Origin of the sequence: Algoriphagus sp., assembly GCF_030694375.1 — a bacterium.
Taxonomy (GTDB): domain Bacteria; phylum Bacteroidota; class Bacteroidia; order Cytophagales; family Cyclobacteriaceae; genus Algoriphagus.
On record NZ_JAUXYL010000020.1, the window covers coordinates 115,344 to 173,014 of the forward strand.

The 57,671-nt window shown below is 44.4% G+C and carries 43 protein-coding genes (2 of these 43 cut by a window edge); 23 read left to right on the plus strand and 20 right to left on the minus strand.

The features are described from left to right. Positions 1-3,095 carry the 3' portion of an efflux RND transporter permease subunit gene (locus Q8M62_RS05405; protein WP_304899901.1) on the plus strand. Its footprint begins 16 nt before the window's first position, so 3,095 of the gene's 3,111 nt are visible here — the last part of the coding sequence; its start codon lies beyond the left edge, outside the window; it ends in the stop codon at positions 3,093-3,095. A gap of 80 nt (positions 3,096-3,175) precedes the next feature. Here Q8M62_RS05405 and Q8M62_RS05410 read toward each other — a convergent pair whose 3' ends face one another. Together Q8M62_RS05410 and Q8M62_RS05415 are read right to left on the minus strand one after the other, a co-directional pair. Then, the gene (locus tag Q8M62_RS05410; protein WP_304899900.1) at positions 3,176-3,784 is read right to left on the minus strand and encodes a hypothetical protein; all 609 of its coding nucleotides are present in this window, start codon (positions 3,782-3,784) and stop codon (positions 3,176-3,178) included. 28 nt (positions 3,785-3,812) lie between these two features. Beyond that, positions 3,813-4,205: a GreA/GreB family elongation factor gene (locus tag Q8M62_RS05415; protein ID WP_304899899.1), complete on the minus strand. Its 393-nt coding sequence runs from the start codon at positions 4,203-4,205 to the stop codon at positions 3,813-3,815. Between the two features lie 422 nt (positions 4,206-4,627). Here Q8M62_RS05415 and Q8M62_RS05420 point away from each other — a divergent pair, with 422 nt between their 5' ends. The 9 genes from Q8M62_RS05420 (at position 4,628) to Q8M62_RS05460 (ending at position 13,471) form a co-directional block, all read left to right on the plus strand. Next, positions 4,628-5,059 (plus strand): Rrf2 family transcriptional regulator, encoded by a 432-nt coding sequence (locus Q8M62_RS05420; RefSeq protein ID WP_304899898.1) that lies wholly within the window; start codon positions 4,628-4,630, stop codon positions 5,057-5,059. A 50-nt stretch (positions 5,060-5,109) separates the two neighbouring features. Next, on the plus strand, positions 5,110-5,829 hold the full coding sequence (ric, locus tag Q8M62_RS05425) for an iron-sulfur cluster repair di-iron protein (RefSeq protein ID WP_304899897.1): 720 nt from the start codon (positions 5,110-5,112) through the stop codon (positions 5,827-5,829). Positions 5,830-5,832: 3 nt separating this feature from the next. After that, positions 5,833-7,629 carry a c-type cytochrome gene (locus Q8M62_RS05430; RefSeq protein WP_304899896.1) on the plus strand — a complete coding sequence of 599 codons (1,797 nt, stop codon included), beginning with the start codon at positions 5,833-5,835 and terminating at the stop codon, positions 7,627-7,629. Between the two features lie 26 nt (positions 7,630-7,655). Beyond that, on the plus strand, positions 7,656-9,614 hold the full coding sequence (nosZ, locus tag Q8M62_RS05435; RefSeq protein ID WP_304899895.1) for a Sec-dependent nitrous-oxide reductase: 1,959 nt from the start codon (positions 7,656-7,658) through the stop codon (positions 9,612-9,614). 87 nt (positions 9,615-9,701) lie between these two features. After that, the gene (locus Q8M62_RS05440) at positions 9,702-10,253 is read left to right on the plus strand and encodes a hypothetical protein (RefSeq protein ID WP_304899894.1); all 552 of its coding nucleotides are present in this window, start codon (positions 9,702-9,704) and stop codon (positions 10,251-10,253) included. 27 nt (positions 10,254-10,280) lie between these two features. Then, a complete protein-coding gene (locus tag Q8M62_RS05445) occupies positions 10,281-10,715 on the plus strand; it encodes a nitrous oxide reductase accessory protein NosL (protein ID WP_304899893.1) in 435 nt (144 codons plus the stop codon). Positions 10,716-10,739: 24 nt separating this feature from the next. Continuing rightward, positions 10,740-11,981, plus strand: coding sequence for a nitrous oxide reductase family maturation protein NosD (locus tag Q8M62_RS05450; RefSeq protein WP_304899892.1), 1,242 nt, complete (start codon positions 10,740-10,742; stop codon positions 11,979-11,981). Further along, positions 11,968-12,711 carry an ABC transporter ATP-binding protein gene (locus tag Q8M62_RS05455; protein ID WP_304899891.1) on the plus strand — a complete coding sequence of 248 codons (744 nt, stop codon included), beginning with the start codon at positions 11,968-11,970 and terminating at the stop codon, positions 12,709-12,711. The genes Q8M62_RS05450 and Q8M62_RS05455 overlap by 14 nt, the downstream gene beginning before the upstream one ends. Continuing rightward, on the plus strand, positions 12,704-13,471 hold the full coding sequence (locus tag Q8M62_RS05460) for an ABC transporter permease (protein WP_092728473.1): 768 nt from the start codon (positions 12,704-12,706) through the stop codon (positions 13,469-13,471). Before Q8M62_RS05455 ends, Q8M62_RS05460 begins: the two co-directional genes overlap by 8 nt. 249 nt (positions 13,472-13,720) lie before the next feature. Here Q8M62_RS05460 and Q8M62_RS05465 read toward each other — a convergent pair whose 3' ends face one another. From Q8M62_RS05465 to Q8M62_RS05485, 5 genes are all read right to left on the minus strand, one after another. Further along, on the minus strand, positions 13,721-14,251 hold the full coding sequence (locus Q8M62_RS05465) for an RNA polymerase sigma factor (RefSeq protein ID WP_304899890.1): 531 nt from the start codon (positions 14,249-14,251) through the stop codon (positions 13,721-13,723). 555 nt (positions 14,252-14,806) lie between these two features. After that, a complete protein-coding gene (locus tag Q8M62_RS05470; RefSeq protein WP_304899889.1) occupies positions 14,807-17,005 on the minus strand; it encodes a hypothetical protein in 2,199 nt (732 codons plus the stop codon). 2 nt (positions 17,006-17,007) lie between these two features. Then, positions 17,008-18,207, minus strand: coding sequence for an exo-alpha-sialidase (locus tag Q8M62_RS05475; RefSeq protein WP_304899888.1), 1,200 nt, complete (start codon positions 18,205-18,207; stop codon positions 17,008-17,010). Then, a complete protein-coding gene (locus Q8M62_RS05480; RefSeq protein ID WP_304899887.1) occupies positions 18,204-19,265 on the minus strand; it encodes a polysaccharide deacetylase family protein in 1,062 nt (353 codons plus the stop codon). The genes Q8M62_RS05475 and Q8M62_RS05480 overlap by 4 nt, the downstream gene beginning before the upstream one ends. Before the next feature lie 12 nt (positions 19,266-19,277). Then, entirely contained in the window at positions 19,278-20,372 is a 1,095-nt protein-coding gene (locus tag Q8M62_RS05485) for an exo-alpha-sialidase (RefSeq protein WP_304899886.1), read from the minus strand. A gap of 176 nt (positions 20,373-20,548) precedes the next feature. On the opposite strand from Q8M62_RS05485, the gene Q8M62_RS05490 reads away from it, so the two are divergent. The 3 genes from Q8M62_RS05490 to Q8M62_RS05500 are packed head-to-tail and all read left to right on the plus strand — an operon-like array spanning position 20,549 to position 24,299. Next, positions 20,549-21,805, plus strand: coding sequence for an MFS transporter (locus Q8M62_RS05490; protein ID WP_304899885.1), 1,257 nt, complete (start codon positions 20,549-20,551; stop codon positions 21,803-21,805). A 3-nt stretch (positions 21,806-21,808) separates the two neighbouring features. Next, on the plus strand, positions 21,809-22,990 hold the full coding sequence (locus Q8M62_RS05495; protein ID WP_304899884.1) for a DNA-binding transcriptional regulator: 1,182 nt from the start codon (positions 21,809-21,811) through the stop codon (positions 22,988-22,990). Between the two features lie 40 nt (positions 22,991-23,030). Beyond that, entirely contained in the window at positions 23,031-24,299 is a 1,269-nt protein-coding gene (locus Q8M62_RS05500; RefSeq protein ID WP_304899883.1) for a photosystem II biosynthesis protein, read from the plus strand. A gap of 106 nt (positions 24,300-24,405) precedes the next feature. Here Q8M62_RS05500 and Q8M62_RS05505 read toward each other — a convergent pair whose 3' ends face one another. Next, positions 24,406-26,184: a metallophosphoesterase family protein gene (locus Q8M62_RS05505; RefSeq protein ID WP_304899882.1), complete on the minus strand. Its 1,779-nt coding sequence runs from the start codon at positions 26,182-26,184 to the stop codon at positions 24,406-24,408. A gap of 200 nt (positions 26,185-26,384) precedes the next feature. Between Q8M62_RS05505 and Q8M62_RS05510 the strand changes: the two genes are divergently transcribed. The 6 genes from Q8M62_RS05510 (at position 26,385) to Q8M62_RS05535 (ending at position 34,311) form a co-directional block, all read left to right on the plus strand. Next, positions 26,385-26,612 carry a hypothetical protein gene (locus Q8M62_RS05510; RefSeq protein WP_304899881.1) on the plus strand — a complete coding sequence of 76 codons (228 nt, stop codon included), beginning with the start codon at positions 26,385-26,387 and terminating at the stop codon, positions 26,610-26,612. Between the two features lie 25 nt (positions 26,613-26,637). Next, positions 26,638-30,021 (plus strand): SusC/RagA family TonB-linked outer membrane protein, encoded by a 3,384-nt coding sequence (locus Q8M62_RS05515; protein ID WP_304899880.1) that lies wholly within the window; start codon positions 26,638-26,640, stop codon positions 30,019-30,021. Positions 30,022-30,042: 21 nt separating this feature from the next. Next, the gene (locus tag Q8M62_RS05520) at positions 30,043-31,734 is read left to right on the plus strand and encodes a SusD/RagB family nutrient-binding outer membrane lipoprotein (RefSeq protein ID WP_304899879.1); all 1,692 of its coding nucleotides are present in this window, start codon (positions 30,043-30,045) and stop codon (positions 31,732-31,734) included. A 206-nt stretch (positions 31,735-31,940) separates the two neighbouring features. Next, positions 31,941-32,111 carry a hypothetical protein gene (locus tag Q8M62_RS05525; RefSeq protein WP_304899878.1) on the plus strand — a complete coding sequence of 57 codons (171 nt, stop codon included), beginning with the start codon at positions 31,941-31,943 and terminating at the stop codon, positions 32,109-32,111. 118 nt (positions 32,112-32,229) lie between these two features. After that, a complete protein-coding gene (locus Q8M62_RS05530; protein ID WP_304899877.1) occupies positions 32,230-32,619 on the plus strand; it encodes a DUF302 domain-containing protein in 390 nt (129 codons plus the stop codon). 222 nt (positions 32,620-32,841) lie between these two features. Further along, positions 32,842-34,311, plus strand: a complete 1,470-nt coding sequence (locus Q8M62_RS05535; protein WP_304899876.1) for a CotH kinase family protein — start codon at positions 32,842-32,844, stop codon at positions 34,309-34,311. Between the two features lie 49 nt (positions 34,312-34,360). Here the strand turns inward: Q8M62_RS05535 and Q8M62_RS05540 are convergent, their stop codons facing one another. Together Q8M62_RS05540 and Q8M62_RS05545 are read right to left on the minus strand one after the other, a co-directional pair. Continuing rightward, a complete protein-coding gene (locus tag Q8M62_RS05540) occupies positions 34,361-35,242 on the minus strand; it encodes a PIG-L deacetylase family protein (RefSeq protein WP_304899875.1) in 882 nt (293 codons plus the stop codon). Between the two features lie 399 nt (positions 35,243-35,641). After that, positions 35,642-36,985, minus strand: coding sequence for a Gfo/Idh/MocA family protein (locus Q8M62_RS05545; RefSeq protein WP_304899874.1), 1,344 nt, complete (start codon positions 36,983-36,985; stop codon positions 35,642-35,644). A gap of 454 nt (positions 36,986-37,439) precedes the next feature. Between Q8M62_RS05545 and Q8M62_RS05550 the strand changes: the two genes are divergently transcribed. After that, a complete protein-coding gene (locus Q8M62_RS05550; protein ID WP_304899873.1) occupies positions 37,440-38,999 on the plus strand; it encodes an arylsulfatase in 1,560 nt (519 codons plus the stop codon). 404 nt (positions 39,000-39,403) lie between these two features. On the opposite strand, the gene Q8M62_RS05555 is transcribed toward Q8M62_RS05550, so the two are convergent. The 3 genes from Q8M62_RS05555 to Q8M62_RS05565 all read right to left on the minus strand — a co-directional run bounded on the left by Q8M62_RS05555 (position 39,404) and on the right by Q8M62_RS05565 (position 44,848). Continuing rightward, a complete protein-coding gene (locus tag Q8M62_RS05555; protein ID WP_304899872.1) occupies positions 39,404-40,999 on the minus strand; it encodes a sulfatase in 1,596 nt (531 codons plus the stop codon). 60 nt (positions 41,000-41,059) lie between these two features. Then, a complete protein-coding gene (locus tag Q8M62_RS05560) occupies positions 41,060-42,460 on the minus strand; it encodes an aminopeptidase P family protein (RefSeq protein ID WP_304899871.1) in 1,401 nt (466 codons plus the stop codon). Positions 42,461-42,625: 165 nt separating this feature from the next. After that, positions 42,626-44,848, minus strand: coding sequence for a DPP IV N-terminal domain-containing protein (locus Q8M62_RS05565; protein ID WP_304899870.1), 2,223 nt, complete (start codon positions 44,846-44,848; stop codon positions 42,626-42,628). A 290-nt stretch (positions 44,849-45,138) separates the two neighbouring features. On the opposite strand from Q8M62_RS05565, the gene Q8M62_RS05570 reads away from it, so the two are divergent. After that, entirely contained in the window at positions 45,139-46,707 is a 1,569-nt protein-coding gene (locus Q8M62_RS05570; protein ID WP_304899869.1) for an L-serine ammonia-lyase, iron-sulfur-dependent, subunit alpha, read from the plus strand. A 370-nt stretch (positions 46,708-47,077) separates the two neighbouring features. On the opposite strand, the gene Q8M62_RS05575 is transcribed toward Q8M62_RS05570, so the two are convergent. The 6 genes from Q8M62_RS05575 to Q8M62_RS05600 all read right to left on the minus strand — a co-directional run bounded on the left by Q8M62_RS05575 (position 47,078) and on the right by Q8M62_RS05600 (position 54,882). After that, positions 47,078-47,521, minus strand: coding sequence for a putative toxin-antitoxin system toxin component, PIN family (locus tag Q8M62_RS05575; RefSeq protein WP_305668051.1), 444 nt, complete (start codon positions 47,519-47,521; stop codon positions 47,078-47,080). Continuing rightward, positions 47,518-47,730: a hypothetical protein gene (locus Q8M62_RS05580; RefSeq protein ID WP_092735080.1), complete on the minus strand. Its 213-nt coding sequence runs from the start codon at positions 47,728-47,730 to the stop codon at positions 47,518-47,520. Before Q8M62_RS05580 ends, Q8M62_RS05575 begins: the two co-directional genes overlap by 4 nt. 127 nt (positions 47,731-47,857) lie before the next feature. After that, on the minus strand, positions 47,858-50,026 hold the full coding sequence (locus Q8M62_RS05585) for a TIM-barrel domain-containing protein (protein ID WP_304902467.1): 2,169 nt from the start codon (positions 50,024-50,026) through the stop codon (positions 47,858-47,860). Positions 50,027-50,084: 58 nt separating this feature from the next. Beyond that, positions 50,085-51,251, minus strand: coding sequence for a YhcG family protein (locus tag Q8M62_RS05590; protein WP_305668052.1), 1,167 nt, complete (start codon positions 51,249-51,251; stop codon positions 50,085-50,087). Positions 51,252-51,409: 158 nt separating this feature from the next. Beyond that, complete coding sequence (locus tag Q8M62_RS05595; protein ID WP_304902465.1) at positions 51,410-54,127, minus strand: DUF6797 domain-containing protein; 2,718 nt, start codon at positions 54,125-54,127, stop codon at positions 51,410-51,412. Between the two features lie 452 nt (positions 54,128-54,579). Then, on the minus strand, positions 54,580-54,882 hold the full coding sequence (locus Q8M62_RS05600; protein ID WP_304902464.1) for a helix-turn-helix transcriptional regulator: 303 nt from the start codon (positions 54,880-54,882) through the stop codon (positions 54,580-54,582). A gap of 112 nt (positions 54,883-54,994) precedes the next feature. On the opposite strand from Q8M62_RS05600, the gene tcmP reads away from it, so the two are divergent. Next, positions 54,995-55,834 carry a three-Cys-motif partner protein TcmP gene (gene tcmP, locus Q8M62_RS05605; protein WP_304902463.1) on the plus strand — a complete coding sequence of 280 codons (840 nt, stop codon included), beginning with the start codon at positions 54,995-54,997 and terminating at the stop codon, positions 55,832-55,834. 2 nt (positions 55,835-55,836) lie between these two features. Further along, positions 55,837-56,565 (plus strand): DUF5131 family protein, encoded by a 729-nt coding sequence (locus tag Q8M62_RS05610; protein WP_304902462.1) that lies wholly within the window; start codon positions 55,837-55,839, stop codon positions 56,563-56,565. Between the two features lie 5 nt (positions 56,566-56,570). Here the strand turns inward: Q8M62_RS05610 and Q8M62_RS05615 are convergent, their stop codons facing one another. Then, a protein-coding gene (locus Q8M62_RS05615; RefSeq protein ID WP_304902461.1) for an AbiH family protein crosses the window boundary here: on the minus strand, positions 56,571-57,671 show its 3' portion. 69 nt of this gene lie beyond the right edge of the window; the window shows 1,101 of its 1,170 coding nt (coding positions 70-1,170); its start codon lies off the right edge, out of view; it ends in the stop codon at positions 56,571-56,573.

The window sequence follows — 57,671 nt, forward strand, 5'->3', positions numbered from 1 at the left end:
TAGCTATCAATCGACCCTCGCTGATCATCGTTATGTTCAGCTTATTTATCCTACTCGGCTATATCGGATACACTAATTTGTCCTACGAGTTGATGCCGGATTTCAATCAGCCGGTACTCGTAATCAAAACGGTCTATCCGGGTGCCGCCCCAGAAGAGGTGGAAAGTTCGGTTTCCGAAAAGATAGAAGATGCACTTTCAAATCTGGAAGGCGTGGACTATTTGATTACCAAATCCCTCCCAAATGCTTCTGTAGTGATCGCTAACATGAAATATGGGGTTGATCTGGATCAGTCCATGCTGGATGCGCAGCGCTACATCGATAATATCCGAAAGGATCTTCCTGATGAGGTTTTGTCTCCGGTGATGAGTAAAGTTTCTCCCAATGATTTACCGATCATGTCAATCACTGGCACGAGCAAGATGGGAAGTACGGAATTTTACCAGCGGATGAAGGATGAGTTTTTGCCCCAAATCCAACAACTGAAAGGAGTGGCGGAAATCACCATTCTGGGAGGAGAACAGCGGGAGGTTCAGGTGGAAGTAGATCAGGAAAAACTCCGCCAATACAAGGTTTCTCTCCAACAAGTTGTGGAGGCAATCAATCGTTCAGGTTTGGATATTCCTGCAGGGGTGGTGCAAACCGAAAAGGCCCAAAGCGCCGTGCGTCTTACCGGAAAGTTCAAAACTCTGGATGATATCCAAAATGTACAGGTTGCGATGCCGATTCCTGGTTCACCAATTTATGTGAAAGATCTGGCTGTTGTGAAAGATGGCATCCGGGAGATCACTTCCATCAGCCGGTACAACGGGCAGGAAGGAATCGGGATGATGCTCAAAAAGCAGGGAGATGCCAATGCTGTGGATGTTTCTAAGGCAGTCCGGGAACGATTGGCTTTAATTGAATCTCAAAATGCAGAAGCCGAGGTGAAGTTTATCATTGCAGATGACAGCACGGATAATACGATTGCAGCGGTTGATTCTGTAGTTTTTGACCTAATACTTGCGGTAATTTTGGTTTCATTGGTGATGCTTCTCTTTTTGCGAAGCTTTAGAAACTCGCTTATCGTTATCATAGCAATCCCGACTTCTTTGGTGACAGCTTTTGCTGTGATGTGGATTTTGGGCTATACGCTTAATCTGATGACTTTGCTTGCCATGTCGCTGATTGTCGGGATCCTCGTAGATGATGCGACCGTAGTCTTGGAAAATATTCAGCGACATCTCGATATGGGCAAGGATAAGCGGGTGGCTTCAATGGAAGGAAGGATGGAAATCGGATTCTCCGCACTTTCGATCACTTTGGTGGACGTGGTGGTTTTCCTTCCAATCCTCTTTTTACAAGTATTTGTGGCGGACATGCTGAAACAGTTTTCTGTGGTTGTAATCACTTCCACCCTGACAAGTTTGCTGGTTGGATTTACGCTGACTCCGTGGATGGCTTCCCGAATCGGTAAATCTGAAGACCTTCAGCCTACCAATTTCTTCAATCGGTTTTTGATTGCTTTCGAACATTTATTGGATCGTTTTGTCGCTTGGTATTGCCGGCAACTGGAATGGGTGCTCGATCACAAGCTGGCTTTTGCAGGGATAGTTCTGGGACTTTTTGCAATGACAGGAATCATTATGAAGCAGGGAATTATCGGGAAGGAATTGATTGCAACCGGAGATCAGGGCAAGTTCAGTTTGTATTTGGAGTTTGATAAATCCACTTCTCTAAAGGAAAATAACCTCCGAACCTTGGAAGTCGAAAACTTCCTGCTCCAACAGCCTGAGGTGGCTACCATCTTCAGTAATGTCGGTGGGCCAACCACAGGAATAGGAAGCTTGGGAGTGGGAGCGGCCTTCAAATCAGAGTTGACGATTCAACTTAAGGACAAGAAAGAAAGAGGAAATGTCCCGACTGAAACCTATATGGAAAATATGCGGGAGGAGCTGAAAAAAGAGTTTCCTGGTGCGAGCTATTCGATGATTGCTTTAGGGCTGATCCCAAGATCTGCTCCGATTGAAATGACTCTCAGCGGTCCGAGTACCGAAGCAGTAATAACTGTGGCGAACAACCTCAAAACCGTGGTTGAAAATATCCCCGGGGCAGATTATGTAAAACTTTCTGTGGAAGAGGGAAGCCCAGAGTTTCAAATCATTCCGGATCAGAATCGATTACAGCGGCTGGGATTGAATAATGCTTTTGTCGGATTGAATGTTCGAACTGCACTAACAGGAAACGATGATGCTACGCTGACTGAGGCAGGAACAGAATATCCCGTGCGGATCCAATTGGATAATTTTAGCCGTCAGAATTTTGCTGACGTGCAGCGTTTGATTTTGGTAAATCCGGCTGGAGTGCCCATTGAGCTTTCGCAGGTAGCCGATGTGGTTCAGGATAAATCACCTTCACTTCTGGAACGAAAAGACCGTCAACCTGCCGTGACTTTGACCGCAAATGCGTTGGGAAGACCATCCGGAACAGTGGCCGATGATGTGGTCGCCTACCTCAAAGAAAATCCGCTTCCCGCAGGAATCAGCATGGTTTGGGGAAGCGATATCAAACGACAGAATGACAGTTTTGGGGCTTTGGGATCGGTTTTATTGATTTCATTCCTACTGATTTATTTGATCATGGTAGCCCTATATGATAGCTTTATCTATCCCTTTGTGGTGCTGTTTTCCATTCCAGTTGCTGTGATTGGAGCCTTTTTAGCACTTAATCTTTCAATGAATAATCTCAGTTTATTTGCTCTTCTCGGCTTGATTATGCTGATGGGCTTGGTAGCCAAAAATGCAATTCTGATCGTGGACTTCACGAACCAACTCCGTGAAACAGGCATGGAAGTGAAGGAAGCGCTCAAGAAAGCTGGTCAGGGAAGAATGAGACCGATTTTGATGACGACACTTTCTATGGTGATTGGAATGTTGCCGATTGCCTTGGCAAGCGGAACGGCGAGTGAGTGGAAGAATGGATTGGCTTGGGTGATCATCGGAGGCTTGCTGTCATCTTTGATTCTTACAGTGTATCTGGTACCTGTTGTTTATTTAGCTGTGGAAAATTTGAAGATGAAATTGACTCGGAAAAAGGAACTGGTGAAGGTGACCTGATTCATAAACCTCCCGTCCTAAAAAAATCAAGAAACCCCGCCCCAGGAGATGCTGGGACGGGGGTCCTTAACGGCATTATATTAATTTAAATGGGACGGGAAATTTGAATTCTTAATTGTTTTCGAAGCAAACATAATCGCCTGAACAAATAGCGCAGCGATAATTAGCATGGCGATCTCAAATTGGGAACTGATCGCAACGGAAGAGAAGATTCTTCCGGTCTGGCCCATCAATATTTTGGCTTCCTTGACCTGAATTTCAGATAGGATCTTTAGCTCCTCAAAGGCGGCAAGGATTTGATTTTCCACATTATTACCAGCTCTAAGTCCCTGACCGATATTCCAGGTTAGGATTTCGAATTTTACAAAATGCTCTCGCTCCTCTTCAGTAAGTTTAGTGTCGAGATAGCGTAAACAGATTTGATCCAAATTTTTGATGTATTCATCCATATTTTGTGGAGCGATTTTGCCATGGTTGTCCAATTTATTTTCAATTCCATGAAGTTCTTCGGAAAGCTCCATGATGTAGCTTTCGGCCATCAGTCGATCTTCATAGATTGACTCAAAGGCAGACTTGAGTTGTCTGCTGTTGGTCCGTTCACTCAGATTATTGAATAGAATGATGACAATCACTCCTGTCAGCAGGAGGGAAGCTTTGAATTTCTTGGGAATACTGTAAGTCCATTTCATAGTCAAACTGGGTTAGGAGACGTTGAGATTAGATTTGAGTGCTTCGAATAGGGTTATCAACTTGATTGATTTGAAGCCTTTTTCGTCCTCCGGGGAGAGTCCATTCCACAGTCATCCCTTGTCGAAAACCGATCATTGCTACGCCCAAGGGACTGAGGATGGAAATTTTGAATTGTTTCAAATCAGCTAAATGAGGCAAAACCACCTGAAACTTCATCAAGCGTTGTGTCTCCAAATCCAAAACCTCAAAGTAGGAATTGATCTGTATAATATCCGGAGATAGTTGTCCATCAGGAACGATTTCAGCGGATTTGATTTCGTGTTGAAGTTGAATGACTTCCTTCCCCTTGAGTTGAGGCGGAAGATTAAGGATCAGGGTATGTATAGTTTTATAGTCTGATGCAGTCAGAAATGGTTTCATAGTAAGAAGTAGTTATATAGGGTTTGACCTTACTCTCTAAGGAGCAGGTTTATTGAACTAGGATTGGCCAGGGGGGCGTGCCCTCCGTTTTCAAAAACGGAGGATTAATTGATAAAAGCCTTGCTATGACATACCAACAATCTCATGACTGTCACCTTGGAATGATAGGCAGCCGGGAAAAGTAGATGAGAATGTGGTGATGAATAATTCATACTCATGGAAAGTAATCAAATAATCTTTTGTAGGCAAAGTTTTTATTCCACGATTCACCCCAAATAATAAAAAGGGTCCCTTTCAGGTTGTTTTACCTTTTTATGTAAATGATTTTCGGTGCAAGGTGGCTTTCTTATAAAAAAATATTAACGGATATTTTTATCCTTTAATATTTTCTGCTACATTTGAGCATCTTCTAAACCAAAGAGATGTTTTCCAAAGCCTGTAAATACGCCATCAACTCCATGATTTTTCTGGCCACAATGCCAGAGGGCGAGGAGTGCATCGGCTTGAAAGAAATTGCCGTTGCGATAAACTCCCCGGAGGCATTCACGGCAAAGATTCTTCAGACTTTGGTTAGAGAGCATCTTTTAGAGTCCATTAAAGGGCCAAATGGAGGATTTCGGATTTCAGAATCCGGAAGAAAGGTATCGCTTCACCATGTAGTGGAAGTGGTGGACGGCGATTCAATTTTTACAGGTTGTGCATTGGGCTTGCAGGAATGTTCAGAAAAAAGACCCTGTGCCGTGCATCATAAATTCAAGGCAATTCGGGATCATCTCACCGGGATGATGATGACAACAACCTTGGAAGACATGGCAAAAGGTATCCGTCAGGGGGTTTCGTATTTAAAGTACTAAAAAAATTTAACACAAAAGAAGATAAAAATATCCTTTAAACTAATTAAATTATGAATCAGATAGCTGAAAAAAAAGTAGGTAGCATCGTAGCGGAGAATTTTCGGACTGCTAAAATTTTCACCGATTACGGAATTGATTTCTGCTGTAAAGGCGGCGTCAAGTTGAGCGATGCCTGTGAGCGAAAAGGAGTAGACTTAAAGGAAATCTCTGCTGTGCTGGAGCAAATCGTGAAGCAACAGGATGAGACTCACTATCAGGATTTCGGTATGGCTGACCTGGTAGATCACATTGTAGGCGTCCATCATAAGTATGTAGAGACAACAATCCCCGCTCTGAAATTCTACCTGGATAAGATTGCCAAAGTGCATGGTGACAACCATCCGGAGCTTTTGGAAATCCGGGATGAGTTTTTCAATACAGCAGACGCGCTTACTGCGCATATGAAAAAGGAAGAGTTTATTCTTTTTCCCTATATCAAAGCAATGGAAGCTTCCCGGAAAGGCAACTTCCCACTTTCACCGGCACACTTTGGAGATATCGAAAATCCCATTGCCATGATGGAAGAAGAGCACGATACTGAAGGAGAGCGTTTTCGAAAAATTTCAGCGCTGAGCAATACCTACACACCTCCTTCAGATGCATGTCAAACTTACAAAGTCGCATTTGCAATGCTTCAGGAGTTTGAAAATGACCTGCACACTCATATTCATCTGGAAAACAACATCCTGTTTCCTGAGGCTAAAGAAGTATTTACAAGCATGAATGCCTGATCAATGATTCCTAATAATTCCATATCGTCCATTTTATTTGACTCTTCCGGAACTCGGTTCCGTCAGAATTGGATAAGATGGGCGTTTGGATTTTTCTTTCTTTCTGTTTGCCTGGGCTTGGTGATGCGTTCATTTCATGTAGTTGAGATTCCGTATTTCGAATACCGGAATATCCTCCATACGCATTCGCACCTCGCTTTGCTGGGTTGGGGATACTTGATGCTGATAGGAGGGATGGTTTTTGGTTTGGTCAAAGAAAAAGACCGGGTCAAGGATTATAAATTTCTTTTTCTGGGGACGGTAATTGCTTTGCTGGGCATGTTGCTTTCGTTCCCTTTTCAGGGATACGGAGCTGTCAGCATCAGTTTCTCCACGCTTCATGTTTTGTTTTCTTATGGTTTTGCCTTTAAGCTGCTTCGAGTAATAAGGTCCGCCAAGAAAACACCTGCCACACGATTGCTTCTTCTGTCGATTTGGTTTATGGTGATTTCCACTTTTGGACTTTGGGCACTTGGCCCCATTTCATCCACATTGGGAAGGATGCATGAGCTTTACTTTATGGCTATCCAATGGTTCCTGCATTTTCAGCTGAACGGCTGGTTTGTCTTGGGTGTCCTGGGGTTGATTCTGCTGCACTATGAGAAGAAGGGGTTTAAAATCCACTGGCCAGCCTACCAGGAATGGGTGTTGGCGATCTCTGTGGCGCTGACTTTTATGCTGGCTGTGACTTGGGCAGCACCACAACCGGTTTTCTTTCAAATCAATGGATTGGCAGTCATCATTCAGCTAGTGGCTTATTTCTGGATTCTAAAATCAGTGTTCAGCCTGGATCAAACTGATCAATTCCTGGGTTTTGCACGATTGCTTCTGCTGCTAGCCTTGGCCAGTCTGGTTGCAAAGGCGATGCTTCAGGGACTGCTTGTTTTTCCTTCGATTGCAGTGATTTCCTATTCGATCCGAATGTATGTGATCGGCTTCCTTCATCTGGTTTTGCTCGGAGCCATGACCATGGGCGTCTGCGCTTTAGCGATAGCCAAAGGCTGGACCAATGCGAAATCAGGCACCAAATTGGGCTGGATTCTTTTGATCTCCGCCTTTGTATTGACAGAGTTGCTGCTCTTTGTCCAAGGCACTTTGATTTGGTTGAAAATGGGTTTTCTGCCCGAATACAACCTTTGGCTTTTTCTTGCCTCCTGCCTTTTTCCGCTAAGCATTGCCTTTTTATTGGCAGGCTTGCGATCCAATGAATTCTCCAACCAATCTATATCAAATCCAAAAGTCCAATTACAAGAACGAATCAAACGAGAAACTATGAAAAAAACGCTGATTATGTCGATGGGTATCCTAGGGATACTCCTGACTTCGTGTGGCGGAGGAAGTGGTGAAAGCACTTCTACTACCGAGTCCACGCCTAAAAATGAGGTTCAAGCCGATCCAAAAGGAATCGGTGAAGTGACATCTGTAGATCTGGGTACAGGAATCGACGCTTCTCTGGCCGAGACTGGAAAAGCAATCGTCGATATGAAATGCACTGCCTGTCATCAATTGAATGACAAGCGGCTCGTTGGGCCCGGCTTTCAAGGGGTGACCAACCGGAGAAAACCTGAATGGGTCATGAATATGATTACCAATGTGGACATCATGCTTGATCAGGATCCCGTAGCACAGCAACTGCTGGAGGAATGCCTCACAAGGATGCCAAACCAAAACATCAGTGTTCAGGATGCACGCGGAATTTTGGAATTCCTCAGAAAAAATGACGAAGAAAAGGCGGGTGTACGAGACGCCGCAACCAAATAATTCACCTTTTAAATTAATCCTTCATTATGAAAAAGAAAGTCTGGCTATTGGCAATCGGTTTGACAGCCGTTGTTCTGGCTCCAAGCTGTAAACCGAAGGGAGCACAAAGTGCCATTTCGGGAGATGCAGCATCCAAAGTTTATGTAGCACCCGGAGATCACGATGAGTTTTACAATATCGTTTCGGGTGGTTTCAACGGTCAAATGTCCGTTGTTGGCCTGCCTTCTGGTAGAGTGTTGAAGATCCTTCCTGTCTTTTCTGTAAATCCGGAGAATGGTTGGGGATTTTCAGAAGAGTCCAAACCAATGCTCAATACCTCCCATGGATTTGTTCCTTGGGATGACTTGCACCACATCGCTATTTCCACAACGAATGCTGAGCATGATGCGAGATGGGCTTTTGGAAATGCAAACAACACCCCAAGGATCGCCCGGGTGGATTTGACTACCTTCAAAACTGTTGAGATCATCGAAATCCCAAATTCGGCGGGTAATCACTCCTCTCCCTTCATTACTCAAAATACCGAGTATGTAGTGGCAGGAACAAGATTTTCCATCCCGACAGGAGACAATAAAGATGTTTCTATCGATTCGTACAAAGAGAATTTCAAAGGCCATATTTCATTCATTGCTGTGGACAAGGAATCCGGTGAAATGAACCTGTCATTCCAGATCGAAGCACCACCGTTCAATTTTGACTTGGCCCGTGCCGGTAAAAACAAATCACACGGTTGGTTCTTCTTTTCTACCTACAATACCGAGATGGCTCACACGCTTTTGGAAGTGAATGCTTCCCAAAAAGACAAGGATTTCATCATGGCTATCAACTGGAAAAAAGCTGAAGAATACGTGAAAGCGGGCAAGGGAACCAAGAAAAAGGCAAACTATGTCCACAATAAATGGCACGAAGAAACCCACTCTGCAACTTCTACTATGATGGAGGATGTCTTAGTCTTGGATCCGACAATCTTGAAAGACATTGTCTACTTCATCCCATGTCCTAAGTCTCCACACGGCACTGATACTGACCCAACCGGAGAATACATTGTAGGCAGTGGTAAGTTGGCAGCGGTCATTCCTGTGTTCTCATTTACCAAAATGCTTGCTGCAATCGAAAAGAAAGACTTCGAGGGAGATATCAATGGCATGCCTGTACTGAAATACGAGTCAGTACTTCATGGGGAAGTAGTAAAGCCGGGTTTAGGTCCCTTGCACACCGAATTTGACGGAAAAGGATTTGCCTATACTTCCATGTTCGTGTCCTCCGAGATTGTGAAGTGGAATATCGAGACACTTGAAGTAGTGGATCGTGTGCCGACTTATTATTCTGTTGGCCACTTGAGTATCCCCGGTGGACCTACAGGTAAGCCGCATGGAAAATACATGGTGGCTTACAATAAGATCACCAAAGATCGCTACCTGCCAACCGGTCCTGAATTGGCCCATTCGGCTCAACTCTATGATATCTCGGGAGATAAAATGCAGCTTCTCCTGGACTTCCCCACTATAGGAGAGCCGCACTATGCAGAGTCGTTTCCGGCAAGTCTGATCAAAGACCGTCAGGTGAAGTTTTACCCAATCGAGAAAAACATGCACCCTTATGTACTGAAGGGAATCAAAGATGCCCGAGTAGAGCGTAAAGGCAATCAAATTCACGTCTACATGACTTCGATCAGATCCAATTTTAGACCTGATAATATCGAAGGGGTCAATGTAGGGGATGAGGTATACTTCCACGTGACCAACTTGGAGCAAGACTGGGATGTTCCCCACGGATTTGCAATCAAAGGAGCCAATACAGCAGAACTGCTGATCATGCCGGGCGAAACAGCTACCCTAAAGTGGGTGCCGGACAGAGTGGGAGTTTTCCCTTTCTATTGTACAGACTTCTGTTCTGCACTCCATCAGGAAATGCAGGGATATCTGAGAGTATCTCCTAAAGGAGTGAATATGCCTTTGAAATTTTCAACCGGAGACGTTGAGTAAATCCCCAAATCCTACCGTCGGCTCCGAAAAGGGCCGGCGGTAATTATCCCAATCAGTATGAAATCTCTCAATTTTTCAAATCGGATCATGATTCTCCTAGCAGCCTTGCTGATCATTCCGGCCTATTTTACTCCGCTTTGGCAAATCAGTCTTTGGGCACCTCAGTACCCTGAAGGGCTTAATATGAAAATTTGGATTGACCACCTCAGCGGAAATGTGGATCAAATCAACGGGGTCAATCATTACATCGGAATGAGGCATATCGGAGACGAGATGTTCCCGGAATTTGGCTTCTTGATTTATATCATTGGAGCGTTGATTGCCTTGGGGATTATTGCTTTTCTGATCGGGAAAAGGTGGAGTTTATATACCTTTTTTGGTCTGATGACGCTCTTCGGATTGGCCGTTTTGGCGGACATGTATCAATGGGGCTATAAATATGGCCATAATCTGGATCCCAAAGCCGCTATAAAGGTGGAAGGAATGAGTTACCAGCCCCCCTTGATCGGATACAAGGAGCTCTTGAATTTCCTTGCCTACTCCGGACCTGACACAGGCAGCTGGATATTAGTGGGAGGTGTTGGACTGCTGATCGTGGCTATAGTAAGAGATAGATTTGATAAAACTGTAATAAATTGACTTATAAACACTTAAAACCTAATAGAAATGAAGCGCTATCTGTCAATATTCGCACTTTTGGTTTTCCTGGCATCATGCTCGGCAGACCCAAGACCCATTGCCTATGGTCAGGATGGATGTCATCACTGCAAAATGACACTGATGGATCCCAAATTTGGCGCCGAGCTGGTGACTGAAAAGGGGAAGGTTTTTGTATTTGATGATGTGAATTGTATGCTGCAGTATATGGATTCCGAGGATGGAAAATCCCAAATGTATAAGCACATTCTGGTCATTGACTATCTAAACCCGGGCGTATTGTTGGACGCTAATTATGCTTTTTATCTAAAATCAGAAGAATTCAAAACGCCCATGGCGAGTCAAATTGTTGCATTTCCAGATTATGATTTGCTAAAAGAATACAAAAACAAAACAGGTGGAGTGTATCTCGCCTGGGGAGAATTGACGACTCAGTTTAAATGATTTGGTGGATAAATGATGCGAACCATGGGACCTTACTTTAGAATATTCTGTTTGTCATTGATTGGACTCCTCGCCGCTGTGGAGGGACATTCGGCAGTCATTCGATTGGTACCGGGGCAATCCATCCAAAGTGCCGTGGACAAAGCCTCGCCGGGAGACACGCTGCAAATTACCGCGGGAGTTTACAAACAGTCAGGTATAATCATCCGAAAGTCACTCACGTTGATCGGGGAAGGTTATCCGGTTTTGGACGGAAATATGGAAGGCAATGTCCTGATTATAGCGGCTGAAAACCTCACGATTCAAGGACTCAAAATCATCAATACCGGCAAATCCAACATGGACGATTCGGCAGCGATTAAATTTTTTGATTCAAAAAACTGTGTCATCAAAGACAACATCCTGGAAAACACCTTTTTTGGTCTTCACTTTTCCAATTCTTCAGGAATGACGATCACGGGAAACCAAATTCATGCGAATGCTATTCGAGAATTTGAAGTGGGCAATGGGATTCATCTTTGGAAGTGTAAAAACTCCTTGATCAGCAAAAATAAAGTATCGGGACACCGGGATGGGATTTACCTTGAATTTGTAACCAATACCAAGGCTGAAGAAAACTATGTGGAGAAAAACATGCGCTATGGATTGCATTTTATGTTTTCCCACGACAACAGCTACATCCGGAATACTTTCAAAAATAACGGTGCCGGAGTTGCCGTGATGTACACCAAAAATGTACTGATGAAGGAAAACCGATTTGAGGAAAATTGGGGTTCGAGCGCTTACGGAATATTACTCAAAGACATCAGCGACAGTGAAGTCATCGGTAATGTTTTTCTAAAAAACACAGTAGGAATATACATGGAGGGCAGCAGCAGAATCCAGTTTACCGGAAATACCTTTCGTGAAAACGGTTGGGCACTTAAGCTCATGGCAAGCTGCGATCAGAACACCTTCAAAGCAAATAATTTTACGCAAAACACCTTTGATATGAGTTCTAACGGATCGGTGGTGCTGAATACCATCACTGAAAACTATTGGGACAAATACGAAGGCTACGATCTGGACAAGGACATGATAGGCGATGTGCCCTATCGACCGATCAATTTATATAGTGTCATTGTAGAGAAAATTCCCGCAGCGGTGATGCTCTGGAGAAGTTTTATGGTGACACTTTTGGATCGGATGGAAAAAATCCTGCCTACCATGACTCCCGATCAGATGATCGATCAATCCCCTAAAATGAGACCTTATGATTACGGTTAATTCTATATTCAAAAAATTTGGCAAGCTGGAAGTCCTGAAAGACTTTACCCTGAGTTTTGAAAGGGGTAACAGCTATGCTATCATGGGCCCGAATGGAAGCGGAAAGACCACCCTGATCAAATCGATTCTTGGGATGGTACTGCCGGATAAAGGTGAAATCCTGGTAAAAGGCTTATCCATCAAAGGCAGCAATGACTATCGTAAATTCATTGGATATATGCCCCAAATAGGCCGCTATCCCCAAAATATGAAAATCGGGCAGCTGTTTTCGATGATGAAAGACATGCGGCCTGAAATCAAAACCTATGATTTGGATCTGGTGGAGGCCTATGAATTGGATAAAATCAAAGACAAATCTCTGGGTACCCTTTCCGGAGGCACTGTGCAAAAAGTGAGTGCTGCCTTGGCCTTCCTTTTCAATCCAGAAATACTGATTTTGGATGAACCGACGGCAGGACTTGACCCGATCGCTGTCGAAATCCTGAAATCGAAAATCAAAAATGAGCGGGAAGCCGGAAAACTCATACTCGTCACTTCCCATATTTTGAGTGATTTGGAGGAATTGACCAATCACGCCATTTACATTTTCGAAGGGGAGGTTTTCTTCAATGATTCCATCGAAAGTCTTAAAGAGATTACTTCTGAAGAGAAATTTTCCCCTGCCATTGCCAAACTGATGCAATGGAGCTTAAAAAAAAAGTCAACCACTAAAGCTTTGACCTATGCTTAAGTTGCTCAAATACGCGCTTTATGACATCCTAAAATCCAGATTTGCCCTCATCTACACGGTATTTCTGGCATTGGTAGCCATTTCCATTTACCAGGTATCAGACGACTTGAGTAAAGTTTCCCTGAGTCTGATGAATATCATGATCATGATTGTTCCGCTGATTTCAGCAGTTTTTGCCACCACGCATTTTTACAACAATCTGGAATTTATCGAATTGATGCTTGCCCAGCCGGTGAAGCGATCCCAGGTTTTCCTCAGTCAGTTGTTTGCAGTGATCATCATGCTGAGTTTGTCGATTTTGATCGGTTTTGGCTTGCCGATGATGCTGTGGGGAGCAGATAGCAGTCTCATTACGCTCTTGGCAGTTGGGATTATTCTCAGTGCGGTATTCACCGGTTTCGCATTTTTGGCGAGTGTGATGACTCGGGACAAGGCGAAGGCAATCGGGATCAGCCTTGGGTTATGGATTTATTTCTCATTGGTGTATGATGGATTTGTACTTTACTTCATTTACAGCTTTGCGGATTATCCTTTGGAAAAGGCGACCCTTGCTTTGGTAATGCTCAATCCGGTGGATTTGGGTAGGATTTTGATGTTGATGCAATTGGATATTTCAGCTCTAATGGGCTACACCGGTGCTTTTTTTCAAAAGTTCTTTTCCAGCAGTATGGGTTTGCTTATCGCAGGTGGGACCTTGATGGTTTGGATGCTATTTCCTAATTTCTTTGCACTGAGAGTTTTTAGGAAAAGGGATTTTTGAACTCGGATTTGGCACACAGGTCACTCAGAAGTGCACAGATGCCATAAAAATGGAATAGGTCAAACATGCAGTTTTCCCTGCTGTGAATCGGGGGTTTTTAATGAATTTTCTAAAAAGGAATTAGCACAGGTTGGGGCAGAAAAAGTTGCAAAAATGCCTGCAGCAGTGAGTTTTTCATAGAAATAGAAAATTAGCCATTGCGAACTCTCCAATGGCTAATTTCTTGATGTCTAGGATCGCATTTTCTAATCAAGAAAGTCGGTCGCGGAGGTTGACACGGGCCTTGATCAGGTGGTTTTTCACAGTGTTTTTCGAGATTCCCAATTCTTCTGCGATTTCCTGATAGGATTTGTCCTGATAGTAGGAGAGTTCAAGGACTTTTTTTCGTTGGAAGGGTAGCGTATGGAGCGCGCCTTCTAGTCTGTTTAGAATGTTTTCCTCCGCATCTATCATTTCGGGTGAGGATTCGTGAATTCGTGTGGTAAAATAATTTTCCAGACGTTCACGGTCCCGCTTTAGAGATTTAAAATAGTCAATCACCTCGTTTTTGGTAATTGTGAAGATATAAGCGCGGACTCGGTCTTCGGATTCAAGTTCACAACGTTTTCTCAGGATTTTCAGAAATACCTCGTGAAATATCGTCTCAGATTCCAAGGGGTCTTTGACCATGGAGAGGATAAATCGCAGTACGGGTTTTTTGAAGAGGAAATAGAAATCCTCAATGGCCTGGGTTTCTCCATTTTTGAAATCCTTTAATAAAGTTGAATCTAAAGTATTCATAGTGCTGGGCTGGATTAGGAAGTGAAATTTTGAAAAAATCCAGCTGAGTTTTTACGCCTATTGCGAATAAAAATCCTCGATTTGCGAAAATTTTACTTTTGTACAAATGTTTCTATTTGATTCAAAATGAATAGATTAACCCAAGATCATTTCTCCATAAATTTTGGGTGAAAATTGACTATGATCGGTTTACTTTTCTTGAAAAAATTCAATAAAAGCTCTCGGATGTTATCAAATTGTAAATGAAGAAGTTTTCCCAAAGACCTGCTAGGTGCAGACAGGAGACATTGATGAGCGCAGATTTATTTGTGTTGTCCTGCTTCATCTGTTATCCTGCTTCTCCAGATGTTGGACAGTTTGAATTGGTAAAACCTGATCATTCGCTCTCCGGTCTTTGTACTAAAAAGACGACGCCATAAGCTTAGAAAAGAGCGCATCACACCGGTCATCGGTCTAAAATTTACCTCCTGCTTCCAACCCTAGGCTTCGGCTCCGTTCAGCCTGAAATCGGACATCCGACAGCGGTCAACTTTCTGCCTCCTCCCAAATCCCCGTTCACTTGATCACCCCCAAATACTTTCCCATCCAATAGGGCAATAACCAAATGTCACCGGCACTGTAGACTGTGGTACCCTGACTGCCTCCATCGAGGGTAAACCGGTTGGCATTGTGCCTCATGATTCGGGTTTCGGAAGGCGAAAGTACCGTCTCGGTCGACTGTCTGCGGAAATTGGCCGGGATGATGGCGATGTCTTTGCGATGGCTGTTTTGGGTGTGCCAGCTGATCAGATCGATGGGATGCCGCTCCAGAAACCAAATGGAAGGCTCGAGATCGAAGTTTTCAGGCTGGACTAGCGCGGTAAAAATATTCCAAAGTGCTTCCTTTTCCGGGCGTTCAGCTTCCCAGTGGTCGAGGATGGATTTCTTGAATTGCGCTTTGAGCTCCGGGGAAAAAGCATACCGATACAAACCCCAATAGCCCAAGAAGTACATTTCGTCGTCGGAGTGATTCCAGGATTCGGAGAGCATTTTGCTCCAGTCATCACTTCCATCACCGGATTGACCGATGATTGCCATGGGCCTCATCAGGTTCTCGAGATAGCCGTGTTTTTCCATCAGTTCGTATGCTTTTTCCTTGTAGATCGCTTTTCCGGTAAAGTGAAAGGCTGTCTGTAGCATGGCGATGATATTGGAGGAATTGAGCTTGCGATCACCGACTTGCTCGGGAAAGCCATTGACATAGTCGGGATGCCACTTGCCCCAAAGGGTGGGTTTGCCGTCGTAGTCGATGAGATACATGTCATTTTTGACGATGTGATTCATCAGTGCATCGAGGAGCTCAATGGACTTGGCTTTGATCCAGGGATCATCTACGATCTCTGCCAAGACGCCAAAGACAAATACATGTCCGATGGCCTCGTCACTGCTTGTGGTGGCTTTCCAGTCCCATTCAGGATCGGAGGCATGTTGCCAGCGATCCGGGTCCGAAAGCTGATTGATATAGCCACTTCGTTCAAAAGATCGGGAAGGAAAGCCCTCGACCGGATTGATGGTGTAAAGTCGTTCCATGGCCAAAAGAGACTCTTTGCAGTTGGCGAGTGCTTCAGGAACTTTGGTGACGGCGTATCGGAAAGCCTGTCCTCCCAGATACATCGAAGTCCAAAGCCCGTCATTGTCAGAGTCCTTTAGTCTTCCGGAGCTAATGTTGCCCTTTTCGCTGAGCTGAAGTGAGGCATTGAATCCGTTTCGGATATGCATTTTCCGTACTTGGTCTTCCAGAATTTCGGCCTTTTTCGCCAAAGTCATTTCTTCAAAAACCAAGGTAGAAAGTCCTTTTTCAGTCAGGATATGCACTCGGTTTTTGTCCAAAGCCATATCCCGAACTTGCTCCCCGGAAAGCCATCGGTCTCCGAAATAATAGGAAAAGGTTCCGTTTTGATCCAAGCGAAATGCTCCCTTTTTGCTTCCAAACCAATAGTCAGTTCCATTCACCTCCACTGCTGTGATTTCGGTCCAAGGGAGTTTGGTCTGAAGTGTACCGGCTTGATTGTTTGCTAGATCAAGGGTGAAATAGCCGTTTTCTGTCCCGATGACAGCATGGTCTTTTTGGCTATCCAGGGCAAAAGCGCTGAGTTTTTCGCCTTTGGCAACCGGGGAAATCTGCGTTCCGCCCGGGGAATAGGCTGAAATTCCCGAGGCCTGCAAAAGCAAAAACCGGTTTCTTTTTGCGTCAAACCGGATGTCCAAAATCGGTTCCCTTATCGTGATTGGATTGGTCTTTTGGCCTTTTTTCAGGTATTGAAGCTGACTTGGACTGACCGCAACAAAATCCATGTCCTTTCCTCCTGCCAGTGCATGAGGATTTTTTAAGTCGTGCATCAGGTAAAGATCCCCTGCCCAGGCATTGCTCAGCACTGCTTTGTCATCGAGATAGACCAATTGATTCTGATAGGAAAGAATGGCGAGGATAGTCTTGTCCTTCATAGGCAAATAGGACTGATCTGCAACCAACTTACCATCCTGCTGAAAGGCCCCAAAGGCCGGCCGGAGCAGTTTCCCTTGCTCCAAAATCTGAATGGTGCCATTCCGGTCCACTGCCAGACTGAAACGCTCTTTCGCTTCATTTTCTCCAACATATTTGACAGCATAGTCCTGCTGAAATACCCGGTCCTGATGTACTTGTTTGGAAGTTTGGGCCTGCAGTAAAAACGGAAAAAAGAGACTTGAAATGAGCAGTCTAAGGCGGAAGGTCATAACTATTGGATTTTTTGAGGGTCTAACTGAATGTATTGAATGGTCTTTCCGGTTGGCAGGTGCCGGGAATAGCTCAGATGAACTCGTCCGGATGAATCCTGAATTAAGCTTGGGTAGGAAAAACCACCCTTTTTCTCTGGATCAATCGCTAAATATTGCGGGGAGGACCAGGTTTCGCCTTCATCTACAGAAATCCAAAGCGCCAGCCGATAGCGCCCATCCTCCAGGTCATTGCCGACCATCCACCAGCGACCATCCTGCAATACCAACAGCTCCACGCTTGCGGTATTGGGAAAGGAAGTCTTTTGGGCGGAGGTCCAGGAGATGCCTCCGTCTTTAGAAATGCTTTGCTGAATCCTCGTAGGGGCATCCCCTGAATCTCTCATCATGGCGACGATGTCCCCGTTTTTCCGCTTGGCCAAAGCCGGTTGAATGGGCCCTTTTCCAACCACAGGCCTGCTGGGTTTCCAAGTTTCTCCCTCATCTTCGGAGATGGCCATCAGGGAAAAATTAAACCCATCAGAATACAGTGGAAGGATGATTTTTTCGTCAGTGACCAAAGGCTTGATCCGGGTCATCCAGCCGATGCTCCGCTTTCTGGAATCCGTAATAGCTTCCAAAATCAGCTTTTCGTAGGAAGGGGCATATTCAGCCCAAGCTTGGTGTGAATCGGGCAGTTCCTTGAATCGGGCTTTCACTTCTTCGACAAATTCATCTCCCGGGTTGAGTAGAATATTGTCTTGCCAATACCAATTGGGGGCTCCCGGACTATTGAAATCAGTACTTCGGCGCATCCGTAACACAGACTGCTCCCATCGATTTCCCAAAACGGCAATCCACACCAGAAAAAGCTCATTTTTTTGATTGAGAAATACTACCGGATTGCAATCCGGGATGCCAGGCGTATCGGCCATGAGAAAAGGAACAGACCAGGAATCAGAAGTTTTGGATTTTCTCGATCCCATGAGGAGTACATCATCGGCAGTTCGCTCTCCGGACCCTTGAAACCAGACAGCCAAAATGTCGCCATCAGGAAGATATACCAAACTGCTGCCGTGGACATGTAGTGCTTGAGGCGGGAAAATGGCCTGATTCACATCGATTGGAAGGAGAGTGGTCTGGGCAAGCACCGGGCCTGCCCAAAGCCACATCACCAATCTACCTATCCAGCAATGAATGGGTGCCTTGAATATTTTTTTCATTTTTGAATGAGGTTCTTTCTTCTTTCCATCACTTCCCTCCAAGTAGTTAGAATGATTCCCTCTTGCTCGATGAAAGCTTTCAAATCAGGATCAGTCATCGCCAAAAGATCCCCGTATCGGGAGTCTCCCGAACCTGAAAACCGTTTGAAAAAGTCGGAATATTCGATGCTGTGGATAATGATCATCGCTAGCCCGGGCTCCATTTTGTGGAGGATACGTTTAAACTGCCCAACTTTATATTTGCCGAGCTCTACGTGTGTTGCTGACTTTTCCGGCTTCCAATCTCCGCTGATGGTATGCAAGTCATCTAAAACGGGAAGTCCACTTTTCCAGACTTGTTCACCAAGGGCTTTGCTTTTTAGAAGTAATTCAGGTTTGGGGATGGCCATTCCTTCCGTGTATTTTCCTTCTGCTTTAAGTTTTTTGATGATCGGAGCAGTGAGGCTTTCTTCCAAGAGCACATTGTTGCCTCCGGGAAACATCACCGGGATGTCGTACTCCAGGCCGACTTGAATGTATTTTTCCAGGAATTTATCATGGGCAAAAAGTGTCCCCATGTGCGAGTCCAGATGGCTAGGTTTCAGGCCAAGTCCCAGCGCCCGGTCAATTTGGGCTTTGAGTTCGATATAGACTTCTTCAGGGGTGGCGTGTTGGACGACTTGCTCTACGGTGTGCCAAAAAGCTCCATCCGGGTCATGTAGTCCGGGGACCAGACTTTTCCCTGCAAGAGGTTCCCAGCGATAGGTTTTCCACTCGGAGGTAAGGACGAGGTGCAAACCTAAATCCCATTCCAGGTGGTCCTTGGCCTGATGGATAAAATTAGCTGCCCACGGGCAGGGCATCATGATGCTGCAAGAGGTAGCGATGCCAAAATCCAGAGATTGGATAGTTCCCTGATTGGATTCATAGGACATGCCCGCATCGTCTACATGGAAAATAACCACTTTTTTACCCTTGGGGTAGCCCAATTTTTCGGCATAGGTTTGCCCAAAGGAGGAATTTGGAATTGCCCAAAAAAGGCTACAAGTGAGCAGACATAGAAAAAGGTGTTTTCTCATCGGTAGTTATAGTTATTTCAGTCCTTCGATTTTCACTTTGCCAAAGGCCACTTTCTTGCGGTTCCAAGTATAGGTGTAGACCAGATGGTCTCCATCCAAAATCAGCGATGGATAGGAAAACTCACCATCCGGATCGGGAGTTTCTTCCACCGTATGTCGAACAGGCCAAGTCTTGCCGTTGTCCAGGGATATGGCCAGTTCAATGATGTTTCGGTCGCCCCAATTGCCTTCCACGGGATTGTAGAGCAGCGCGATTTTTTCTCCACCCAGATGAGCGACTTCAATTGCACTGTTGTTATTTGGCAGGTCGGTGAGGTACACAGGAGCCCAAGTTTTGCCTCCGTCATTGGAATCTGTGCGGGCGATTTTACCGGCAGAACTACGGATCAACAGGTGAACTTGGCCAGGAGCGGATTCCCAAGCAGAGGGTTGAATTATCCCTTCCTCAGGAATCAGGTTTCGGTCGATTTCGAAATAGGGAGTACGTTCCCAAGTTTTTCCCTGATCGGTGCTGCGGTCGACAAAGGCATTCCAGACTTTTTTCAGCTCATGAGAGGAAGGTGCCAGCCAGGTACCATCGGAAAGAGTCGTCAGATGATTGCGAACGGGCCCTCGTCCGCCCTTGTCTCCGGGTACGAGTTCGGTGGCGGCTGACCAAGTTTCACCGGCATCTTCCGAGTATTGGGTCCAAGTTTCCCAATGGTCGATTTCTTTGCCGACTTTGAAGAATAGAATCATTTTGCCATCCTTATCCTTGTGAAACACCGGGTTCCAATGCGGATCATTTCGGACTTTGGCTATTACTCGGGGTTCAGACCAGGTGTTGCCATCTCCTTTGGCCATCCAAATGCCCACATCGTCGTGTTTTTCATAGGAGCCCCCAAACCAAGCCACGAGGTAGCTTCCATTTCCGAGAGATTCCACAGTAGAGGCATGGGCCTGAGCAAAACCCGGATGGGAATCAAAGATCATGCTCCGGCCTACTTCCTGAAGTGTTACTGTGGGTGGAATCGCGCTGGATTCAGATTCTGATTTGGGAGAGGAGCAAGCCAAAACAAGGCTGGCCAGGATCATGGAAAATGAAGCGAAATACCGTTTTGAATGCATGGGAAATGGGGGAATAATGATGGTTTGTCTTGAATATTACCTTATTGTTTCCAAATCAGGCTATTCTTTTGTCGAAATTTTATTTTGTTGCTAAAAATCAAATCTCCTGCCCAATCAGGATTTTTTTACTTCTGGGCTTTTGTATATTGAAGATGCACACCCTCAATCCCGGCACTATGAAGCAACGAACCCTGATCCTGCTGTTGATCTTTTTGATATTTTTCGTCATTTCGCTGATGTCTAATATCCTTGGACCGATCATTCCGGATCTGATTTCGAGTTTCTCCCTCAGCCTGGGACTAGCGGGATTTTTACCTTTTTCTTTTTTTGTAGCGTATGGTGTGATGTCTTTGCCATCGGGACTATTGGTAGAGAAATATCGGGAAAAGCGTATCCTTATGTCGGCGTTTTTCCTGGGGGCCTTGGGAGCTTTGATTTTTGCACTGAATCCGGAGTTTCAGTTTGCCTTGATTTCGCTCTTTATAATCGGAGTAGGCATGGCCATGCTTCAGGTGGTGATCAATCCGCTGCTTCGGGTAGCCGGAGGAGAGGAGCATTTTGCGTTCAATTCGGTCTTGGGACAGCTGGCCTTTGGGGCAGCATCTTTTTTGAGTCCCTGGCTTTACAGCTATCTGGTTCAGAATTTATTTTCAGGAAATGACTTTTTCCTGATCCGAATGCTGGAAAATTGGGTACCCGAATCCATGCCATGGGTCTCGGTGTATTTCCTTTTTGCAGTGATCGCTTTGCTGATGTTTCTGGTGATCAGCCGGGTGAATTTCCCCGAAGTGGAACTGAAATCCGATGAAAAAGTTGATTTGGGGGGTGATCTGAGACGATTACTGAGGCAAAGCAAGGTCTGGCTGTTTTTCCTTGGAATCTTTTGCTATGTGGGGACCGAGCAGGGGATCGCCAACTGGGTCAGCCAATATTTGCAGGATTATCATGGGGTAGACCCGGCCACCACCGGAGCACAGGTGATTTCCTATTTTTGGGGCTTGTTGACTGTGGGTTGTTTGTTGGGCTTGGTGCTGCTGAAGTTGATGGACAGCAAGCGGGTTTTGATTTTTTTTTCGCTTGGAGCAATGGGCTGCCTGGGATTTGGTTTGCTGGGGTCAGGGGATATGGTGTTGGTAGCCTTTGCCTTGAGCGGGTTTTTCCTGTCGGTGATGTGGTCGATATTGATTTCTTTAGCGCTCAATTCGGTCGATTTTGCACATGGTTCTTTGGCGGGGATTCTTTGCTCGGGGATTATGGGTGGGGCGGTGATGCCGCTGATCGTGGGAGGTTTGGCAGATTGGATGGGATTGCAGTCGGCGATGTTTTTTTTGTTTTTGCCGCTGGCTTATATTTTCTCAGTGGGTATCTGGGCCAAGCCCTTGGTGAGCAATGCCCGGGTAAAATCACTGAAGGATCTTTTTTCAAAAAGTTAAACTATGTATAAGATTATTTTGCTCTTGGACTTTGCCGAAGAATACAGTAAATGCCTGCTGAAGGGGATCAGTAAGTACTCGGCTGAGCATGGGCATTGGAGCTTCTGCCGGATGCCCTTGTACTATCGGGAGACGCTGGGAGTCAAAGGGATTTTGAACTGGGCCAAGGATTGGAAGGCGCATGGGATCATCGGTCAGCTCTATAATGAGATGGAGAATGATCTGTACCAATCCCCCCTTCCGATGATTGCGCAGGACTTTAAAGAACGGTTCAGGTTTATCCCCAATATTACCGGGCAATATCGGGAGACAGGCAAACTTGGTGCGGAGTATTTTTTGAATAAAGGCTATACCCAATTTGCATTTTATGGATTCAAAAACATCGTGTGGTCTAGGGAAAGGGCAGAGGGTTTTGAATCGACGGTCAATCAGGCGGGTTTTCATGTTCATTACTTTGAACACAAAAAAGCACGTTCTACTGACCTATGGTATTACAAAAGCAATTCCCTGAGCAAATGGCTGAAAAGCCTTCCCAAGCCCATTGCCTTGATGGCTTGCGATGATAATCAGGGAGTACATATCACTGAAGCCTGCAAACAAAACAACATTCGGGTACCTCAGGAAGTAGCAGTATTGGGAGTGGACAATGACGTGATGCTTTGTGAGCTCTCAGATCCGCCACTTTCCAGCATTGAACTCGACATCGAACGGGCTGGATATGATACTGCCCGGGCGATGGACTTGATGATTACGGGTAGGGTGAAGTTTTACAGGGATATTTTGGTACCTCCACTGAAAGTGGTCACGCGCAACTCTACCGATATTTATGCCTCTCAGGACAATTACGTAGCCACAGTATTGGATTTTATTCATAAAAACATCGACCAGAATCTCCTGGTTGACCAAATTGTGAAGGAAGTACCCATGTCCAGAAGGTCCCTGGAGAAGCGCTTTTTGGAAGTCACAGGGTATCCTGTCTATAAATACATTTTCAAACTCAGAATCGAAAAACTCGCACAAAAACTGGTGAGCAGTGAGCTTTCGGTTTTTGAAATTGCGCTAGAAATGGGTTTTCCGGACAGTAAAAATATCTCCAGGCAATTCAGACAAGTGATGGGATGTACGCCCGTGGAATACCGAAAAAGAGCCGCAGAAAAAATTCGAGTTGAAAAAGCATTAAAGTAGCCTTTTTTGGAGTGCGGAAGGTAATCTATAGAAAAGTCCTATGCGAAAATCAAATCTGCTCCCGATTCTTCTTACCGCCATGACTTTGGGTACCACTTGGGCTATTCGTGGTCAATTTGGCCATGAGCAAGGAGCAGCCTGGGCCGGAGCGATCGCTTGTCTGCTGCTCGTGTTGGTTTCCAGAAGGGAAGAATGGGCAGAGACTGGTCTAAAGGCGGCCTTTTTTGGAGCGATAGGTTGGGGATTGGGTGGGATGATGAGCTATGGCGTGCTGGTCGGCTATGGTAAATCCTCCGATTTCATGAATGCCTCCTATGGCCTTTTGAGTCTTTTTGTGGTGGGAGGATTGTATGGTTTTCTGGGTGGAGGTCTCTTTGGATTAGGGCTGACGGATTCGGAAGAAAAACGGGTGCCATGGCATCAGGTCGCAGTGGAATTGACTGTAGGAGGCTTGATTTTTTACTTTTTTATTATTGAGCAATTGGGCTGGTTGATGACCCCCCCGCGTTCCGAAGCTTGGGGGATCTGTGCCGGTTCGGCATTGGCTCTGGCATATTTTCTTTACCGGAGTGGGCATCGAAATGCACTACGGGTGGCGGTGTTTTCCGGTTTGGGAGCAGGATTTGGATTTGGTTTTGGCAATTTCCTTCAGACTATCGGCCAACTTTCAGGGATCAAATTCAATTTCTGGAATGTAATGGAATATTCTCTGGGCTTTTTTGGAGGGATTGGAATGGCCTACGGGGCATTGACCTCCCACTGGGAACCTATCAAAAAGTCAAGCAAAAAGGCTGTGTGGCCTCTTTTTGGTCTGGCGGTGGTGATTCCTTTTTTCGTATGGGAGCAGAGTTTTTGGGAAAAAGATATCAGTGCCATGCTGGAAAAAACAGCTCCCGCACAGATGGAATTCTGGGCGAAGGCCATACCTGCTGCGGCCTTTTTGATCTGGTTGGGCTTGGTGGGCTTTGCTTGGAAAAAAGGACAGGACCTCAAAAACAATCTGGCTGAAACCACCTTTTCTGTCCTTCAGACTGCTTGCTGGGTCTTGTTTTTAGCCTATTTAGCGTATACGTTTTTGATCACGGGGTCCTTTATGAGTGGGTATCGTTCAGAGCAATTTTTGTACTTGGTCAACTTTGGCCTGATCTGGTATTTGGCTCCCAAAAGCTCCGCTCAATTTCAATCAGATGGAATCGAGGCGAAAGGGATCTGGAGGCTATTTTTCCTGATTTTGGCACTTATAATTTTATTAGGCGCGATTTCCTCTTCGCTACATGAGGGAATACCGGGAATGCAGACCCGATTTTAGTCAGTTCGTTTTGAAGTCTTAGAAAATTTCCCAGAGATGAAACACAGAAAAAATCACAGATTTTTCAATAGAGTCGATGTGAATGATTGTTGATACACTTTGTGTTTTACTTCCTGATGGTGAATTGATCTAAGAGCTTTCCATCGGCGAGATAGGAGCTCAGCGTCAGGGAATTGCCTTGGATATCTATTTTTTGAAAGAGGTAGTCGTCAGGATAGGAAAGTACCGTGAAGGATTGATCTTGCTTGTCGCTTTCGAAACCCTTGCCATGCGCGGAAGCCGAATGCACAAAAATCAAATTGGACTCCGATCCGGGTTTGAATTCCTTCAATGGTTTGGAACGCATGTAGTAGTGAAAATGCCCGCTGAAATACAAGTCTACATCGTGCTTTTCCAAAATCGGAATCCAGGAATCCTGAATCTCAAGATAGGGCTCCACTGAATTGTAGGCTGGAAAGTGTACTGTCAGAAACTTCCATCGGGCAGGATTTTCAGCTAGGGTTTTGTCCAGCCAGGCCGCTTGATCCGAAATAGAAAGTGTGCCGTCCATCATCAGGAAAAGCACCTCTCCGTAGCGGAAAAAGTAAGTTCGCTCGGCATATTCTTCTCCCGGGCCATTGGATGGAAGATCAAATTGCGCCTGAAACATTCCTGCGCCCAAGCCATCCTGAGAATCATGGTTGCCAGGTACTGGCATGAAGGGACGCTGTGCAAAGCTTTCACGGGTGTAGGAAAAAAGCTTGTCCCAATCATCCCGGTGCAAGCCTGTATTGACTAAGTCTCCAGAGGAAATATAAAATTTAGTCTCAGGAAAACGTCGGGTGGCATCTTGTACCAATTGACCTGTTTTGGGATCATTATGCATGTCTCCAAACCAGATAAAAGAAAAATTATTGTGCACCGCAGGTTCAGTTTCAAATGAAAATACATTTGCCTGCTCAGTCCCGGCACTGACCCGGTATTCATAGGCAGTACCTGGCTTGAGTCCTCTCAGCCGTGCCGTGTGCCGGAGTGTAAATCGGTCATTTTGGAGCAGTCTATCTTCGATTTCCTGCCAAGTGGAATTTTGGGAAAGTGTGTCTGTGCTCCCTTTGATCCAATAGTTCACTAGACCATGTTTCAAGTTTGGACCAGTTCGCCAGTTGATCGAAATGGAGGTTTTGGGATCAGAATCCCAATGAAGCACCGTAAGATCCGGCAAGTTTGAGGATGGAAAATCCGTGCTGCGAAAGGCATCTATGAGATGGGCCTCTCTGGCTCGTCCTCGTATCGTGGTCAAAAGCTTATCTCCTAAAAGCGCAGCTGGGACTTCGGTGATCTTGAGCCCATCCCAGTCGTGGTAGGTGAAAGCCCCCGGTTCCAATGTTTCAAAATGCTGATTAGCTGGGAAAATCGGTTTGATTTCCAGCATTTCATTTTTTTCCAATGGAGCAATACTGATGAAAAATACCGGTCGGTGCTTGTCCAGACCATTTATTCCAAGGTTTATTTTCCCGGAATGTTCTTCCTTTTGCCATACTTCATAAGTATAAAGCTCATTTTTCACGAGGAGGTCGGTCTTTTCAAAACCTGAGCTGGAAAGCCAGAAAGGAACCATTTTCTGGTCCACGTGCCGCATCAGGGAGATCCTTACAGGCTGGTTGACTTCCAACACCCAATACCGAGTGCTCAATACTGACTTTTCTTTATCACTGAGATAGCCCAGCAAAAATTCCTCGGTAAGGAGGTTGAGACTGTCAGCTGGGATATTTTCATAAAGACGTGTCACTATCCCATCCACCGTTGACCTGAGGTCCGGGAGTGCCGGATTTTTAGGGCTACAGAAGCTAAGTAGATAAAAAGTGAAAAATGAATAAAAATTCAAGCGAGACGAAAGATACTTCATGTGCGAAAGTCGGGTGATGGATTTTTTAAAATGATACTCACGAAAAAACAAAATAGACTATTCGAAAAGAAGGAAATCGGGTAGTCCTTTTTTTAAGTGAATGAGTATCCCCTGTGAAATGCCCATGATAAAAGCTTCTCACATAGGGGAATGATTTTTCAGGGCATTCCATGTGACCTTAAAAAATCAATTTTAAACACATGAAAGAGATCGGTATGACTAAACCAGATGCATCGGTATTGATCAAAAAACTTGAATCGGGGGAGATTTCCCGGGAGGAGTTTGATTTGTTTTTGGAGGGTCTGGAAGACCCCAAGCAAATCGAATCCTATGAGGAAGCTTTTCGGCGGGTTTTTGATCGGTTTTTTGAAGATGACTCCACTTCAGAACTAAATAAAAGTAAGCCCAAAAGCAATCAGAATTCCTAACCATCCCTACCCAACACAACTCATTATGAAAAAAAACATTTACCTGTTCAAACTCAATATCTCCCGGAGGATTACGCTGGGATTGATGCTGGGTTTTGCCATGCATTTGCCGCTATTGGCAGAGGCTAAGCCTAATGGTTCCTCTGTTTTTGATGAGGATTTTTTTCAAACCCAAGCCACTGTCAGCGGAAAAATCACTTCCAAATCGGATGGATTGCCATTGCCCGGGGTGACTATTTTGGAAAAAGGCACATCTAATGGCACAGTGACCGATATTGACGGCAACTATACACTGACACTTAGGAGTTCTCAACCGGTTTTGATCTTTTCATACATCGGATATGTGTCCGCGGAAATCACCCTTGCGGGCCAGTCTACGCTGAATTTGGCGATGGAAGAAAATATCCAAGCAATGAGTGAAGTAGTGGTAACTGCGCTCGGGATCGAGCGGGAAAAGCGTTCTCTCGGCTATTCGGTAGGTGAAGTTAAAGGGGAAGATCTACGTACAGTAGCTCAAGAAAACCCGATCAATGCACTTGCAGGGCGAGTTGCCGGGGTTTCGATCAACCAGATGAGCGGGGTTGGTTCCTCCACCAGTGTGATCATTCGTGGAGCCACTTCACTCAGCAGCGACAATCAACCGCTATTCGTGATCGACGGAGTCCCGGTATCCAATACGATGAACAATGTCCGTAACATGGGGGATCGAAACGAGGTGGATTATGGGAATCCCATATCCGATCTTAGCCCGGAAGATATTCAAGATATCACGGTGCTCAAAGGTCCCAGTGCTGCGGCCCTTTATGGTTCACGTGCAGGCAATGGTGTGATTTTGATCACCACCAAAAAAGGTCGGAAAGGAGAGTCTCTGCGTGTAAATGTGACTACAAGTAATGTGTTCGAAAAACCCTATCGGTTTTTGGACTTCCATTATAAATATGCCAATGGAAATCGCACTTTCCTGTTGGATGAGCGATCGGCTTATTGGGCAGGATTGCCGCTCGATCAAGGAATCACCGCAGTGCAGTGGAATAGTCCTGTAGGATCAGACGGAAAAAAAATTCCAACTGAGCTTAGATCGTATCCTGACAATATGCGGAATTTTCTGGAGACCGGGGTGACCTCAACCAACTCAGTGAGTGTCGCAGGATCTACCGACAAAGCGACCTACAGATTGGGTTTTACCAACATGATACATGATGGAATGATCCCCAATACAGATCTCCACCGAAACAACCTGACCATCTCCAATTCCTATCAGTTTAGCCCAAAACTCTCCTTAAGCGCTGACATAAATCTCTCCCGATCCCAATCCAACAACCGTGCGGCCACTACCAACCGAGGGGCAAACCCATTGGAGGCAGTGTACAATTGGTCCCATGTGAATATTAATGATCTCAAAGATTACTGGCTGGAAGGACAGGAGGGTATTCAACAGAAAACTGTTTCCGTCAATCATGACAATCCGTATTTTATTGCCTATGGGATCAATAATGGATTCGTCAGAGACAGAGTTTTTGGAAATGTCAAAATGGACTATAAGTGGACAGAGACCCTGTCCTCCTATGTAAGAATGACGCTGGATACCTATACTGAAAACAGGGAAACCAAAATTCCTTGGTCCTACACCCGGGAAAGAAGAGGTGCCTATCACCTTCAGGATATTGGACGAACAGAAAGCAATATTGAATTTCTGACCACCTATACCAAGTCCTTTTCCAATTTCAACCTTTCGTTAAATGGAGGGGGTAACATCATGCGGCAGTTTTATCGGGACAATTACATGGGTAGCGCTCCTAATGCAGGCTTGATCGTACCGGGACTGTATCGAATCAGCAACATTCCCAATACAGGTTTGAGGTATTCCAATTTTGATTCCGAAAAAGCCATTTATTCTGTTTTTGGAGTTGCTTCATTGGGTTATATGGATCAATTGTATTTGGATATTTCGGGTAGAAATGACTGGTCCAGCACGCTTCCGGCTAATAACCGATCCTATTTTTATCCCTCGGTATCACTTAGCTGGCTTGCAAACTATACCTTCAATCTACCCGAATCCATCTCCATGCTGAAGTTTAGGGCGGGTTTTGCACAAGCAGGTAACGATACCAATCCTTACGCTTTGGACCCGGTATTAGGTACTTCCAATTGGGGCACCCTCATTACTACCAATTACCCTGGAACACTCCTTAACCCCAACCTGAAGCCGGAGATTAATACTTCTCAAGAACTGGGATTAGACTTCAATCTTTGGGATAATCGGGTGAGATTCGAGGGAACCTATTTTTATCAGAAAAACGAAAACCAAATTCTGAGTGTACCTACCCCGGCTTCATCAGGGTTTGCACAGAAGCAGGTCAATGCTGGTCTCATCTCTTCCAAAGGTTGGGAAATTCAGATCGGAGTAACCCCTATTAAGCGTAATAATGGACTTACTTGGGATATCAATGCCAACTTTACCCGAATACGAACCACGCTGGATAGGCTGGCTGACGGCATGGACTTCATCACCTTATGGGATGATAATAATGGTGGCGCTTCCACCTTTGTAGGCGGGCAAATCGGTGACCTTTACAGTAGGGGATTTGCTACTGTGGAGGATAAAAATTCACCTTACTTCGGATGGCCAATCTTGAATGCCAATGGTTCTTGGATCCCTAAGAATGGTAGAGAAGATCGTCGAAAAGTAGGAAATTTTAATCCTGACGTAATTATCGGAGCTCAATCGAAATTGAGTTATAAGCGATTTACGCTCGATATGAGTTTTGACCTCAGACTAGGTGGAGAATTTATGTCCTACACCTATCGATATGGTGAATCTGACTGGAAATCAGCCCGACAGATGGGTCTCTTGATCCCTGGGGGATTGTATTCGCAGGAAGAATTGATCAAGCTGCTGAAGTCTAATCCGGGCAAATACATTATTCCAAGAAACGGTAATTACCCAAGGGTAGGTGGATATACCAAAGACACAGGCGGCATGCCGGTCAATATGGGCGCCGCTGGGGACGATGGAGTATTTATACCCGGAGTCATCCTCAATGCACAAGGGGAGTATGTAGAGCATCTTGGTGGTCCGGGCACGAGAATTTATCCTGCCTCTTCCGGATATCCTTGGAGCTACAATCAGCAAATCACTTTTGATGCATCTTTCCTGAAAATGCGAGAGTTCTCCATCGGGTACCAGCTTCCAAATCTAAAGGGATTTCAGAGTGCTCATGTTTCGGTGTACACCCGTAACCTGATCCTGTGGACCAAGGCTGACATCGGTATCGATCCGGAGCGTGCTTTCCAGGTAACAGGTTCTAAGCAAGGAGACTCGGCCAATCTTTTCCGGCAGGGTATTGAGCTTCAAAATGTCAATCCTTGGACCATGCCATTTGGATTCAAGTTCAGCGCAAACTTTTAATCACCTGAAAAATCACAAGTCATGAACAATTTAAATATAAAATTAGGAACCTTGATCTTGGTTTTTTCTCTCATCGTCGGAGGATGTAAAGACCTTGATGAAATCAACGATAACCCTAACGGTGTCTCTCCATCCAATGCGAATGTGAACATGCTGATGCCTACGGTTTTGGTCGGAGTAGGGCAGAACATTCTTAATCTGGGTTATCAGGATTTGGCTGGGGTAGTCCAGCATACACAAAAAGATGGTTGGAATGGAGGACACAATCACTACGATTGGGGACTGCAAGACTGGAGTGGATGGTACGGACTATTGCGAACTAATCAGTTTATGATTCAGCGGGCTGAAGAGACTAATTCACCTTTCCACAAAGCTGTGGGATTGACGATGAAATCTTTGATTTTCGGGATGATTACAGATCTGTGGGGCGATGCTCCTTATACCAAAGCACTGCAAGGCAGTCAGCCTGGACTTGAAAATCAGTTACCTGCATTTGATAGTCAGGAAGTGATTTATAGGGGGATTATTGAAGACCTAAAGGCAGCCTCAGTCATATTTGCATCTGCAAATAACGCCTCAGTGATTGCGCAGTATGATGTTTACTTTGGAGGCAATGTGACTCGTTGGCATAAATTCGCCAATTCGCTGCTACTTCGATACTCCATGCGTTTGTCTGAAAAAATTCCGGCACTAGCCAAATCCGGAGTCGAGCAGGTGGTAAGTTCGGGAGTCTACATTTCGGATGCCTCTGAGGACGTGGTGATGGATTTCATCGGCGCATCTGCTGGAGATTCTTGGCCTACAGCGGCTTCCTTTGATGCCGGTTCAAATTTTCGACGACTGAAACCTAGTACTACCCTTCTCAATCCGATGTTGGAAAATCAGGATCCAAGAGTACGGGTTTGGTTTAGAGAAGTTCACTGCCAATGGGTAGAGGATAAAACACTAAGCACTGCAACGGACCCTTTTATCCGGAGAAATGGAGTACTGCAGCAAGGCACCGTGTCCCTTACTGATGATCAATATGTAGCCCAAATTGCAGCAGGAAATAAGTTTACACGGCACTATAACCCCGATCTTTTGGGATATAAGCTGGACACACGCAACTATGTGGGATTGCCACCCGGACTGGTAGCGCCATCTGAGCATAATCGAAACCCAACTCCGGGTCAAACGCTGGAAAATCAACATGCCTCACAACTGGCCGATGTATATCGTCAGGCTAAACATGCCCTGCTTAAAGCAAGAATTATTTCTGCCTCGGAAGTGTATTTTATTTTGGCTGAGGCGGCTCTGAAAGGTTATTCGGCAGGAAATGCAGAAAGCCACTATCAAAATGGAATCCGGGCTTCACTCAAAACTTGGGGTGTAGACAACAGATTTGCTGACTTTATCGCGCAGCCAAAAGTAAAATTCAATGGCACTATCAAGCAGGTCATTGAGCAAAAATGGATCGCTAGCTGGACCAACGCCGGGGAGGCTTGGTTTGACTTCCGAAGAACTGGTTTCCCGGAACTTAAACCCGGTCCGGCCTCTCCCGAACCAGTATTGCCTGTCCGATTTATCTATGGTGGCAATGAAATCAATTTCAATAACAATGAAGTGACTAAAGCTATCAATCGCCTGGAAGTGACCCCGTATGAAGGTGGTCGGGGAGCTAATAATCAATGGTCAAAAACCTGGATTACACAAGGGACAAATAAGCCTTGGTAAAAGTTAATTTTTTTGAATAAAAATATCGGGCTTTCGGTTTATCCGGGAGCCCATTTTTTTTAATTCAAATCCGAAATTCTTCAGATAGTTCAAGTTTTTTATTTCTACCAAAGAAGTCGATGAATTAAGAATCTTTTCCCCTATGTGATTTGGGTTACGGTAAATCAATTATTTGATAGCCAACTTGGTGATTAATTCACCGGTTTATGGGACAAAACCTTGTAGAACATTGGCAAAATATCTACCAAGCCAAGGACACCACTAAGGTAGGCTGGCATCAGGAGAGGCCTCAGATTTCCTTGGATTTCATCGCCAAATCCAAAGTTTCTCCAGAAGATCCGATTATCGATGTGGGTGGAGGAGTTTTTTTCTCATGAATTTAGTCTGATGGAAGGAATCAATTACGACCACATCACCCCTGCGGGCATACCTCAAAATTATACCGTTTGCTTATTTCAAAGAATCTGAATTTTCACACATTAAACCAAAAATACCATGTCATACTATCAGTCCAAAACCGTAACATCCCCAGACTTGGCTTCTTTAAGAAGTAAAGTGGAAGCCGCCTTAAAAGAGGTAGGCTTTGGGATTCTGACCGAAATCGACATCCAGGTAACTATGAAGAAGAAATTAGACAAGGACTATCCTCCTTATCTGATTTTGGGGGCCTGCAATCCGGTTTTTGCAGATAAAGTCTTAACAGCCGAGCCTCATATCGGCACGCTTTTGCCCTGCAATGTGACGATCCGTGGATTGGGAAATTCAGAGTTTGAGGTAGCTATTATGGACCCCATTGCGGCGATGTCAGCTGTACAGAATCCTGCAATTGAACCTTTGGCAGGAGAGGTAAGAGGTAAGTTGATGAGTATGTTGGAAAGCCTGTAGTAAGAATGTTTTCAAACTTCTATGTTGAACTAGGATGTCTTTAAAAGTTGGAGTTTTGGGCAAAATCAAATACGTGATCGTTTTTATTTTTTGATCCGGGGGATTTTTCAACTTATCTCTGAATGCTTCGTTTCCAAAATAACTCAGGGATTTTTGAAAAGTCAAAGTCTATTCCCTGCCTCATTGCCTAAGAAGTTTTAATTTTCCCGAAACAATAAATCCATGCGTAAGAAAAGTTCGCTTCATTCCTCTTATTGGCTGATTTGGCTAGTTTCACTTTTGCTTTTTGTCAATTGTAAAGAGCCATTTGAACAGCCTGTATCAAAAGGTGATGATGGACAGCTGTTCGCGATTGATACCGAGCAAAGTGAGTTGCCCTATTTGGTGATTGACACCCGAGGTGCTGAGATTCCCTACGAGCCGGGGGTGCTGGCTACGATGAAAATCTATCAACGCAAAAAACTGGTTCAGGAGCAAAAGATTGACATTGAGTTCAGGGGAAAGACCTCATTTCGGCTTTCGGACAAAAGGGGGTTCAATTTAGAAACGGTGGATGCCTCAGGAGAAGGGATGGATGTTTCATTTTTCGGTATGCCGGAGGAGGAGGATTGGAGACTGATCGGACATGTGGTCAATCTCAAGGATAAATACATTTGGGATAAATCATTGATTTATAATTCTGTCGCCTATGAGCTAAGCAGGAAAATCGGAAAGTATGCCAGCCGCGGCAAGTTTGTAGAAGTGGAGGTAAATGGAGAATACCTTGGGCTCTATTTTTTCTGTGAAAAGCTGAAACGGGATTCCAATCGGATCGATATCAAATCCCTGAATGCCACAGCAACAAATCTGACAGGGGGCTACATTCTCAAAATAGATAAAAGCGATGCAGGACCGGAACATGACGGGAAGCCTCTGTCTTACTTCATGAGCAATTGGAATGACGATGCGCGATACACCTCGCAAAACAGTTTTAGAAGTGCTTTTGATATTTTTGGGAAACCGCTCAGTTTTCCGGCCTTTCAGCCCCCTTATCATCCACAGCAATTTTTGGAGACTTATTTCAATTACGAATATCCCAAAGCTGAAAACATTACCCCTGCCCAAAAAACCTTTATTTCAAATTACATTTTAGACTTTGAAAAGGCATTGTTGGCTGACGATTTCGGAACCGAGGCACGGACCTATACCCAATTTATCGATGTAAGATCTTTCGTAGACTATTTCATCATCAATGAGCTCTGTCGCAATGTCGACGCCTATCGCATCAGTACTTTTCTACAAAAAGACAGAGACGGAAAGCTTGCCATGGGACCTGTATGGGATTTTAACATCGGCTTTGATGAGGCAAAGCGAATTCCCGATACAGATTTTGTGATCAATTATAATGACTATGTCAAAAATGACCCCTGGATGGTTCCCTTTTGGTGGGACAGGCTTTTGGCAGATCCCCAGTTTAAGAGAGCGGTGAAAGAGAGATGGACAGCTCTGAGAAAAAGTGAATTGAGTACTGCTACGCTCACATCCACTGTGGATGAAATGGTTGCCTTATTACAGAAAAACGGTGCGGTGAAGCGCAACTATGCAAAATGGGACCAAGGAATCGGAGTCAACTATGATCAGTCCATTCAGAGCCTTAAACAATTCCTCATTAATCGATCATCCTGGATGGATGGGCAGATTGGAGGGTGGTGAGGATTGCCCATTGAAAATTGCTCATTGAGAATTGAACATTGTCCATTGCTCATTGAGAATTGATCAACATCGGAAATAGTCGCTTGATTTCTTCTTTGCTCGGCTGAGTTCCGTATTCACAGATTTCAAAAGCCTCGGCAAACTTCACCTTTGAGGATCTCTCTTTCCCATACCATTCTTCCAAAGCCTTCATCACACTTGGATTCGGTGCTGAAGTTCGCTTGGATTTCAGCCATGATTTGCGTTCAGCCGCTCCGGTAGGGATGACATCGGGATCATTGGCGATCCATGGAAGCCACTCGTAAAACTGCGAAACGTGGGCATCCAAGGCATCAATTTTTTTGTCAATCACAGAAGTGATGTCGATGGCAATGTGGGGATGGAAGGGGTTGGGTTTTTGAAAATTATCCTGATAGTACAGGAAAACGGGGTTTTTGCGAAGGGGAGGAGTATCTGCCGCGATGTTGGGCACGCCCACCATAAATGCGGCATCCTGCACCAGAATCCCGGTATAGCGGTGATCGGGGTGGTAGTCATTGGATCGGTGCGAAATCACCACGTCGGCATCCCATTCCCGGATTTTCCGGATCACATCCAGGCGGATTTCCAAAGTGGGCAGGAGTTCGCCGTCATGGTTGTCCAGGACATCATAGGTGATGCCCAATCGCTTGGCCACTTCTTGGGTTTCTGCGTAGCGTCGCTTGGCGAGCATTCCGCCTCCCATTTCCATATGTCCGGCATCGCCATTGGTAACAGAGAGGAATTTGACTTTATGCCCCATTTCTGTAAAAAGCGCTGCAGTACCTCCACCCTTGATGTCGCAATCATCCGGATGTGCGCCGATAAAGAGGATTCGAAGCGGCTTTTCTTGGGAAAAAGCAAGGGAAAAACAGAATGAAAGAAGGACGGTAAAGAGGAAGATCTTTTTCATAGGAAATTCTGAGGCAGAAAGTAGATTAAGTAAGTTATCGACTAACTGGGTAACTGGCAAATTGAATAAGTCACTTAAATAGAGATTTAAAGTTTTTGACTGCTTTTGTAACTGATTAATCGAACTCAGCTTTTTAACCTCTTGGCCTATTCAAAGGGACATTATAAAATATCGCGAAAAGTCCTCCCAAAGAACTTCTAGTAGCTTTGGTTAAGGAAATAGGGAATGCATTGTAAATGCGAGCCTGTTACATGGTTAGATAAAAAAAAAACCTGTCCATTCCGGCAGGTTTTTTTAATAAATAGTTTGGAAAATTCTTTTAAAAAACTATCCCATCAGGAGGGTCCATACTCACGAAATCGACTTTGATCAAGGAGTTACCTTATCCAATTTTGGCCTTTAAACCACATCAGGAACCTCAAATCCTTTTCTGTAATTACGGGTCAACATTTTGTCTGCTTCAGGGTCGTTTACAAACTTTTCAGTTTTTGGATCGAAATGCAGCGTTCGGTCCAATTGATAAGAAATATTGCCTAAGTGGGCCAAGGCGGAAGACAGGTGGGCTGTTTCCACCGGGCCATTGAGAATGGAACTGTCACGTTTACGGACTGCTTCAATGAAATTTTCGAAGTGGCCGTCTGTTCCACCAAGTCCTCGATCCATCTCACTGCCGGCGGCTCCGCCATCGCTGCCCGATTTTCCGGGAGTTCTGTCTTTTCCGAGGAAGGATTGGTATTTATCATACCCATCGACCACGATATATCCTTTGTCTCCATAGAAAATATTCCCCACTCCAACCCCATCTTCGTTGTTGGTGTACCAGGGTCTTACCTCAAACTGTATGATTTTTTCCTCTTCAGGATAATGATAGATTGAGGTCAACACCTCAGGAGTTTCCTTGCAGTCTTTCCAAAGGAATTTACCTCCCATTGAGGTGATTTTACTTGGCAAGCCTACATCCAATCCCCACTGACAAAGGTCAGTTTCGTGGATACCCTGGTTTCCGACGTCCCCGTTTCCATAATCCCAATGCCAATGCCAGTTGTAGTGCACCAAGTTCTCTGTAAAGGGACGCATAGGTGCCGGGCCAGTCCAAAGGTCATAATCCAATTCCTTAGGCACAGGGGAGAGCCCTTTGTCTCCAATGTCTCCTCTCATTCTGAACACCAGTCCACGGGCCATGTACACCTTGCCGATATAGCCATCCCGCATGAGTTGGATAGCTTCCTGTACCGCTGGAGAACTTCTCAACTGTACCCCATGCTGGACGATACGCTTGTATTTATGCGCAGCCTCGATCATTTTTCTTCCTTCTGCGATATTATGTGAACCAGGTTTTTCTACATAGACATCCTTTCCGGCCTGACAGGCCCAGATGGTAGCCAAGGAATGCCAGTGGTTAGGCATGGCAATGCTGATCACATCGATATCCTTATTGTCGAGAACTTTGCGGATGTCCTGCTCCAATGCCACATCGGAATTATACTTTTCCTTAAAACTTTTCTGCCGCGCTTGGAGCAGCCTCATGTCCGGGTCGCAAAGTGTAGTCACTTGGACATTTTTTTGCACCATTAGACTGGAGATGTGCGATTTCCCTCTTCCATTCACGCCCAGCACGGCAGCATTAATTCTGTCATTGGCACCGAAAGCCGTTGACGGGATGATGGTGGGTGCAAAAATTGCCGCTGCACCGGCCAGGGTGGATTTTTTGATGAAGGTTCTTCGGGATGGATTTTTTGCCATGTTCTTATCTTGGTTTTTGGGTTGTTAATTTTTTCGAAATTTTCTCAGGGGCGGACTAGGCTTTTCGCTCAGGTTACCGGCACTGATTTATTTTCTTTAGGCGACTTATGCTGCCCATTGAAGTTAAATTTTAATTTTCTAAAGATTCACAATTAAATAATTAGCGTTCAAAGTATTAACTCAATCGATTTCGGAGCTTTCGGCAGCCAAACTCAGCAGGCTAGCTTTAACTATCCCCTTTTCCCAGTTTGAAATCTAAAAGTGAAAACAAGTATCGATAGGCTTTTCTTTGATGTCTTGGGTCTGATCTAAGGACTGGTACTTAGCCTTTTTTTGGAGATATATTCTTGGTTCAATCAATAGTCCTGAAAGACAGGTTTGCATCTAATCAGTAAAAAACTCCTTGCCTGAGCTGAATTTAAGCCTTAATATCACTGCTTAAGCGGCACATTCTATGAAAAGAAGTTTCAGGTTTTTTGCAGTGATATTCCTGGCAGTTGGGCTGGCCCAAGTCTGTTTTGGCCAAAAGAAAGCGGTTTCAGAAAAGTCGCCTAATATTATAATAATCCTTGCCGATGACATGGGTTACGGGGATATCAGCGCCTTAAATCCTGACTCCAAGATTCGAACACCCTCGCTCGACAAGCTGGTACAACAAGGAATTTCCTTTACCAATGCCCATTCAAGTGCATCCGTTTGTACGCCTTCTCGGTATGGATTGCTGACAGGACGCTATGCTTTCAGATCAAAAACAGCTGCCTACGGAATCGGAGGATTCGATCGGCCGGTGATTGAAGCCGAAAGAGAGACCTTGGCTTCGACTCTTAAAAAATCCGGCTATGCGACTGCTGTCATTGGCAAATGGCACTTGGGGCTTGAGTGGCAAACCAAAGACGGCTTGCCAGCTAAGCTTGATCAAAAGACAGGATATTCGAATGTCGATTATTCCAAAGAAGTCAAGAAAGGTCCCAACAATGTTGGATTTGATTACTCCTTCATTCATCCCGCCTCCCTGGATATTCCGCCTTATGTTTTTCTCAGAAATCATAAAGTAATTGATCCGGACATCGTGCTTACCACATCGGTCTATCCAGCCAGAAAAGAAAGTACCCTGTATGCATGGGACAAAAAGCATACGGATAGCTTAGCGGTATATTGGGAGAAGGGAGTCTGGTGGAGACAGGGAGAAATGTCCAAATCATTCCGAATAGAAACCTGCCAATCTACCATTGTCAAAGAAGGAATCGCCTTTATCGACAGTCAGGTAAGCAAAAACGCCGCTCAGCCCTTTTTCCTATACCTGCCATTGACCGGGCCGCATACACCCTGGATGCCGGGGGATAAATTTAGAGGGAAATCGGATATCTGCTTGTATGGAGATTTCGTAATGGAAATCGATGATATCGTAGCCCAGATCAAGGAAACCTTAATTCGAAACCAAATCGATGAAAATACGCTCATCATCTTTGCCAGTGACAACGGGGCCTATTGGCCGGAGGAAGAAATTACCCTGCATAGGCATGACTCCAATTCAGGGACAAGAGGTCAAAAAGGCGATGTATGGGATGGAGGCCACCGGATTCCTTTGATTATGTCCTGGCCGGAGGTAATTCAAGGAAATGCTCAATATTCTCATTTACTGAGCCTGACTGATTTTTTTGCAACCCTGTCTGATTTGCTTGGGCTGGCATCATCCGAAAATCAGGGAAGAGACAGCGAGAGTTTTTCAAAGGTGTTTGATGCTGAGTGGGACAAGCCGCATCGCAATGCTATGGTTCATCACTCCTCCGGAAACCTGTATGGAATCCGAAGCGAAGGATGGAAATTCATCGAAGGCTTGGGTTCAGGTGGATTTACAGACCCTACCCGTATTACACCCCAAAGCGGAGGGCCAACCGGGCAACTTTATCGAATCGGTTCAGATCGGGAAGAACAGGAAAACCTTTTTCTAAGCTACCCTGAAAAAGTGGTTGAATTGAATGAATTATTAAATAAAATCAGGGAGAGGAACTGAATTTGGAGAGGGTAAGACCTGTCAGGTTTTTAAAACCTGACAGGTCTCAAATAGGCTATCGGAGAATTCCAATTTATGGGATTGGAATTTAGGATATAAGAATCTATTTAATGGATTTGAAAGGCAATAAATTCCCTCCAACTTCAGTTGGAGGATTAACAATTTTGGAGTACCAATCCGGCTTTAGCCAAATCATTTGCCCAGAAATACGACAAATATTTTTCGAGTTGGGCTAAAGCCCGATGGATATTGGAGACTTCTTTTCGGAATGGGCTAAAGCCACATTCCTATTCATGGTTTGGAAATGCTATAAACTCCCTGTCAATTGCTTTAAGAATATACAAATTATCATCAGGGCCAAATGTTAATTGGGAACGTGCATGATTCCGGATGCACAGATTATTTTATTTCGGAGAACCGCGTTTTTCCATGTAGGCATTGAAAAGGTCAATAAACTTTTGATCCATCTCATCCGAATCCCCATAGGAAGCGCGAACTTCTTTCAACTTCATATGCATTTCTTCACGAACTGCCGCATAGGAGGGATCGTCGTAAACATTATTCATCTCCTGTGGGTCTTTTTCCAGATCGTACATTTCCCATTCGTCGATGTCGTAGTAGAAGTGCATCAGTTTATAGCGTGCGGTACTGATTCCATAGTGTCTTTTCACCATGTGGACAGCAGGGTATTCGTAATAGGTGTAATAAACGGCATCTCTCCACTGATCCGAACTCCCATTGGACAGGCTTCTGAATGATTCTCCCTGCATCGCTTCAGGCACTTTTACTCCCGCATAATCAAGAATGGTAGGAGCGAAGTCAAGGTTTTGAACGAGCTTGTCGATGCTGGTTCCGGGTTTGATTTCTTTGGGATAGCGTATCAAAAGCGGTGTGCGGAAGGACTCTTCATACATAAATCGCTTGTCAAACCAGCCATGCTCGCCGAGGTAAAAGCCCTGATCGGAGGTATAAATAATGATGGTGTTTTCAGCCAGTCCATTGGCTTCCAGGTAATCCAAGAGCTCACCCACTCCGTCATCCACGGACTTGATGGTTCTCAGGTAGTCTTTGATGTAGGTGTTAAACTTCCACAAAGCCAGGTCTTTTCCCTGCAAATTGGCTTTTAAGAAAGCCTGATTTTTTGGTTCGTAAGCAGCATCCCAATCCTTCAGTTGTTGTTCATTAAATCGACTCAGGTAGTTTTTCACCAATACAGTTGGCTTTCCCTCCGGATCTACTTTCAACTTAAAGTCGATCCCCCAGTCTGCATGCCCATCAATTTGCATTTCCTGCTCCTTTGCTGCCCGACCACGGTTGGAATAATCGTCAAAAAATGTACTTGGCGGGGTGAACGTTTTATCGTCGTAAAGTGTCAGGTATTCCGGTGCAGGTTGCCAGTTGCGGTGGGGAGCTTTTTGGTTGTAAACAAGCAAAAATGGCTTGTCTTTGTCCCGTACTTCTTCCAGCCATTTCAGCGCATACTTGGTCGTGATGTCGGTCACGTATCCTTCGAAACGCTTCATTTCACCGTTGACGATGAAATCCGGATTGTAATAATCGCCTTGCCCGGGTAAAACCATGGAATGATCAAATCCTTGCGGAAGGCCGTCCAGGTGAATTTTCCCGATCATAGCAGTCGTATATCCCGCTTTTTGGAGCAGCTTGGCGAAGTTGTCCTGATCCCAGTCAAAGGGCTGGATATTGTCCACTTTGCCATTGATGAAGCTGTGCTTGCCGGTCAGCACTACGGCACGACTGGGTGCGCAGATCGAATTGGTGACTGTAGCCCGGGTAAAGATGGCCCCTTCTTTTGCCAATCGGTCAATGTTTGGGGTTTCGTTAAGCCCATGACCATAAGCACTGATCGCCTGATAGGCATGGTCATCGCTCATCATGAAGATGATGTTGGGTCTTTTTGCTTCGTTTTGAGCGATACCCTCGAAAGGGGTAAATGCTGTTATGAAAAAAAATAAAGCTGCAGTTAATCTGGTTCTATTCATGTTGATTTTGCAATGGATTTTAGTAACGAATTGGTTCTGGGTTCTTTTTGAAGTAGAAAATCAAAAGCTTGATTTTCCATTCCTGACACCTTCCACAGCCTTGATTTCTATTTCCAGGGGATCGCCCAAGAGCATTGATCCTGTTTCGGTAATGACATAGGCATCTTCGACCCGAATCCCCCCGAAATTACGGTAGTGCGCCACTCTTTCATAGTCAATGTATTCACTGTGTAATTTTTTGGCCTGCCACTGATCGATCAGTTGGGGGATAAAATAGAGCCCGGGTTCTATGGTAAGCACAAAACCTTTTTCCAGTTCTCTTCCCAAACGAAGTGACTTCAGTCCAAATTGGGTGCTTTTTTTGAGCTCCTCGGTATATCCCACGTATTCTTCACCCAAATCCTCCATATCATGAACATCCAAGCCCATCATGTGACCCAATCCGCACTGAAAAAACAAGGCATGTGCACCCTGACTTACCGCATCATCGAGATTTCCTTTCATCAGCCCCAAGTCTTTAAGGCCCTCTGCCAGTTTTCTGCATGCCAAAAGGTGAACTTCCTTAAACCGTATCCCGGGTTTTAATGCGGCAACTGCGACATGATAGGCATGGAGTACGATTTGATAGACCTCTCGCTGCCTGTCCGTAAATTTTGATCCCACAGGGCTAGTCCGGGTAATGTCACCTGCATAATGCATCCCTGACTCGGCTCCAAAATCTCCCAAGAGCATTTTTCCCTCTACCAGCGTATTGGAATAGTTATGGTTGTGGAGGATTTGCCCGTCTATGGTAATGATAGGTGGAAAGGATACGCTGCCCCCCAAGGAAAGGGCCTGACCTGTCACCAAGCCAAGAAGCTCGTATTCCTTCATTCCCGGTTTGGCTTCAAGCATCAATTTTTTGTGCATGCTGACGCTGATGTTCACCGCTTTGGTCAACTCTTGGATTTCTTCTTTTGACTTGATTGATCTCAGGGAAACAACGGCCTTGATGAAGTCCACTGAGACCTGCGACTGAATTTCTGCCAGTGATTTTTTCAGCCATTCGGCAAGTTTTTGGGAATTTTCCGGGCGATAAGGAGGCAGGAAATGGACACGCTGATTAACCGCTGAAGCCAAAAAATGCTCGATTTCGTTTTTTGGCCTGGTTATTCCGACACCAACATTCGTTGCCAGATCCGAAAGCGGCGGATGCGATCCCTGCCAAATCGTTTCCACCACCGTCAGATTGTCCCCGAAAATGATCTCCGAATCCCTGTCAATGTCGATCACTGCAGCGAGTCCAGGTATATTCAAACCAAAGAAATAAAGGAAGGTACTGTCCTGCCTGAACGGATACCAGTTGTCTTTGAAGTTGACGCTGCTTTCTTCATTTCCTAAAAAAAGCAGGACTCCTGATCCCACTTTTTCTTTCAATAGCTTCCTTCGTGAGGTATAAGTTTCTTTTGAAAAGGTTTTCATGATTAGTTTAATTTTCTGTCCCCCTTTTAGCACAACCCATAGAATACAAGGTTTGAGATTTATTGCAACAAGCTGTCGACTGTTGACAGTCGTCTGTCGACGATTATCCGCTACTTTTCAAGTTCATTTAAGCTGGCCGGTAGAATAGCGGATAATCAATTAATCTTATCTCCCTCCTGCAGGCAGACTCCTCAACCAAAAGTTTGTCATGGTCTCGCGCAGGTGGAGCGAGGTATTTTCCCGTTCGTTGATACCATGGGCACGCATGGGGTAAGACATCATGGAAAATTGTTTGTTGTATTTGATCAATTTGTCCACCAGCATTTCAAAACTTTGGTAGTGCACATTGTCGTCGGCCGTGCCGTGGATGATCATGAGCTCTCCCTGTAAGTTTTCTGCATAGGTGATCGGTGAGCCATCGATATAGCCTTTCTGATTATCTTCCAAAAGACCCATGTATCGCTCCTGATAGGTGGCATCGTAGAGTCGTTGATCCGAGACAAAAGCCAAGGCCAATCCGGCTTTGTAGATTTCTGGAAACCGGAACATCAAGTTGAGTGTCATTTGTCCACCACCACTCCAGCCCCAAGAACCTACACGAGAGGGATCTATGAAATCATAGGTTTTGAGGATTTTTTCTACTGTAGCCTTTTGATCAAAAGAGGCCAAAATCCCGATCTGACCATAGATGGATTTGCGCCATTCTCTTCCTCTCGGAGTTTTGGTGCCACGGTTATCGATGCTGATGACCACATAGCCCAGCCGCGCCATGTAATGATGCCACAAGTCTCCATCCGCCCAATTATCCTGAACAGTGGAACTTGCAGGTTCCCCGTAAACGTAAGCCAAGAGCGGGTATTTTTTCGAAGGATCAAAGTCCTTGGGCTTGATCATCCAGGCATCCAAAACCACCTCGCCAATGTCCACTTTGATAAACTCCTTTGGATTCAGTTCCAAAGCCGAATGCTTGGCTTTTAAGGCTCGATTGTCTTCCAAAACCCGAACGGATTCGTGCTTGGGTAGGCTAATTAGGGAATAGACTGGAGGAGTCGTGGTATTTTGGAAGGTGTGGATTGCAAATTTTGAATCCGTAGAAATCTGATAAGCATTTTGTCCTGAGAGGTTCATCGGCGTAATCCGCTCAGCTTTTCCTTTTTTGGTGAGCGAACTGCGATAGAGGTAGCGTTGGGTGAAGTTGTCGGGTGAGGCGATGTAATACACAAAGCCATTGGCAGGATCGATGTGGCTGATGCGCTCCACGTCAAAATCCTCTTCGGTAATTAATTGAGAGGTTTTGCCATTTCTGGAAACTTTATACAAGTGCATCCATCCGTCTCGCTCACTTGTCCATGTAAAAAATTTCTCTCCTTCCAGCCAACGGATATTGTCATGTAAATCCAAAAAGGCCTCGTCTTCATCGACCAGGATTTTTGACAATGCCATGGTTTGGATATTTGCAGTCCATACGGTGTTGGTGTTTTGGCGTCTGTTTAGCTGCTGTACCATCACCTCTTGGGAATTGGGAATAAATTCCATCCGAGCCAGGTAATTATTTCTGGGATCGCCCGGGAAATCAAACCATTTGGTCTGTCCTCCTTCACTGGAGACTACCCCGATTTTCACGGCGGAGAGTGTATGGCCGACTTTGGGATAAGGCAAAGGAATGGGCTTGGAGTAAATAGAATCCAAGTTATTGATCAGGTAAAAAGTGCCCACACCTTTGGTGTCAGACTGCCAATAGGCGATGTTTTTTCCGTCGGGGCTCCATCTGAACCCATCCCTACATTCTAATTCCTCTTCGTAAACCCAATCAAAGGTGCCATTGATGATGTCCTTATCTCCATCCAAGGTGATTTGGTTGATTTTACCTGATTCGAGAGATTCCACAAAGATGTTGTTCTGACTTACATAGGCCACTCGGCTCGCATCAGGAGAAAACTTGGCAAACATCAACGTAGTAGCGGGGAGGACTTTTCCCAGCTGACTCAGTTTGCGGGTTTTTAAATCCAAGACCCAATAATCTCCCCGGGTATGATAGCGCCAAACCTTTCTGGTATTGGTGAAAACAAGCAACTTGCTGTTGTCCTCAGACCAATGGTAATCTGCGACGGATAAGGGTTTGCCTTGTCCCACAGGCACCAATTCCTCAGCCGAAATCAGGATGGATCGCTTTCCGGAAAGTGCATCGTATCGGACAATATCGTCCCCTTCGAGTTGGGCGCTTTTTTCTATGCTTGAATAGCCCTGCCCGTCTTTCATCCATCGGATTGGACCAAAGCGATTCTGTCTGTAGACCCCATTTTTATAAATGTCGGGAAGTGTTAGTTCGGATTGAGAAAAAACTTCAGCTCCGAAAATTATTAAAAAAGCAAAAACTATATACCTCATTATTTTTTAGTTTAATTGATCAAGATCCGATTTTCTTTTGCCCAGTCAGGAATTCAACGCTACGGGAGTTCTTGTTTTAATAATACCAATAATCGGTGTAATCCTAACAAGCCTAGACAGATTTCAAATTGGAAAAATAAAATCAGATAAGCCCGACAATGCTCATTATATCGGGAAGATTTAAAAAAATAAAGCCTTGGTTTTGAGGATAATAGACTTATTTGGCCATATTTAGTAAAGTGAAGTAATTCCTTTTAAATTTATTTCTGTGTCTTTAAGAAAATAATCCAATGAGTTATCCAAGCATTTTCAACGATGTAATCGGCCCGGTGATGCGGGGTCCTTCGAGTTCCCATTGTGCTGCATCTCTTAGAATCGGCAGGATTTGCCATGATCTGATGGGGGGTAGCATCTCGGAAATTTTGATCGAGTTTGATCCCAACGGTTCTTTGGCCACCACGCACAAGGAGCAGGGTTCAGACATGGGATTGTTCGGAGGATTTTTGGGATGGGAGGCTTATGACGAGCGCTTGGTCAATTCCGAGATGCACATCGGTGCGGCGGGTATTCAGGTAAAAATCGAGATCAAAGACATTCAGGCAGAACATCCGAATACGTATCAAATTACCTTAAAAAATCCCAGGGAAACGCATCAGGTCATTGCCATTTCTACCGGTGGAGGGATGATAGAAGTCATTGAAATTGATGGAGAAAAGGTGTCAGTGGCCGGAGATTGTTTCCTTACCCTGATTTATGCAGCAGATCTTCAAAAACCGGAAAGTTACTTCCAACAATCCGGCTTGTCGGATGAGGTGGAAATTCATACAGCGGAAGGCAGTTTTTTGGCCATCAAATCCCAGGATTTTTTAGATGAAACGCTGATTGAGGAACTTAAGTCACTAGACGGAGTGTCCCAAATCAAGCAAATCAGGCCGGTGTTACCTGTGCTTACAGGTAAAAATCAGACCGTCCCATTCATTACCTGTGAGGAGATGCTTGCTTACAATCAGGACAAGAATTTGAGTTTGTGGGAATTGGCTGTGCGGTATGAAAGCATTCGGGGTAATATCACCTCCGTGGAAGTACTTGCCAAAATGGAGGAAATCAGAATCATTCTCAAAAATGCAGTCGAGACTGGTTTGAAAGGAACGAAATTCGAAGACCGAATATTGGGCCCACAATCTGTGAAATTCAAGTCCATGATGGAGGATCGGAAACTGATCACTGGGGATGTCTTGAACCGGATCATCATGTACGTATCGGCTATCATGGAGGTCAAGAGTTCCATGGGTGTGATCGTGGCAGCACCGACTGCGGGTTCTTGCGGAGCGATGCCCGGAGCAGTGTTGGGCGTAGTAGATTCCTTGATATTGTCAGATGAAGAGGCGGTCAAAGCCTTAATGATTGCAGGTTTGATCGGAGTCTTCATCGCGGCTCATTCCACCTTTGCAGCTGAAGTGGGAGGTTGTCAGGCAGAATGCGGTTCCGGTGCTACCATGGCTGCAGCTGCCATTGTTCACTTGGCAGGAGGCAATTTGAATCAAAGCATTTCTGCGGCTTCCATGGCTTTGCAGAGTTCTTTGGGAATGATCTGTGACCCCATTGGGAATCGGGTAGAGGCACCTTGCCTCAACAGAAATGTAATGGCCGCCTCCAATGCACTATCCTGTGCCAATATGGCCCTGGCAGATTACGACCATTTGATCCCTTTGGATGAAGTTATTGAGACCATGTACGAGGTAGGAAAAAGTATCCCCAACACCTTGCGATGCACCAACTTGGGAGGATTATCAATTACCAAGACTGCGAAAGAAATCGAAGCTCGGCTTACGCAGAAGCATTTTTATAAGAGTTGTTGATTCTAATTTTAAAGAATTCCGGTCTGTGAAGACACAGACCGGGGCTTATTTTTTATCTGATTGAAAATCCTACCATGGTGCCTTGGAATCCATATACCGCGGACTTGTGGAACTGGATAATTTAATAGGAATGGCGCTTTAGCCCATTCCTACAAGGCATTATTTTTATTGGCGGGCTTTAGCCCAAAAGTTAGAATTTCCGGTCTGTGAAGACACAGACCAGAGCTTTGGAATTGCTAGGGCATGCTAAAATTTCAATCATTTTGGGGTAGTTTAGCGCCTCTTTTTGGAATGGGCTAAAGCCACATTCCTATTGAAAATTCTATAATATGACCTCGGAATTGCAATTCCAGAACCCTTGCTTAAACTGTCAATATGTCCACTTCTGCATAAATGTTCCGAAGTTCTTGGGATGGATAATATTGAGTTTTGGGAATTTCAGATCGATGAAAATTTGATGATGCTTGTCAAAGGTGAGTAACCCATCCGCAGATGCAGAAATTGCTAAATCTGAGAATTTGTTGTCATCAGGATCGTCTTGTATAATGCCCCAACGGTAAAAGGGTTCGGAAAAAATCACGTTTGTTGCAGTGCACAAAATATCGAACACCAAATTTGCAGTCGTTTCGGAATAGAAATCCGTTAATTTTTCGGCATACTCTGCGAGTATCTCCGTACTGACTATCCAATCAAAGGATTTTCGTTCAAAAGCGGTATAAATGGCAAACTCGGGATTTTTCCTATTTAGCGTGGTGATGAGCACATTGGTATCCACCACCAATTTGGGTTTAGGTTTCTCAATCACTTCACTCACTTTTCTCTGAGTTGATCGTAATTCTTTTGAGAAATCTTTTTTTGAGATACCATTTGGTCAACTTCAGATTTCAATTTTTGAGAATAATGATTGGTGAGTAGATCCCTTATCTCCACAGATTCTTCATAACTCATCTCCCTATTGAACATGCGCAAGAGGCTCAGCTGAACATCATTTAATCCTCTATTTTCTTTGTCTACAGTATCCATTAGTTCTTTTAGAAAGTGTTGATCAAAGTTAACTCAACTGCATTAGATGTCAAAATCAGGAATTTAGCTAGTCAATATTGATTTGGCATACTATTAAATTCCCTCCTGCTTTAGCTGGGGGGAGAAATTATTGCGGCACCTTCATCCATCGCCAAACAATAGTTCCGTAGCTGGACTTGTGGCTTTTCAAGGTTTTGGAGATTCCGCTTAATTGGCCTTTTCGGTCCCGGGTAGTTTTGAGTTCAATTAGGGAAAATTCCCCGCGCTCATAGTCATAGCTGACACCGTCATCATTGTATAATAAGAAGGTATTTTCCTTGGAACCGTACAGTCTGACTTCTAACGTTTGATCCGACTTTTTATCTAGTGTTGTCAACATGGGGATGATTCCTCCATCTTTGACAAAAAGCGGGATTTCTTCGAGTTTAGTCTTGATGGTGATCGTCTCGCCATTGCCGGCATATTCCCCGGTGTAGAAATCATACCAATTTCCTTTTGGAAGTACAACTGATCGCTCCACTTGACCGGTAAATACCGGGGCGACAAGTATCGATGGTCCCATCATGTATTGATCTGTTACCTCCAGCCTTTTTTGCTCTGCATAGGGATTTTTTGCATCATCCAATTCACCTCCGGTTAAGGTCTCCTGAGTGATGAACCCACTCTCCAACACCATGGCTCTGAATGGGGGAATTCCTTTTTGATTGTATTCATAAAAAGCGGTGTAGAGGTAGGGCAGGAGTTTCATTCGAAGCTCAATCGTATTTCTGACCAGGTCTGTGACTTCAGGGAAGCTCCATGGTTTTTTACCCGATGACCAGGCATTGAGCATCATAAGCGGAGAAAAACTAACCGTTTGAAATCTACGGATCCATTCCTCGGCAGAGTTTGCACTCCGAATTTCGGGCGTCCACAAAAGTCCTGACAGGGACGAATTGGCCAATGCGGTCACATAGCCTTCGTGATCATAATGATCGCTGTACAACACAAAATTATGATTGCTTGCCCCGATGTAAGCGGACCTGATCAGATTGTATGTTCGCTGATTCTGTTCTTTAAAATGACGGTCAAACATGTCCATCATCATCATGCCGTAGAGTTGTCGAATTTCAACCGCATCGTTTCCTGAAGGGAAAGTAGCATGGTCAGGCCAAAGCCAAACATCGTATCCATCCACCTCATCAAATTTGTACCCACTGACTCCGATGGACAAATGATTCTTTTGGTGGTGTTTCAGCAAGACTTGTTGCGCTTCGGGAATCGTATAATCCGGTACTTCCCCCAGCCAAACCGTGTGGCTGCCTGTAAAGGGACTGATGTCTTTGTACATAGTGGAGACAGGCGCGACATAGGGATTCTCCCATAGGTTGACTTTTATCCCTTTTTGATTCAAGGTCTGTACAAATTTTTCAGGATTCGGGAATCGTGTGCTGTCCCAATCGAAGGAACAGGGATAAGCAAAACTTTGCCAACCCGGTTCAAGTCCTATGACATCCAAAGGAAAATCTCTGTCTTCAAAATCCTGAATTTCCTGCAATACATCCTGGTCACTGCTTTTGGTATGCATTCTATGCCAGAATCCCAAGCCCCATTTGGGAGGGATAATTCCTCCTCCGAAAAACAGATTGTAGCGTTGAACCACCTCGAGGGTTGTTTTTCCGGCAAAGACATATATTTCCATTCCATCCCCTTCAACACTCGCTTCGACCGCATCAGACAGGGGACGGGCAGGCCAATTCTTTCCTGTGGTTCGGTCTATTCGTTCGGGAAGGGAACTGTCTTTCCGATTGCCCACACCCACATGGACTTTCACCCGTTTGGATGAATTTATCAAAACTCCATATCCTTCACTTGAAATGTAAAAGGGAACCGGTGCATGCGTATAGCCCTTGATCCCACCATAGTGATCGACTTTAAGCGTATAAACTTCCCTACGTCTGTTGATTCCTTCAAACTCCAGCCCTAAACCATAAATTTGTTCTGTTTCACGCAGAGGTAACCGGACATTTGCCCGATTTGGTGTCAGTAGGCTGCGGCTAGCATTTTGGTCAAAAGGAAATGGCGCATCTCCAAGCGCTTTGATTGCATCTATTTTGGGTTCATTTGCATAATCAATTGGATTCAATCCCATCTCTCCAAAACTTGCCTTCCAGATACCCGGCATCACCTTTTCCCATTTCAACTCCTCCATCTCTGAAATCAGGGTATTCTGTGCGAATCCATTTGAACAAATCAGAATAAGTAGCGGCAGCAGGAAGCAGGGTTTGAAAAGATGCTTTTTAGATTTTGTGTTCATGTGTTGGGTTATAAAATAGGAGTTCGGGGTCTCAAACTAGAAAAAAATACCTGTTTTACTAGCTGTTCCATTTCTGTAATTCGTTGGTGATAAAGGCTTCAAGCAGTTCCTTTTTGGGTAATTCGAGAAGGTATTTGGAGACGAAGAGTTGATTGTCCATTCCGCTCAAGGCGTATTCAACCAGTTTTTTCCCCTTTCCAGTACATAGCAAAATACCTATCGGTGGGTTGTCATCTTTCCTTTTCACTTCTTCACGATAGTAGGCTACATAGGTGTTGAGCTGAGACAAATGCTCGTGCTTGAACGAATCTATTTTTAATTCAATTAATACATGACATTTTAAGATCCTGTGGTAAAACACAAGGTCCACAAAAAAGTAATCATCATCTATTAATATCCGCTTTTGGCGTGCCTCAAAACAAAAACCATGGCCAAGCTCCAAAATAAAGGCCTGCAAATGATCTAAAATGGCTGTTTCAAGGTCTCTCTCTTCTACCAAATGTGAAGCATTCAGCCCCATGAAATCGAAGAGGTATATTGATTTGATAGCATCAGTAGCCTGCTCTGGAATTATTTTTTGCTCTAATTGCTGGAAGGCCAACTCGGTTTTTTCCGACAAACCCACGCGCTCGTAAGCAAGTGTATCTATTTGCCGTTTTAATTCCTGAACACTCGGCGTTGTTTTAATGATTAATAATTCAAAAAAGATCCGCTTGGTTGGGTCCTTTATTTTAAGAAGTTCAACAAAATGAGTAAAAGAGATATGTTGGATTAGATGCCAGAGGTAGCTTTCATTTCGCTCAGTGAATTGTGCAGTTGCCGACTGCACAATTTCTTTTTGAAGGTTTGGAGAACCTGATAGTGCAGTTGATAACTGCATAATTTCAGGTAGTGATTTGTTTGGCGAATCCACCATTTGCGAAATCACATCATTTAATTCGATGTATGCCAGGTAAAATTGCCTGAATAATTTCAAGTTTCTGTTTCCTAAGCTCTTGGTATTTAATGAGTCAGCTAGTGTGTCAATTAAGCGACTTCCATACCTAGCTCTATCCTCTCCCTTTTGCTCAAACTCAACAATATAAAACCCAATCAGCCAATTTCGTAAAGTCAGGGACACGTTTACAGCCTTCGCCGCCTGCTGCTGAAAGTGCCCGTGGGTGTTGGATATTGTCTTTACTAATCGTTCAAAGTTCATTTGACCAGGAAGTTTAAATGTTTCCAAATTAGATTTTGGCTAAAGCCTCTTGATTTAAAATCGTGATTCACTGGAAGAACTAATTCACATTCCAATTGAAAAATAATTTCCTTCAAATCTTTTGAATTACCAACGGAGTATTTAGATATTATTTGAAGTTCATCACAAGCTGTAGCATATCGACCTTACTCCCGTCCTTCCCCCAATTGATGAATTGTATTCTGAACTAATCCGACTACAGCCTTTCCTCTTTCATCCTTAACCCGGTATTGGATTTCCATTCCCCAGGTTGGTTTGATCTGGGGGATGTCCAGCAGGATGGACTTTTTGTCTTTTCCAAGGGTTGCTTTGCTGACGGTCAAGGTTTGTTCATTGTAGTGCTTGGATCCGTATTTTCTGGATCGCAAAAGATCCCAAGTCTTCACCGTGTAGTGTGCAGTATCCGCGACACTTTTTGCATTCAGTTCGTCGGTGAAGTTGAGCTCAATTCCCTGGCTTGTTGCTTTGATTCCCACAGGAATGACCATGGGCTGATCCACTTTTCGGATCCGGTAAAGTCCTCCCAGTTGTGGCTGGGTGGAGCCCCAAGCGGAGAGTCCACAGAGGTACAATTGTCCGTCTCCGGGATTGAATCTGCCTCGCATCACCCCGGTAGAAAATCGCGGAACAGGCAACTCAAAAACCCCTCCCTGTACCTGTTCTCCGATTTTTTCAAAGGGTACCACAAAGACTTTTCCGTAGCCGTAGGACAAGTTCAGAAGTTTTCCATCTAAGGCTCCCCACTTTTTACTGTCCACCCACAGCAGTTCGGAAGGAGATTGATCCCGCTCCCGATCCACCCAAACGAGTGGGAGTTCCATCCCTTTTTCGGTGCTGTCGGCAGGGGGATTAAATCCAAACATATTGCCATAGAATCCGCCCTCTTTCACCCAATTGACCCGGTTCATCGGATTCCAATGCCCTTCCTGATCGGTTACGATGAAGTTGCCGTCAGGATTAAGGCAAACCCCATTGGCCGCTCTAAAACCGGTGGCAATGATTTCGGTCTTCTGCCCGTCTTTGCTCACTTTGATCAAGGTGCCATGTTGAGGAACCAAGGCCTCCCGGGCATGCCGGGCACTTTTGGCATAGTAGAAGTTGCCTTCTTTATCCGTCTGAAGACCCATGGCAAATTCATGGAAGTGGTCGGTCACCTGATGGTCATTGTTGAAGCTTTCGTAAAAGTCAGTTTCTCGGTCGCCATTGAAATCATGCAATTTGACCAGCTGATCTCTGCAAGTGACAAAGATTTCTTCATTGACGACTTTTATCCCCAAAGGCTGAAATAGGCCCGAAGCAATCCGCTGCCAGGTGAGTTTGCCGGAATTTTTTGTGAAGCCCTCCACCAACCAAACATCGCCGTCGGTAGAGCAAATCACCCCTTTGTTGGGATCTTTGAAAAAGTCCAGCCCGCTTAATCTAAACTGATTTTTCCATGGACTGTCAAAAGGCGGATTCATGATGTCCACCTGAAAGGGGCCTTCCTGTGTTCCTTGCTGAACCTCGGATGTTAGCCTTTGTGGATACCTTGCCGGGCCACCTTTGATGAGAGGATCCAATGCCTCAGGAGGGCTGGAGGTTTTGGCAAATTGCTGAAGTCCCTTCATTCCAGGTTTTCCCATCAGCAGTTTGATTTTGATAGGTTTGTAGGGAGCAATCTCCATCACAGTAAATCCTCCCTGCTCTTTCAAGACTGCCCCTTCTCCCACCAGGGCAACTGCGGTTCCGCTTGGAGCTATCCTCATTTTCAAGGATTTATCTGAAGGGGAAATATTCAGTGTTCGGGTGAATACCGGTTGATTTTCTACGGTTTCCAGCCCAAAGGTTTCCAGGACCTTCGCATTGCCAACGGTATAAGAAATGATCACCCGGTCCTGAAATTGATAGAGTCCCTTGAAATGCGCCCATTCCCGCGGCAGGGGTCCGAACTTTCGTTTATCCCGAGCAGTAAACCGAGGATCCTCAAAACTGCCTTTACTTGGATTGGCCCAGGAAGGTGCCACAGGATTTTCAAAATGAAGATCTCCTGCAGTTCTTGGAGAGATATTGTGCTTTCCGTTAAATAGAATTGCTTCCCAATCGATAAATCCATTTCCTGTCCAAGCCCCGGCTACCCGCATCAAATCGTGATCAAACAGCATCCAAGCTTTGCCCGCAGCCACTCCTCCAGGTCCTTGATCCAGTCTAACGGCGATGCCTTTGTAGGCAAAATTGGCTTTGGAAAAATTTTCATCCGGAAGCGGGGAAGGTCCCGAGGAGCGTTCCCTTGGAGTAGCATTCAGCCCCACTACTTCATAGGTATTGATCAGGAAGTTGCCATAGTCCATTTCGGCCCAGGGCTTAAACTCCTTGGGTGCAGGGCCTGTGGTGGTCCCGACAGGGAGGCTGGCTAAATAGGTGGAGTCGATTTCAAAGTACTGATCCGAACTGTCTTTTTGCAAAAAAGTCTCGCGCAGGTAATTGATGATGTCATACTTTTCTACAGGTGTCAGATTGACTTGTGGAGGCATGGACCCATAGCCACGGGTGAGCGTCTGATAGATTGAGTAGGGATCATTTCCCACTTTAAATTTGTCCTCCCAAAATTTGAAAGCTGTGGGAATCGAGCCCACCTGATCGGGATTCCCATGACAATTGAAGCAGATATTGTTGTAGATATGCTCTCCTGTGCGAATCGACTCGTCATGCCGATCGTCCAGAGCAGTAAGGAGTCCTCGGTGGTCTATGTCTTTTTCATAGTCAGGCAGGTCGGATTCGGAAAGGGTAAATCCGGTAGGGGATTCGGCTTCTTTTTTACTCGGATTGCATCCGAAAAAAATCCACAGCGCAAAAAGGGAATAAGCAAATGAGTAAAGTCGATGCATAGTGAAGGCGGTTGGTGGTATAATTTATTGATTATTACCAGAAAAAACACCGGGGAATTAGCTTTGAATATATTCTTACCAAAGACCAAGAAATCCAGCCCGGATTAGTGGCTTTTTCGGGTTTGACTTTTGCATGAGTTATTATGATAGAGAAAAAGTTGGTTTCTTTGACTTCATCCCGAAGGGATGACCTGTTTATAGAAAATCGAAATAGAAGGAATTATTCGACCCAGAGGGGTCGTACCATTCTCTCACCTTTTCCTTTCTATAGACATTTGACCCATTCTGGGTCTGTAGCTTTTTATTTACAGGGAACAATGCCGAGCTGCCAATTCGCCTTCTTTTTCAAACAATGGGGTGGTAAAAACAAAAAGAAAACTGGCCGAGAACTCAATGGACAAACCTATGATGAGATACCTGACGTGGAATTGGAAAAGTTTATTTAGAAATTTTTACTCATTTCCAGCCAAAATAACCAGCAATTCTATCCTGAGGATTTCCTCTAGCTTGGCAATGGTAGAAAGTTTAAAATCATTGTCTCCCTTTACCAGTTTGCTTACTTGCTGTCGACTAACGCCTAAAGCATTAGCAAGATCGGTTTGATTCCAGCCTTTATCGTCAAGTGCATCCAAAATGCGGAACGAAATCCTAGTTGACTTCTTAAGCCATGCTTTATTTTTGATTCTGTATTCGACTTTTTCTTTCCAGTTGGAAGGATGATTTTGTGCTGCCAGATTTTTTAATTTTTCTTCCATATTGTTCAGTTAATATTTTTTAGAAAAATTGGATTCCACTCAAAAATACCCAGTACAGGGTATTTTCCATTCCTAATTATTTCTTTTCTTTAGCAAACTGCTTAAACAGCTCATGAATAGATTTAATCCGATCCAAAATATTGAAAATGACGGCTTAGAGATAATGGAAGTTGGAAACTGGGCTCAAAAGAAATATAAATTGGTTGGAAAGTACTGTGATATTTTCACTTCTGGAATGAAGAATAAATGGGACCTAGTTTACCTTGATCTTTTTTCTGGCCCCGGAATTGTCAAAATCAAGGAAACGCCAAATCTTTTGAAAAATTCGGCACTCATAGCAATGTCCTTACCCAATTCATTTAACCATTATGTTTTAAATGATTATTCCTCGAATACTGTAAAATCTCTTCAACAAAGAATTGAAAGACTTCATCCTGACAAATCTTATCAACTTTATAATGAAGACGCAAACCAAGTAGTGGATAAGATTTTTGATGAATTGCCAACTTATTTGAAGATTTCCAAACCACTTTTTTTCGCTTTTATTGATCCGTTTTCATTAAGTCTTCATTTTGAGACCATAAAAAAACTTTCGGCTCGGCAGGTTGATATCTTGGTATTACATGCTCTCCAAATGGATGGAGTTAGAAATATGGGGCACTACATTAGTGAAAATAACCCTAGATTAAATCTGTTCTTTGGTAATTCTGATTGGAGATTAAGATTAACAGAAGAAAAGGTGGCGAAAGGGCAATTTGTAAAATTTTTATCCGATGAGTTCGATAACAGTATTAGAAAATTAGGCTATAAAGCTGCGATTATAAAGGAAAGAATAACAAATAATCAAGGGAGTGGAATCTACTATCTTTCATTTTATTCGAAGCATGAAAGAGGATTGGATTTCTTTGAAAAAGTAAGGAAAGGGAATAACGACCAATTTGAATTGTTTTAATTATGGCACAAACCTCAATTGAATGGACCGAACTGACCTGGAATCCGGTCACGGGCTGCACGAAAATCTCGGCAGGCTGTAAATTCTGCTATGCGGAAGTAATGACTAGGCGGCTTCAGGCCATGGGAGTGGAGAAGTATAAAGCCGGTTTCAAAAAGGTCAGAATCCACGAAGATGCCTTGGGTATTCCTTACTCATGGAAAAAGTCAAAAGTGGTCTTTGTCAACTCCATGTCAGATCTTTTTCATAAAGATGTACCTCTGGAATTTATCCAAAAGGTTTTCCAGGTCATGAAAGACAATGGCCAGCATGTCTTCCAAGTTCTGACCAAACGGGCGGAGCGGCTCGCTGAAATCAGCCACCTCTTGCCTTGGTCTCACAATATTTGGATGGGCGTGTCTGTAGAAGATGATAGGGTCTTGGACAGAATTGATTTTCTTAGGAAGACTGGTGCCAGAGTTAAGTTCCTTTCCTGCGAACCGCTAATCGGTCCTTTACCAAATATGAATTTGGAAGGGATAGACTGGGTCATCGTCGGTGGGGAAAGCGGCCACAAGGCCCGACCTATGGATTCGGAATGGGTTTTGGAGATTCAGGAGCAATGTCAGAATGTGAAAGTCGCCTTCTTTTTTAAACAATGGGGCGGTAAAAACAAGAAAAAGGCAGGCAGAGAACTGAATGGGCAGACTTTTGATGAAATGCCTGAGGTGGAGTTGGAGAGGTTTAATTGAGAATTTTATTTCTCGTCTTTTGGCTGGACCATAGGTTCACATTTTGTCTTATTCACAACTTTGGCTCTCAAATCAGCCTTGTTTTTAAAATGTCTTGCGATGGCATAGCTCTTTTGTTCGTAATCATCTTTTCCATTGTTTGAATAATAGAAATTCTTAATGGAAATACAGTTTTCATTTTCAAAAATGGTATTCAACAAAGTACGATCAGATAACCCACAGGAATGACCATAAAGATGAACTTGAAATGGTCCATTATTAATGAATTCCAGCATCTTTCTGTAGTGATCAAAATGTAAATATTTGAATGATTTAATATGCTCGAATAGGACATCATTATTCAAGTTTTCGAATTCCAAATAGTCCTTATCCAACTCGTCTCCATATCCAAAAACTATCCCTTGTTTTGTTATATCGTCTCCATATAACTCTCCGTGAATAGGGATATATATTGGATTAATCACTCTGATTTTTTCTAAATATTTGAGTGGTAACGAAGTGTAATTGAAATTTAAAACACAGATTCCTTTTGGTATTAAATTTTTTCTGATGGTATTTGGAATTGTTTCATTTATCGAAATATTCTGCGTGAATTGTTTAAATAATCCGTCTGATACAATTAATTCAACTCTTTGGATTTCTTCCTTTAAATAGTGATTTAATTTCTTTTTCAGGGATTCAAGATCACTATTTACTTTGGTGATTTTCTTTGAATCATTAGTCTTGCTTGCAATTCGTAAGAATTCAAAAAATACTAACTCGATATCCACCCATGATTTTTCTTCAATTGAATGAAAAATACTTTTTAAAAATTCTGATTGACGCTCTACTGTGATTCGATCTCTTTTTTTAACATCCATGAATTTTTCATAGACTTTAGATTTCTCAAGAGTTTCTAAATTTATATTTAAATCAGAAAAATAAACATGAGAAGTGATAGAGATCAAGTCATCTTCATAATGCAAATTCCTTTTTATTTTGCTTAAGATCTTATATGAATAATCTTCAATAAAATCTTTAAAACTTGTTTTCAATCCATGAGCAAGATCAAATCCATTTCCAATAATTATAAGCCTGTTTGCCTCTTTATAATTATCAAATATGGA

Excerpts from the sequence above, each read along its gene's own strand:
- Q8M62_RS05410 (WP_304899900.1), bottom strand. The coding sequence starts at position 3,784 with ATGAAATGGACTTACAGTATTCCCAAGAAATTCAAAGCTTCCCTCCTG.
- Q8M62_RS05415 (WP_304899899.1), bottom strand. The coding sequence starts at position 4,205 with ATGAAACCATTTCTGACTGCATCAGACTATAAAACTATACATACCCTG.
- Q8M62_RS05420 (WP_304899898.1), top strand. The coding sequence starts at position 4,628 with ATGTTTTCCAAAGCCTGTAAATACGCCATCAACTCCATGATTTTTCTG.
- ric (WP_304899897.1), top strand. The coding sequence starts at position 5,110 with ATGAATCAGATAGCTGAAAAAAAAGTAGGTAGCATCGTAGCGGAGAAT.
- Q8M62_RS05430 (WP_304899896.1), top strand. The coding sequence starts at position 5,833 with ATGATTCCTAATAATTCCATATCGTCCATTTTATTTGACTCTTCCGGA.
- nosZ (WP_304899895.1), top strand. The coding sequence starts at position 7,656 with ATGAAAAAGAAAGTCTGGCTATTGGCAATCGGTTTGACAGCCGTTGTT.
- Q8M62_RS05440 (WP_304899894.1), top strand. The coding sequence starts at position 9,702 with ATGATTCTCCTAGCAGCCTTGCTGATCATTCCGGCCTATTTTACTCCG.
- Q8M62_RS05445 (WP_304899893.1), top strand. The coding sequence starts at position 10,281 with ATGAAGCGCTATCTGTCAATATTCGCACTTTTGGTTTTCCTGGCATCA.
- Q8M62_RS05450 (WP_304899892.1), top strand. The coding sequence starts at position 10,740 with ATGGGACCTTACTTTAGAATATTCTGTTTGTCATTGATTGGACTCCTC.
- Q8M62_RS05455 (WP_304899891.1), top strand. The coding sequence starts at position 11,968 with ATGATTACGGTTAATTCTATATTCAAAAAATTTGGCAAGCTGGAAGTC.
- Q8M62_RS05460 (WP_092728473.1), top strand. The coding sequence starts at position 12,704 with ATGCTTAAGTTGCTCAAATACGCGCTTTATGACATCCTAAAATCCAGA.
- Q8M62_RS05465 (WP_304899890.1), bottom strand. The coding sequence starts at position 14,251 with ATGAATACTTTAGATTCAACTTTATTAAAGGATTTCAAAAATGGAGAA.
- Q8M62_RS05470 (WP_304899889.1), bottom strand. The coding sequence starts at position 17,005 with ATGACCTTCCGCCTTAGACTGCTCATTTCAAGTCTCTTTTTTCCGTTT.
- Q8M62_RS05475 (WP_304899888.1), bottom strand. The coding sequence starts at position 18,207 with ATGAAAAAAATATTCAAGGCACCCATTCATTGCTGGATAGGTAGATTG.
- Q8M62_RS05480 (WP_304899887.1), bottom strand. The coding sequence starts at position 19,265 with ATGAGAAAACACCTTTTTCTATGTCTGCTCACTTGTAGCCTTTTTTGG.
- Q8M62_RS05485 (WP_304899886.1), bottom strand. The coding sequence starts at position 20,372 with ATGCATTCAAAACGGTATTTCGCTTCATTTTCCATGATCCTGGCCAGC.
- Q8M62_RS05490 (WP_304899885.1), top strand. The coding sequence starts at position 20,549 with ATGAAGCAACGAACCCTGATCCTGCTGTTGATCTTTTTGATATTTTTC.
- Q8M62_RS05495 (WP_304899884.1), top strand. The coding sequence starts at position 21,809 with ATGTATAAGATTATTTTGCTCTTGGACTTTGCCGAAGAATACAGTAAA.
- Q8M62_RS05500 (WP_304899883.1), top strand. The coding sequence starts at position 23,031 with ATGCGAAAATCAAATCTGCTCCCGATTCTTCTTACCGCCATGACTTTG.
- Q8M62_RS05505 (WP_304899882.1), bottom strand. The coding sequence starts at position 26,184 with ATGAAGTATCTTTCGTCTCGCTTGAATTTTTATTCATTTTTCACTTTT.
- Q8M62_RS05510 (WP_304899881.1), top strand. The coding sequence starts at position 26,385 with ATGAAAGAGATCGGTATGACTAAACCAGATGCATCGGTATTGATCAAA.
- Q8M62_RS05515 (WP_304899880.1), top strand. The coding sequence starts at position 26,638 with ATGAAAAAAAACATTTACCTGTTCAAACTCAATATCTCCCGGAGGATT.
- Q8M62_RS05520 (WP_304899879.1), top strand. The coding sequence starts at position 30,043 with ATGAACAATTTAAATATAAAATTAGGAACCTTGATCTTGGTTTTTTCT.
- Q8M62_RS05525 (WP_304899878.1), top strand. The coding sequence starts at position 31,941 with ATGGGACAAAACCTTGTAGAACATTGGCAAAATATCTACCAAGCCAAG.
- Q8M62_RS05530 (WP_304899877.1), top strand. The coding sequence starts at position 32,230 with ATGTCATACTATCAGTCCAAAACCGTAACATCCCCAGACTTGGCTTCT.
- Q8M62_RS05535 (WP_304899876.1), top strand. The coding sequence starts at position 32,842 with ATGCGTAAGAAAAGTTCGCTTCATTCCTCTTATTGGCTGATTTGGCTA.
- Q8M62_RS05540 (WP_304899875.1), bottom strand. The coding sequence starts at position 35,242 with ATGAAAAAGATCTTCCTCTTTACCGTCCTTCTTTCATTCTGTTTTTCC.
- Q8M62_RS05545 (WP_304899874.1), bottom strand. The coding sequence starts at position 36,985 with ATGGCAAAAAATCCATCCCGAAGAACCTTCATCAAAAAATCCACCCTG.
- Q8M62_RS05550 (WP_304899873.1), top strand. The coding sequence starts at position 37,440 with ATGAAAAGAAGTTTCAGGTTTTTTGCAGTGATATTCCTGGCAGTTGGG.
- Q8M62_RS05555 (WP_304899872.1), bottom strand. The coding sequence starts at position 40,999 with ATGAATAGAACCAGATTAACTGCAGCTTTATTTTTTTTCATAACAGCA.
- Q8M62_RS05560 (WP_304899871.1), bottom strand. The coding sequence starts at position 42,460 with ATGAAAACCTTTTCAAAAGAAACTTATACCTCACGAAGGAAGCTATTG.
- Q8M62_RS05565 (WP_304899870.1), bottom strand. The coding sequence starts at position 44,848 with ATGAGGTATATAGTTTTTGCTTTTTTAATAATTTTCGGAGCTGAAGTT.
- Q8M62_RS05570 (WP_304899869.1), top strand. The coding sequence starts at position 45,139 with ATGAGTTATCCAAGCATTTTCAACGATGTAATCGGCCCGGTGATGCGG.
- Q8M62_RS05580 (WP_092735080.1), bottom strand. The coding sequence starts at position 47,730 with ATGGATACTGTAGACAAAGAAAATAGAGGATTAAATGATGTTCAGCTG.
- Q8M62_RS05585 (WP_304902467.1), bottom strand. The coding sequence starts at position 50,026 with ATGAACACAAAATCTAAAAAGCATCTTTTCAAACCCTGCTTCCTGCTG.
- Q8M62_RS05595 (WP_304902465.1), bottom strand. The coding sequence starts at position 54,127 with ATGCATCGACTTTACTCATTTGCTTATTCCCTTTTTGCGCTGTGGATT.
- Q8M62_RS05600 (WP_304902464.1), bottom strand. The coding sequence starts at position 54,882 with ATGGAAGAAAAATTAAAAAATCTGGCAGCACAAAATCATCCTTCCAAC.
- tcmP (WP_304902463.1), top strand. The coding sequence starts at position 54,995 with ATGAATAGATTTAATCCGATCCAAAATATTGAAAATGACGGCTTAGAG.
- Q8M62_RS05610 (WP_304902462.1), top strand. The coding sequence starts at position 55,837 with ATGGCACAAACCTCAATTGAATGGACCGAACTGACCTGGAATCCGGTC.